The organism is Bradyrhizobium sp. STM 3843, from assembly GCF_000239815.1.
Taxonomy (GTDB): Bacteria; Pseudomonadota; Alphaproteobacteria; order Rhizobiales; family Xanthobacteraceae; genus Bradyrhizobium.
The window spans coordinates 35,789-81,652 of the sequence record NZ_CAFK01000009.1; the positions used below are offsets into that span (position 1 = coordinate 35,789).

General features: G+C 63.3%; 35 protein-coding genes (1 of these 35 running past the window's edge). 18 read left to right on the forward strand and 17 right to left on the reverse strand.

Translation table 11 applies throughout. The features are described 5' to 3' along the window. The 5 genes from BRAS3843_RS41215 to BRAS3843_RS39265 form a co-directional block, all read left to right on the forward strand. Window positions 1–438, forward strand: the 3' portion of a protein-coding gene (locus tag BRAS3843_RS41215; RefSeq protein ID WP_277996470.1) for a BA14K family protein. The gene continues 99 nt to the left of window position 1, outside the view; 438 of the gene's 537 nt are visible here — the last part of the coding sequence; its start codon lies beyond the left edge, outside the window; it ends in the stop codon at window positions 436–438. Between the two features lie 427 nt (window positions 439–865). Beyond that, window positions 866–3,145 carry a CHASE3 domain-containing protein gene (locus BRAS3843_RS01410; protein WP_008966891.1) on the forward strand — a complete coding sequence of 760 codons (2,280 nt, stop codon included), beginning with the start codon at window positions 866–868 and terminating at the stop codon, window positions 3,143–3,145. Between the two features lie 609 nt (window positions 3,146–3,754). Continuing rightward, window positions 3,755–7,405, forward strand: a complete 3,651-nt coding sequence (locus tag BRAS3843_RS01415; protein ID WP_008966893.1) for a vitamin B12-dependent ribonucleotide reductase — start codon at window positions 3,755–3,757, stop codon at window positions 7,403–7,405. A 22-nt stretch (window positions 7,406–7,427) separates the two neighbouring features. Continuing rightward, window positions 7,428–8,120, forward strand: coding sequence for an ImmA/IrrE family metallo-endopeptidase (locus BRAS3843_RS01420; RefSeq protein ID WP_008966894.1), 693 nt, complete (start codon window positions 7,428–7,430; stop codon window positions 8,118–8,120). Between the two features lie 175 nt (window positions 8,121–8,295). Next, window positions 8,296–9,990 carry an AIPR family protein gene (locus tag BRAS3843_RS39265; protein WP_175361062.1) on the forward strand — a complete coding sequence of 565 codons (1,695 nt, stop codon included), beginning with the start codon at window positions 8,296–8,298 and terminating at the stop codon, window positions 9,988–9,990. Window positions 9,991–10,289: 299 nt separating this feature from the next. Here the strand turns inward: BRAS3843_RS39265 and BRAS3843_RS42465 are convergent, their stop codons facing one another. Then, window positions 10,290–10,793 carry a GFA family protein gene (locus BRAS3843_RS42465; RefSeq protein ID WP_201768835.1) on the reverse strand — a complete coding sequence of 168 codons (504 nt, stop codon included), beginning with the start codon at window positions 10,791–10,793 and terminating at the stop codon, window positions 10,290–10,292. A 1,036-nt stretch (window positions 10,794–11,829) separates the two neighbouring features. Between BRAS3843_RS42465 and BRAS3843_RS41220 the strand changes: the two genes are divergently transcribed. Then, the gene (locus tag BRAS3843_RS41220; protein ID WP_008966899.1) at window positions 11,830–12,159 is read left to right on the forward strand and encodes a hypothetical protein; all 330 of its coding nucleotides are present in this window, start codon (window positions 11,830–11,832) and stop codon (window positions 12,157–12,159) included. A 169-nt stretch (window positions 12,160–12,328) separates the two neighbouring features. Then, window positions 12,329–13,696, forward strand: coding sequence for a S41 family peptidase (locus BRAS3843_RS01430; RefSeq protein ID WP_008966900.1), 1,368 nt, complete (start codon window positions 12,329–12,331; stop codon window positions 13,694–13,696). A gap of 707 nt (window positions 13,697–14,403) precedes the next feature. Here the strand turns inward: BRAS3843_RS01430 and BRAS3843_RS01435 are convergent. The 3 genes from BRAS3843_RS01435 to BRAS3843_RS01445 form a co-directional block, all read right to left on the reverse strand. Further along, window positions 14,404–15,306, reverse strand: coding sequence for a GNAT family N-acetyltransferase (locus BRAS3843_RS01435; protein ID WP_008966901.1), 903 nt, complete (start codon window positions 15,304–15,306; stop codon window positions 14,404–14,406). A 148-nt stretch (window positions 15,307–15,454) separates the two neighbouring features. Beyond that, complete coding sequence (locus tag BRAS3843_RS01440) at window positions 15,455–16,729, reverse strand: FAD-binding oxidoreductase (RefSeq protein WP_008966902.1); 1,275 nt, start codon at window positions 16,727–16,729, stop codon at window positions 15,455–15,457. 15 nt (window positions 16,730–16,744) lie between these two features. Next, a complete protein-coding gene (locus BRAS3843_RS01445; RefSeq protein WP_008966903.1) occupies window positions 16,745–17,413 on the reverse strand; it encodes a haloacid dehalogenase type II in 669 nt (222 codons plus the stop codon). A gap of 194 nt (window positions 17,414–17,607) precedes the next feature. On the opposite strand from BRAS3843_RS01445, the gene BRAS3843_RS01450 reads away from it, so the two are divergent. The 7 genes from BRAS3843_RS01450 to BRAS3843_RS01480 all read left to right on the forward strand — a co-directional run bounded on the left by BRAS3843_RS01450 (window position 17,608) and on the right by BRAS3843_RS01480 (window position 26,025). Further along, window positions 17,608–18,447, forward strand: a complete 840-nt coding sequence (locus tag BRAS3843_RS01450; protein ID WP_008966904.1) for a GNAT family N-acetyltransferase — start codon at window positions 17,608–17,610, stop codon at window positions 18,445–18,447. 13 nt (window positions 18,448–18,460) lie between these two features. Then, entirely contained in the window at window positions 18,461–19,849 is a 1,389-nt protein-coding gene (locus BRAS3843_RS01455; RefSeq protein ID WP_008966905.1) for an aspartate aminotransferase family protein, read from the forward strand. 285 nt (window positions 19,850–20,134) lie between these two features. Then, window positions 20,135–20,830, forward strand: coding sequence for an HAD-IA family hydrolase (locus BRAS3843_RS01460; RefSeq protein ID WP_035980529.1), 696 nt, complete (start codon window positions 20,135–20,137; stop codon window positions 20,828–20,830). Between the two features lie 52 nt (window positions 20,831–20,882). Continuing rightward, the gene (locus BRAS3843_RS01465) at window positions 20,883–22,490 is read left to right on the forward strand and encodes an ABC transporter substrate-binding protein (protein WP_008966907.1); all 1,608 of its coding nucleotides are present in this window, start codon (window positions 20,883–20,885) and stop codon (window positions 22,488–22,490) included. An 87-nt stretch (window positions 22,491–22,577) separates the two neighbouring features. Then, window positions 22,578–23,525: an ABC transporter permease gene (locus BRAS3843_RS01470; protein ID WP_008966908.1), complete on the forward strand. Its 948-nt coding sequence runs from the start codon at window positions 22,578–22,580 to the stop codon at window positions 23,523–23,525. After that, window positions 23,525–24,379 carry an ABC transporter permease gene (locus tag BRAS3843_RS01475; protein WP_008966909.1) on the forward strand — a complete coding sequence of 285 codons (855 nt, stop codon included), beginning with the start codon at window positions 23,525–23,527 and terminating at the stop codon, window positions 24,377–24,379. Before BRAS3843_RS01470 ends, BRAS3843_RS01475 begins: the two co-directional genes overlap by 1 nt. Further along, complete coding sequence (locus BRAS3843_RS01480) at window positions 24,376–26,025, forward strand: ABC transporter ATP-binding protein (protein WP_008966910.1); 1,650 nt, start codon at window positions 24,376–24,378, stop codon at window positions 26,023–26,025. Before BRAS3843_RS01475 ends, BRAS3843_RS01480 begins: the two co-directional genes overlap by 4 nt. A 41-nt stretch (window positions 26,026–26,066) precedes the next feature. On the opposite strand, the gene BRAS3843_RS01485 is transcribed toward BRAS3843_RS01480, so the two are convergent. Beyond that, the gene (locus BRAS3843_RS01485) at window positions 26,067–26,543 is read right to left on the reverse strand and encodes an Lrp/AsnC family transcriptional regulator (RefSeq protein WP_008966911.1); all 477 of its coding nucleotides are present in this window, start codon (window positions 26,541–26,543) and stop codon (window positions 26,067–26,069) included. Between the two features lie 321 nt (window positions 26,544–26,864). On the opposite strand from BRAS3843_RS01485, the gene BRAS3843_RS01490 reads away from it, so the two are divergent. Then, a complete protein-coding gene (locus tag BRAS3843_RS01490; protein WP_008966912.1) occupies window positions 26,865–28,190 on the forward strand; it encodes an FAD-binding oxidoreductase in 1,326 nt (441 codons plus the stop codon). Here the strand turns inward: BRAS3843_RS01490 and tcuB are convergent, their stop codons facing one another. From tcuB to BRAS3843_RS01550, 12 genes are read right to left on the reverse strand one after another with little or no spacing between them, the layout of a single operon-like run. Beyond that, window positions 28,191–29,393 carry a tricarballylate utilization 4Fe-4S protein TcuB gene (gene tcuB, locus BRAS3843_RS01495; RefSeq protein WP_008966913.1) on the reverse strand — a complete coding sequence of 401 codons (1,203 nt, stop codon included), beginning with the start codon at window positions 29,391–29,393 and terminating at the stop codon, window positions 28,191–28,193. It lies immediately after the preceding gene. Then, window positions 29,377–30,816, reverse strand: coding sequence for an FAD-dependent tricarballylate dehydrogenase TcuA (tcuA, locus tag BRAS3843_RS01500; protein WP_008966914.1), 1,440 nt, complete (start codon window positions 30,814–30,816; stop codon window positions 29,377–29,379). The genes tcuB and tcuA overlap by 17 nt, the downstream gene beginning before the upstream one ends. Further along, a complete protein-coding gene (locus BRAS3843_RS01505; RefSeq protein WP_008966915.1) occupies window positions 30,816–32,540 on the reverse strand; it encodes an FAD-dependent oxidoreductase in 1,725 nt (574 codons plus the stop codon). Before BRAS3843_RS01505 ends, tcuA begins: the two co-directional genes overlap by 1 nt. After that, complete coding sequence (locus BRAS3843_RS01510; RefSeq protein WP_008966916.1) at window positions 32,537–33,247, reverse strand: SDR family oxidoreductase; 711 nt, start codon at window positions 33,245–33,247, stop codon at window positions 32,537–32,539. Before BRAS3843_RS01510 ends, BRAS3843_RS01505 begins: the two co-directional genes overlap by 4 nt. Window positions 33,248–33,306: 59 nt before the next feature. Next, window positions 33,307–34,278 carry an NAD(P)-dependent oxidoreductase gene (locus BRAS3843_RS01515; RefSeq protein ID WP_008966917.1) on the reverse strand — a complete coding sequence of 324 codons (972 nt, stop codon included), beginning with the start codon at window positions 34,276–34,278 and terminating at the stop codon, window positions 33,307–33,309. A gap of 11 nt (window positions 34,279–34,289) precedes the next feature. Beyond that, on the reverse strand, window positions 34,290–34,712 hold the full coding sequence (locus tag BRAS3843_RS01520; protein WP_008966918.1) for a cupin domain-containing protein: 423 nt from the start codon (window positions 34,710–34,712) through the stop codon (window positions 34,290–34,292). 10 nt (window positions 34,713–34,722) lie between these two features. Then, entirely contained in the window at window positions 34,723–35,634 is a 912-nt protein-coding gene (locus BRAS3843_RS01525) for an NAD-dependent epimerase/dehydratase family protein (protein ID WP_008966919.1), read from the reverse strand. After that, window positions 35,631–38,204, reverse strand: a complete 2,574-nt coding sequence (locus tag BRAS3843_RS01530; RefSeq protein WP_008966920.1) for a branched-chain amino acid ABC transporter ATP-binding protein/permease — start codon at window positions 38,202–38,204, stop codon at window positions 35,631–35,633. Before BRAS3843_RS01530 ends, BRAS3843_RS01525 begins: the two co-directional genes overlap by 4 nt. Next, complete coding sequence (locus tag BRAS3843_RS01535; RefSeq protein ID WP_008966921.1) at window positions 38,201–39,070, reverse strand: branched-chain amino acid ABC transporter permease; 870 nt, start codon at window positions 39,068–39,070, stop codon at window positions 38,201–38,203. The genes BRAS3843_RS01530 and BRAS3843_RS01535 overlap by 4 nt, the downstream gene beginning before the upstream one ends. Before the next feature lie 51 nt (window positions 39,071–39,121). After that, window positions 39,122–40,363 (reverse strand): ABC transporter substrate-binding protein, encoded by a 1,242-nt coding sequence (locus BRAS3843_RS01540; RefSeq protein ID WP_244425091.1) that lies wholly within the window; start codon window positions 40,361–40,363, stop codon window positions 39,122–39,124. 42 nt (window positions 40,364–40,405) lie between these two features. After that, complete coding sequence (locus tag BRAS3843_RS01545; protein WP_008966923.1) at window positions 40,406–42,196, reverse strand: thiamine pyrophosphate-binding protein; 1,791 nt, start codon at window positions 42,194–42,196, stop codon at window positions 40,406–40,408. A 35-nt stretch (window positions 42,197–42,231) separates the two neighbouring features. After that, complete coding sequence (locus BRAS3843_RS01550) at window positions 42,232–43,686, reverse strand: aldehyde dehydrogenase family protein (protein ID WP_008966924.1); 1,455 nt, start codon at window positions 43,684–43,686, stop codon at window positions 42,232–42,234. Window positions 43,687–43,831: 145 nt separating this feature from the next. Between BRAS3843_RS01550 and BRAS3843_RS01555 the strand changes: the two genes are divergently transcribed. The 3 genes from BRAS3843_RS01555 to BRAS3843_RS01565 all read left to right on the forward strand — a co-directional run bounded on the left by BRAS3843_RS01555 (window position 43,832) and on the right by BRAS3843_RS01565 (window position 45,799). Then, entirely contained in the window at window positions 43,832–44,803 is a 972-nt protein-coding gene (locus tag BRAS3843_RS01555; protein ID WP_035980536.1) for a LysR substrate-binding domain-containing protein, read from the forward strand. Between the two features lie 187 nt (window positions 44,804–44,990). Continuing rightward, window positions 44,991–45,206, forward strand: a complete 216-nt coding sequence (locus BRAS3843_RS01560; protein WP_008966926.1) for a DUF2945 domain-containing protein — start codon at window positions 44,991–44,993, stop codon at window positions 45,204–45,206. A gap of 17 nt (window positions 45,207–45,223) precedes the next feature. Continuing rightward, window positions 45,224–45,799, forward strand: coding sequence for a DUF488 domain-containing protein (locus BRAS3843_RS01565; RefSeq protein ID WP_008966927.1), 576 nt, complete (start codon window positions 45,224–45,226; stop codon window positions 45,797–45,799). Window positions 45,800–45,864: the final 65 nt, after the last annotated feature.

Sequence of the window (45,864 nt, forward strand, 5' to 3'; positions counted from 1 at the left end):
GGGGNNGGNNGCTTCGGCGGTCGCGGCGCGATGGCTGCGGCCCCAAGCGTCGCGGCGAGCCCAGGAACCCGAGTCGCAACTGGCCCGGGCGTGGCAACCGGTGGCTTTAGCGGCGGCGGCTGGCGCGGCGGTAACGGCGGCTGGCACGGCGGCGGCGGTGGTTGGCATGGCGGCGGCTGGCATCACCGTGGCGGCTTCTGGCCGGGTGTCGCTGTAGGCGCCGCGCTCGGCTCCTACGCCTATTATGGCGGTCCGGACTATTATTATGATGATTACAGCCCGGACTACTACACCGATTATTCCTACTACGATGACAGTGCCCCGGTCGCAGTCGCAGCCGGCGGCGACGCAAGCTATTGCGCGCAGCGCTACCGCTCCTACGACCCTGCGTCGGGCACCTATCTCGGCTATGACGGTCTGCGACATCCCTGCCCGTAGGCTGCAGGCGACGACCCCAGGCATGACGACGAAGGCGGCGCATCCCAGCGCCGCCTTTTTGTTTTGTGTCGAAGTTTTGTGCCGAATATTTTTTGCATCTGCTCTGTCATATGCCCGGCGCTGTGCAGAGCTGCAGCGCATTCCGTCCTATACGCTTCGCCACTGCGTCATTGTCCTCGGCAAACGTGATTCGGGATCCGCCGCCGCATTCGATCGGGTGAAGAGTTGCGGGCCGCGGTTCTGAGCGAGACCGTCGAGTGCCATCGCTCGGACGAGCCGCGCAGCATTGCGACCCCGATGCTTCGCCCCTTGCGACGCAAGCCGTCTCGGCAGATCATCTCCCTATGGACATCGTCTCTGGATGCGCGGCGGAACCAGTGCGGCAACCGTCCGTGGCCTTGCTATCGAGAAGAACTGAGCAGAGTCGATGATCTCACAGCGATTGGCAGTTGCACTTGGTCTGGGAATGCTGCTGGCGATCGGAGCCGTATCAACGGCTCTCGACGTCAAGTCGCGCCACGATACGGACCGGGTCAATCATACGCTGAAGGTGCTGCAGCAGGCCTCCGAATTGCGGCTGCTGCTCCGCGAGGCTGAGTCGGCTGCGCGCGGATTCGTGCTGACCGATTCCGCGACCTTGCGCGCCGAATTCGACCAGGCCGGCGCAAAAATCCCGTCCGCCCTCGCCGAGCTGATGCAGGGGGTCGGTGACAATCCCGAGCAGTGGGCGCTGCTCAAGACCACCGAGCCGCTGATCAAGCGCCGGCTCGAGATCGCCGCCGAGGCGATGGCCCTCCACACCGCGGGCGACACAGAGGGGATGATGGATTTCACCAAGCGCGCCGAAGCGCGCGCAATGATGGCGAGGGTCTCGGAGCATATCGATCGTTTCACCGCCGAGGAACGGCGCCTGCTGACACTGCGCTCGGCAACGTCACGCAGGACCGGATCGCTGCTGCTGGGGATCGATCTTGCCGGCGTCGCCTTCGTGCTGGTCGTTGCCGGCTTTCTGCTGCGGCGCGGCTATATTGCTGACCGTACCTTGCGGGCGTCGCTCACGCGCTCCGAAGCCGAGGCCAGCTCTCTGACCGAAAAAACCCAGAGGCAGCACGCCGACCTCGTCGCGGCGCATGAGAAGCTGCAGCATTCGGCGGAAGTGCTCGCGAACACGTTCAATACGATGGCCGAGGGCGTGCTGGTCATCGACGCCTCGGACAACGCGATATTCTCCAATCCGGCAGTGGAACGCCTGCTCGGCTATCGCGAGGGCAAGAGCCTCAACGAGGTGCGAAGCCGGATCAGAGTGTTCGAAAGCGACGGCGTCACCCCGGTTCCGGATGCGGCGTTGCCGACGCCGCGCGCGTTGCGCGGGGAGTCCTTCGATCGCACCGAAGTCGTGGTTCATCGCCTCGACAGCGATGACGTAGTGCGGCTGATGATCAGCGGCCGTCCGTTGCGCAACGCCGAAGGCCAGATCACGGGCGCGGCGATGGTCTATCATGACATCACGGCCGTCCACGAAACCGAGCGGCTGTTGCATCAGGCGCAGAAGCTGGATGCGATCGGCAAGCTGACCGGCGGCGTCGCGCATGACTTCAACAACATGCTGACCATCATCACCGGCACAATCGAGTCCCTGATCGAGGACACCAAGGATCGCCCGGCCGCGGCGGCAACGGCCACGCTGATCAGCGAGGCGGCGGACCGCTGCACGGAACTGGTCCGGCACCTGCTCGCCTTCGCGCGCAAGCAGCCGCTGCATCCGCGCGACAGCGACGTCAACAGCACCGTGCTCGACATCGCCAAGCTGTTGCGCCCGACGCTGGGCGAGCAGATCGAGATCAACTCGATCCTCGAGGAGGACGAGCCGCTGGCCCATATCGATTCGGCGCAGCTGGCCAATTCGCTGGTGAATCTCGCGATCAACGCCCGCGACGCCATGCCCGATGGCGGCAAGCTCCTGCTGGAGACGCAAAGGGTCGTGCTCGACGAGGCCTATGCGGCGGCCAATGTCGGCGTCGCGCCCGGCCCCTACATCATGGTCGCGGTCAGCGATACCGGAACCGGCATGTCGGCGGAGGTGCGCGACCGCGCCTTCGAGCCGTTCTTCACGACCAAGGAAGCCGGCAAGGGCTCTGGCCTGGGCTTGAGCATGGTCTACGGCTTCGTCAAGCAATCCGGCGGCCACATCAAGATCTACAGCGAGGAAGGCCGCGGCACCACGATCCGGATGTATCTGCCGCCCGCCAAAGGCGGTGCGGAAATCAAGGAGACGCTCGAAGCGCCCATCCCCGGCGGCAGCGAGACCATTCTCGTCGTCGAGGACGACCGCCTGGTGCAGGATTTCGTGGTCACGCAGTTGAAGATGCTGGGCTACAAGACGCTCACGGCCTCGACCGGCGCCGAGGCGCTGGCGCAGGTCGATGACGGCGCGCGATTCGATCTTCTGTTCACCGACGTGATCATGCCGGGCGGCATCAACGGCAAGGAGCTCGCCGAGGAGATCAGCCGGCGCCGGCCGAAGATCAAGGTGCTCTACACCTCCGGCTATACCGACAATGCCATGGTGGAGCATGGCCGGCTCGATCAGGGCGCCCTGCTGCTGACCAAGCCCTACCGCAGGTCGGATCTGGCGCAGATGGTGCGGTTGGCGCTGCAGGGCGCCGAGCATGAGACCGCCGAATCGTCGCCATCGGCCCTCGCCTGAGCCCCTGGAAGCCCCGCCTCCGTAACCGCCGGTGAGTCCCGCCGATGCAAGGGCAAAAACCGTAGTCGGACGGAGGCGAATGGCTGCCCTGTGAACAGCGGGGCGAACGGCTGTGGACGACGCGCCCAACAAATTTTTCGGGTTTGGAATCCGCTCGGACTCACCGATACTTAAGCCCTTCACGAGGCCGGGATCGGCCCTGGTTATCCCGCACTTTCCCCCATATTTAGTGTTTGATTCAGGAACTCGCACTAGTTCTTGACGGGCGCGACAGAGTCATCCTAGCTTCCACCCCGTCGGCGCGAGTTCTGTTTCGGGTCCCGCTGGCACCTCCCGATGGGTTCCGAAATGACCACTCCGCCGGCCTCATGGCCTCGGGTGAAGGGCGTGTCTGCCCCGCTTTTGGGATGATCTGGAACGCGCTGATTGAGGGGCTGCCGATAAGGCCCAGGGGACAGTTGGGCGTTGAAAGAGAGACGGACCGGACCACCGGTTCTCACGGTTGCGTTTCGTTGTCCGCCCGTCAGGCGGGCAGCGGCGCGGCGAATGAAAATGACCCGGGTCTGCGCCAACGCAAAGCAGCCCGGAAACTTGATTGGGGCACGACCGATGCGGATTGAACGGCGTCATACCACCGAAGGACAGTCACCCTATGCCGGGCTCGAATTCCGGCTGACCACCTCGGAGATCAAAAACCCTGACGGCTCGGTCGTGTTCCGGCTCGAGAACGTCGAGGTGCCGGAGTTCTGGTCGCAGGTCGCCTCCGACGTGCTGGCCCAGAAATACTTCCGCAAGGCCGGCGTGGCCGCGCGCCTGAAGAAGGTCGAGGAAGAGAGCGTGCCGTCCTGGCTGTGGCGCTCGGTGCCCGACACCGAGGCGCTGGCTGCGCTGCCCGAGGGCGAGCGCTATGGCAGCGAGCGGTCGGCCAAGCAGGTGTTCGACCGCCTCGCCGGCTGCTGGACCTATTGGGGCTGGAAGGGCGGCTATTTCACCACTGAAGAGGATGCGCAGGCGTTCTATGACGAGCTGCGCGTCATGCTGGCCAAGCAGATGGTGGCGCCGAACTCGCCGCAATGGTTCAACACCGGCCTGCACTGGGCCTATGGCATCGATGGCCCCGGCCAGGGCCACTATTACGTCGACTACAAGACCGGCAAGCTGACGAAATCCAAATCGTCCTACGAGCATCCGCAGCCGCATGCCTGCTTCATCCAGGGCGTCGAGGACGACCTCGTCAACGAGGGCGGCATCATGGACCTCTGGGTGCGCGAGGCGCGCCTGTTCAAATACGGCTCCGGCACCGGCTCCAACTTCTCCAGCCTGCGCGGCGAAGGCGAAAAGCTCTCCGGCGGCGGCCGTTCGTCCGGCCTGATGAGCTTCCTCAAGATCGGCGACCGCGCCGCCGGCGCGATCAAGTCGGGCGGCACCACCCGCCGCGCCGCCAAGATGGTCGTGGTCGACGCCGACCATCCGGACATCGAGGCCTATATCGACTGGAAGGTGAAGGAGGAGCAGAAGGTCGCGGCCCTCGTCACGGGGTCCAAGATCAACCAGAAGCACCTGAAGGCGGTGCTGAAGGCCTGCGTCAATTGCGAGGGCTCGGGCGACGACTGCTTCGATCCCGAGAAGAACCCGGCGCTGCGCCGCGAGATCAAGCTCGCCCGCCGCGCGCTGGTGCCCGACAACTTCATCAAGCGGGTGATCCAGTTCGCCAAGCAAGGCTACAAGGACATCGACTTCCCGGTCTACGACACCGACTGGGATTCGGAGGCGTATCTCACCGTCTCCGGCCAGAACTCCAACAACTCGGTGTCGCTGAAGGACGATTTCCTGCGCGCGGTCGAGACCGACGGCGACTGGAATCTGGTGGGCCGCACCACCAAGAAGATCACCAAGACCCTCAAGGCCCGCGACCTCTGGGAGAAGATCGGCTACGCCGCCTGGGCCTCGGCCGATCCGGGCCTGCACTTCAACACCACGATGAACGACTGGCACACCTGCAAGGCGTCCGGCGACATCCGCGCCTCCAATCCGTGCTCGGAATACATGTTCCTGGACGACACGGCGTGCAACCTGGCCTCGGCCAACCTGCTCACCTTCTACAACACCACGACGAAGCATTTCGACGTCGGTGCTTACGAGCATCTCTGCCGGCTCTGGACCTTGGTGCTCGAGATCTCCGTGCTGATGGCGCAGTTCCCGTCGAAGGCGATCGCGGAGCTCTCTTACGAATTCCGCACGCTCGGCCTCGGCTACGCCAATATCGGCGGCCTGCTGATGACCATGGGTCTTCCCTACGACTCCAAGGAAGGCCGCGCGCTGTGCGGCGCGCTGTCGGCGATCATGACCGGCATCGCCTACAAGACCTCGGCGGAGATGGCGGGCGAGCTCGGCACCTTCCCCGGCTACAAGAAGAACACCGCGCACATGCTGCGGGTGATCCGCAACCATCGCCGTGCCGCGCACGGCCAGGCCACCGGCTATGAGGCGCTCTCGGTCACCCCGGTGCCGCTCGATCACGCCTCCTGCCCGCAGGCTTCCATCATCACCCACGCCACCAAGGCCTGGGACGATGCGCTGGAGCTCGGCGAGAACAACGGCTTCCGCAATGCGCAGGTCACCGTGGTGGCGCCGACCGGCACCATCGGCCTGGTGATGGACTGCGACACCACCGGCATCGAGCCTGATTTCGCGCTGGTGAAGTTCAAGAAGCTGGCCGGCGGCGGCTACTTCAAGATCATCAACCGCGCGGTCCCCGAGGCGCTGCGCGCGCTCGGCTATCGCGAGAGCGATATCGCCGAGATCGAGGCCTATGCGGTCGGTCACGGCTCGCTGTCGAATGCGCCGGGCATCAACGCCTCCACCTTGAAGGCCAAGGGCTTCACCGACGAGGCGATCGCGAAGGTCGAGAAGGCGCTGCCGACCGCCTTCGACATCAAGTTCGTCTTCAACAAGTGGACGCTGGGCGAGGACTTCATCCGCGACCAGCTCGGCGTCGGCGCCGAGGCGCTGGCTACGCCGAACTTCGACCTGCTCTCGGCGATCGGCTTCACCAAGCGCGAGATCGAGGCGGCCAACGTCCACATCTGCGGCGCGATGACGGTGGAAGGCGCGCCGCACCTGAAGGCCGAACACTACGCGGTGTTCGATTGCGCCAATCCCTGCGGCAAGATCGGCAAGCGTTATCTCTCGGTCGAGAGCCACATCCGCATGATGGCGGCGGCCCAGCCGTTCATCTCGGGGGCGATCTCCAAGACCATCAACATGCCGAACGACGCCACGGTCGAAGACTGCAAGTCGGCCTATCTGCTGTCCTGGAAACTGGCGCTGAAGGCCAACGCGCTCTATCGCGACGGCTCGAAACTGTCGCAGCCGCTGAACTCGCAGCTCATCAGCGATGATGAGGACGAGGACGATGCGGTCGAGGCGCTCTACGAGAAGCCGATGGCCGCGCGTGCGGCGCAGATCTCCGAGCGCGTGGTCGAGAAGCTGGTCGAGCGTATCGTGGTGATGCGCGAGCGCGAGAAGATGCCGGATCGCCGCAAGGGCTACACCCAGAAGGCGGTGGTCGGCGGCCACAAGGTCTATCTCCGCACCGGCGAATATGATGACGGCCGGCTCGGCGAGATCTTCCTGGATATGCACAAGGAGGGCGCGGCGCTGCGCTCCTTCATCAACAACTTCGCGATCGCCGTCTCGCTCGGCCTGCAATACGGCGTGCCGCTGGAGGAATATGTCGACGCCTTCACCTTCACCCGCTTCGAGCCATCAGGCCCCGTGCAGGGCAACGACTCCATCAAATACGCGACCTCGATCCTGGACTATGTGTTCCGCGAGCTCGCGGTGAGCTATCTCTCCCGCTTCGACCTCGCCCATGTCGACCCTTCCGAGAGCAATTTCGATGCACTTGGCAAAGGAGTGGACGAGGGAAAATCGCCGGAAGAGCTAGGGGGGCATAACGCCGTTCGACTTGTATCTAAGGGATTAACGCGATCTCGGACTGATCGATTGGCAGTTGTTGCCCGGGCGGCCCAACCAGCCCCAGCTACAAATACCATGGTCGTCGAATCGACTGAACCAGACGTAGATGCAGTGAGAATGAACTATTCAAAGCTCGATTCGAAGATATCAGCTCGGGCCGAAGCCAAGGCGAAAGGTTATGTGGGAGAAAGCTGCACGGAATGCGGCAACTTCACCTTGGTAAGGAACGGCACATGTCTCAAGTGCGACACATGCGGTAGCACCACTGGCTGTTCCTGATGGGCAACTAGATAGATAATAGATGTCCTTGGTCGACTACAAGGTACCGTTCCGGAGCGAGGCTTTCATCGCGGAGATCGCGATGAAATGTTGGCGCATCGGAACGGTACCGGGCTCCAAGCAGGTCGACTTAAAAGTTATACTCACGGAGTTGGAAGCTCACGGGGTTGAGAGCATTGCGCACATTCACGGCATGCGACGCAAGGGCCGGTTGAAAATCGAAATCATAGACGATTGTGCCGACCCCTCGCCGGCCTGCGTGGACTTTCGCCCGACTTTGAAACTCCGCGTCCAACAAGCCACGTGGCAACGATTTCAGCTCGGCCATTCGGAGGAACGAGTTATCATTGCGCACGAAATCGGGCACATCTTGCTGCACAGTGATCAAGCAAAGCGCTTTTCCAGGGATCCGACTGTCCAAATACAGTTCGCTGAGAACGAAGATTCGGCAGAGGGTCAAGCCAACCTATTCGCTGATCACCTGCTGATACCGACACATATCGCAACGCAACTTAACGATGTGGACCGATTGGCGTTCATCTGCAACGTACCCGAGGACTTTGCACGTGATCGTCTGACTGGAGGCGGCCACGACAAGTACCAGTACGCCTGGTCAAGCTACGCGACCGGCGCACCGTGCGCCAACTGCGGTGATTTCTCAGTAATCGGCCCATTTGGGCGACGTAGATGCACCTCCTGCGGCGGCTGTGGATAACCGATAAATCTTCAGAGTTGTTGCTCGTTAGCATCTATACCGGTATCCATAACGATTCGCTTCGTGAGTAGAAATGCAATGAATTCGGAATTCTCAACGGCGGGACAACAACGATCGAACTCACAACTCCGATTGTTGGATGCGTTCACAAACACGACTTGCTGGAAACAAGCACATGTCCATCCGTCAAGTTTCTTTTCCCAAAAACGGGCCAACCCTCCTAGACTGGTCTCTCATTGAGAAGGGCATCACGACCAGGAGCGATTTCTCTCGAAGCAGAGAGCACGCCTTCCACTGCTATTTACTTGAAAATGTCTTCAACATCCTGCCAGACGCAGCTGACGATTACATAATCGATGGCGGCCGCGATCGGGGCGTCGACTTCATCATTATTGACCACGAAGCCCGTTCGATCGATATTGCATCGACCAAAGTCGTAGCCACTTATAAAAAATCTCAAAATAACTTTCCTGGCGCAACGATTGATAAGATCATTTCATTCGTGGATGATCTATTGCACCGTCGAGACGGACTTCTCGCGGACAGCAACCCACTCCTCAGATTAAAAGTGGAAGAGATATGGGATGCCCTTGAGCATGACACGTATCAGATACGTGTACATTTGTTCTCGAATCAGAAGCCATTAGCATCGGCCGAACGTCAACGACTCGAAGCACATCTCGCGCGCAACGACATCAGTCTGTTCGAAAGCCATTTATACGAACTGTCGCATGGAGTGGTACGAGCTTCAAAACCTAGATTCTCCAAAACCATCAGGGCCACCGCAGACAACAGCTTTGAGTATCGCGAGCCCAGCGCACGTGCGGTAATTGCACGACTGACTTTATCGGAACTGTACGACTTCCTGAACGTACCTGCCAACAATGAGTTTGATAACCGCTTAGTCACCCAGAATGTACGCTATTACTTGGGCAGTCGAGCCCCTGTTAACAGAGAGATACGAGACACTCTGGTCTCCGGTAGAGCCGGGGAGTTTTCGCTACTGAATAATGGGATGACGATCGTTTGCGACCAGATGATAATGGTTCCGGGAGGATGCTTTCCGATCAAGCTTGTGAACCCGCAGATTGTAAATGGCGGCCAGACCGCTGTTGTTATTCATACGGTCGGCCGGTCACCTCCTGCGCACTTTTCCGAAGGTTCGATAAACGTAAAGGTTATCGAGACTTCGGATAGAGAGTTGATCGAAAGAATCGCGGTTGGTAGTAACACGCAGAACCGTATTTTTGGACGAGATTTGCGTGCCAACGATGATATTCAGCTACGGATCGCATCGTCGTTAAGCGCTTATGGGTACTTTTATCGGAGAAAGCGAGGCGAACAACCGCCCCAGAACAGCATGCGTATCATCGACGCCATTCGGGCTGGCCAACTGATCTTATCTTACGCGAATGGGGAACCCACTAGAGCGAAGACAGATACCAACGAGATTTTTGGTGAGCTTTACGAAACGATTTTCAATCCCAACAAGGTGACCGCGGAGCTCATACGAGCGGCGTATGTCTGCTTTGAACGAATCCAGGATGAGAAAAGGATAGCTCTCGCATATCAACGTCAAATTACCAGACGTTCGTTTGAGGAAGCCTGGATCATCGAAGGCGCATTTCATGTTCTGTTCATTGTCGGCGAACTCGTTCGTCGTAAGGGACTGGACTTAGCAGATGCGCAGGTTGCGCTGAACGAGATCGATCAAGCCTTCGAGATTGTGGCTCAGCTCGTGCAGCTGCATCCGAAGACTTCGTCCTACCGACTCTTTCGTCTTTCTTCCTCGAAGGAACATCTTTTGAATCTCATGCCGACGCTTCATGGACGACCGAGCGCGCCTCGGCAGATGTCTCTTCCACTTTGATGTTTGCGAGATCGCGCCGGCAGAAAGTGTAGCAAAGGCGGATTAGCGGAGCGCAATCCGCCAACTTCGCTATGCCGCTATGCGCGGTGCGTTACGCTTTGCTAACGCGCCCTACCACTGATCACGAAGGGAGCCGGTGGGGCAAATGGGCGATGTCGCGGCTGTGGTCGGCTAGCAGCCAAACGCCGTCCGTTCTCGCCGGGCTCGGCGAAGCATCTACACTTCTCGTCTGCCTGTCGGACCTCGCTGCTCTTCTCCCGAGGTGATCTACCCGTGAAGCGAAGACACGCGTTAGGTTTCTACTCGGGCTGTTCCCAAAAATGGTCAGTCGCCAGCGGAGAGACCCATCCGTGTTTGAACTGCTCCCATACCGAAATCATGGGCGGAGGAAGCTGCGGGTCGGCGAAGGCGCCTGCGGCAATAACAACCCAGCCTGGCCTCAGGTCTGGAATTTCCCAATGAACGGTTGAGCCGCATTGCGGGCAAAAATGAAAAATGACGCGCCCTCCGCGATCGGAGATGCGAGAAAAACGATGCGACTCTCCGTGGATCTTTACCTGCTCTGGTAACCAGAATGTGTTCATCCCAAACGCTGATCCCGTCCGGCGCTGGCATTGTTGGCAGGAACAGGCCGCGACAAATATGGGCTCGTCCGTTGCTTCCGCTCGCAACGCCCCGCAGCAGCAGTGCGCTCGCCTCAGGCGGACAGGGGCTGTGACCGTCTGCCCCGTCAAGCCGCTGGAACCATAGGCCAGTCTCGTGCGGGAAGGTGTCGTCTCATCTGTCATCGGCTCGTTCTCCATAAAGGTCTCCGTTCTCTATGGTGTCGGCCGGATATTGCGCGCGCATTTCATCCCACTCTGGCGCGGCTACCACTGAAACATATCATCCAATCAAGTAAAGGAGGGGCTTGAGCGGCAAGCGCGGGGTGGATTAGCGTCAGCGTAATCCGCCAACTTCGCTGTGCCGCTATGTGCGGCGCGTTACGCTTCGCTAACGCGCCCTACTCGCTCCATCAATGTCCGGTCACATGGAGCATGGAGGGCCGGAAGCGTTTTCCGCCCTCACTGCTACGGGTGAAGGCGGAAGCGACACGCATCAAGACATGTCTTAGACGCATTTTTCTTTCGAGGGCGATGGCTTGCGCGTCCGCTCAACCCACCGTACGCGCCCGCCTATCCGACGAAGTCTGCCCAGCACCAGCCGCGGTATGGACCGAGATGGTAGTTGACCGGACACCCGCCATATGGGCCGGGCCGGACCCGTCGTATCCAGCACGCTTGGCCGGCACGGCCGAGCGAGTAGCCCGGCGGACATCCGCCGAACGGGCCCGCCGGGACCGAGAGCGGATAAGCCTCCGCGTAAGTGGCACAGCCGAAAAAGGTGAAAGCGAGCGCCGTCGCGCCGAAGAGAGCAGAACCAACACGGCCTATTTTCATGGGATCCTCGATGGGATTGATGAACGAGCCTAGCCTCTATTGAGAACGAGCCTCTGCTATGAAGCGGTTTGCCCACCACCATGGACGTGGTGCTTCAACCCGCTTGCTATCGGTATCCACCTAAGGCTGAACAAGCGCTGAACGGTATCGCTTTGTCAGGGACGATCTGCGCCGTGTTCATTCATCTTCCTCCACCGTTGTCAGCTTGTAGTTAAGGTGGATGTATTAACTCAGTGGGAAGCGGAAATGCGAAAGCTGCGGCGCCGCGATACTGAGCAAGTAGGATGGGTTGAGCCGAAGGCGAAACCCATCACCCTGCTCCGACAGATAGCAGTGATGGGTTTCGCTAACGCTCAACCCATCCTACACTGCTGCCGAAAGGCATAGTCGGACGACGTGCATGAATTCGGACCATTGGACCAAAGGCTACACGCAAATCGAACTTGATGACGCCCAGGCGAAGTTCGGTTTGGTCTTCCCGCCTGATCTCGTTGCACTGTTGAGAGATCGCCGGCCGGTTCGCGGCCATGATTGGAGTGATCCGACCAAGTCGAGTGCATTGATGAGCGAACTGCGTAGCCCGGATAAGCGAAGCGACATCCGGGGGTCTCCTGCGTTTGTCCCGGATCTCGCTTTCACTCATCCGGGCTACTGGCGGCCGCTGACTGCCCTGTCGTTCTCGAACCCGAGGGCATTATCGCCAGGTCGATCGCAGATGAGCAAAGCGTAATTTGCCGACCACTCGGCAGGGGCGCTATGGCGTCCCAAGCGGACCATCTTTTGACCGGCCGCTAACGCAATTTTGCGCCGCCGGCCGGCTTTTCCGGCTGAAACAAAGTTCCCGCTCGCCCGTTCCTGAAGGGCGAGGTGTGCGTCAACCGTGAGGACACAATACGGTCATGATCAAATCCCGATTGCTGATCGCCGGTTTCATTGCGGGCGCAAGCGCGATCGCCGTTCCCCTGGTCGCTGCGGTTGCCGTTCAGGAGTCCGGCCTCACCGGGCAGGATTTCGCGGTGCTCGCCGGCGTGATCCAGCTCGTCCGCAACGATTACGTCCATCCGGTCGGCTCCGACGAACTGGTCAAGGACGCGCTCAAGGGGATGCTCAATCGCCTCGATCCGCACTCCGATTACATGGACGAACAGGAATTCAAGGACTCCCAGGCCGATACCGCCGGGAAATTCGGCGGGCTTGGCATGCAGATTTCCGAGCAGGATGGCGTGCCCAAGATCATCGCGCCGATCGATGGCACCCCGGCCGCGCGCGCGAAGCTCGAGCCGGGCGATCTGATCGTGACGATCGACCACACCAGCACGCTGGGGGTCAGCCTGCAGAAGGTGGTCGACCAGTTGCGTGGCGATCCCGGCTCGAACGTGACGATCACCATCCTGCGCGGCAAGCAGGACCCGTTCGATGTCACGCTGACCCGGGAAATCATCAAGGTCGCGTCGGTCAAACCGGAGCTCAAACCCGACGGCATCGGCTATATCAGGATCACCCAGTTCGGCGGCGATACGTCCGACAGCTTCAAGAAGGCGATCACGGACTTCAAGCAAAAAGCAAACGGCGGCGTGAAGGGCCTCGTGATCGACCTGCGCGACGACCCGGGCGGGCTGTTGACCGCAGCCGTCGATGTTGCCGGCGATCTGCTCGACGGCGGATCGGTGGTCAGCATCCATGGCCGCCATGCGGACGACCAGCGCAGCTTCGATGCGCCCACACATGGCGACATGTTGCCCGGCGTCCCCGTCGTGGTGCTGATCAATGGCGCCTCCGCCTCGGCCTCGGAGATCGTCGCCGGCGCTCTGCAGGATCGGCACCGCGCCACCATCATGGGCACGCAAAGTTTTGGCAAAGGCTCGGTGCAGACCATCGTGCCCGTGAAAGGACACGGCGCGGTGCGGCTGACGACCGCGCTCTACTACACGCCCTCGGGCCGCTCCATTCAGGATGAGGGCATCGCGCCTGATGTGGTCGTCGAAGCGCCGAAGGATCAGCAGATCAGCGGCGGTCCGCTGCTGCGCGAAGCCGCGCTGCAAGGCGCCTTCAAGAATCCCGGACCGCTCAAGCAGGCCCCTGGCGCAGGCGCGACGCAGGCCGCAGCGTCGCAAGTCAAATCCACCACGTCGGCGCCGATCAAGGCGGACCTCATCGGCAAGCCCGACGACGCCCAGCTGAAGGCAGCACTGACCTATCTGGATGCGCATGCAGGCGGGAAGCAGGGATCGACCGGCCAGCAAGAGGCCAATCCCGGACCCAAGTGATTGTCGCGGCTGCTGTCAACGCGGGTGCGTAGTGCGTAGGATGGGTAGAGCGCAGCGAAACCCATCACCGCTCTTCTTTTAGAGCAATCACGATGGGTTTCGCTCACGCTCAACCCATCCTACATTTACGGCCCGACTGATTTGCGCCTGATGTCCAGCCCTCCGGGCGAAAATATTTCTCTTTCGTTTTTTCAGAAATCATGGTCTTATCCTCGCCGTCCTGCCTCGCTCAAGAGGGACGTATCGCGGTCGTCACGAACGTGGAGTGCGGGATGCGGTGGGCGTGTCGGGTCGCAGCGTGATCTTTTTTGCGCGGACGAACGACCTGATACGCACGGCGAAATCGTGTGGTCCTGGCATCCCGGTGCTGATGCCCGCGCAACGCGTCAGCGTTGTCGCGACGCGACGAGGCTTCGCCTCGAGCGGATACGGGGGCAAGAAAGCCGGTCCCCGAGGAGAGCACGTATAAGCCGTAAAGCCATCCGCGCAGGGAATGCCGGGTTGATCCGGCGGCACCTGTGGTGACTGCCGCCTGCTTTTCTTGCTGCAGGCGGGCCATGGGTGAGGCCATCACCCGGCATTCCCTGCCCCCTCTCCTATCAAGAGGGTCTTGTTCTCAGTAGACCTCGGGCCGTTCCGGCCGCGAGAACGCGACGCCGTGACATCACCTCGGCGCCGCACATTTGCTTGTTGCGATCCCGGGCTCGTCAGCCGAGCGCGTGACTTGCGAGCGCGTAGGTCACGGGCTGACCACTGCTGCGGCTTCCGGGATCGGCGGACTGTCGGCCCAGCGACATCGTCAGGACGGTATCAAAAACGCGTAGGCCGGACTGCGACAGGAAGGTGCCGAACTGCCCCTCTCTCAGTTGCGTATCCAGTCTCAAGAACCGTCCCTCACGGTCCGAGACGTGCGGGGCCACCACCGCGATCGCATCCTCATCGCACGATGCCGCCACCGGTCCGACGACATGGCCCCGGCCAAAGCGGCGGCAGAGCGCGAACGCATTCAGTCGGCCGCCGCGGAACAGGCCGAAGCCGACCGACTCCTGAACAAGCGCATCGAGCAGTACCCGACGCGGCACGCCAAACGCCTGCGCGTCCAGTGCAACGATCGCGGCAAGGTCCGCCTGCTCGAGACGGCGCAATTCGGCACCCGGCGGCACGACATGAGTCTGCCGCGGCACGCGCGCTTCGCCCTGGCACTGGAACACCGTCCTCTCAGGGCGGAAATCGAGCGACAGATAGAGCCGCCGCGCAGCACGCGTCGCATTCAGACGAAGCTCGCGTCCCTGCTGCTGCTCCAGGACACGTCGCATCAGCAGTTCGCCGGCGCCGAGCGACTGAAGACGAGGCGACGTGATGACCATGCCGATGGTGGCAAAGCCCGATCCATGTGGAAACCACATCGCCGATCCCAGCACGCGCCCGATCTCGTCCGACGCGGCGATGCCGTGTCCGACATTGCGCAGCAACTGCCAGTCCTCGGCGCGGTGCGGCCAGCCGACGCCGATCGAGAGCGCGTGCAGCTGGTCGAGGTCGACCGCGCCGATATCGGACAGGCGCACCGCGAAGGCATCGATCGCAAGTGAGCTGGAAACGGAGCTGTCCATGCCGTCCTCTTCGAACACATCAGGCGCGAGCAGACCGCGACACTCCAACTCTGCTCATCCTGATCATCCTGAGTGGTCGCGAAGACTATCCGAATATGAAGACGTTTCATATCGGTGGGCCGACACCGACCCTCGGCCCCGATCGCTGTCATTGAATACGATCGAGCGCCTTGTAATACAGCCCCACGAACGGCAGAAACCACGGCTTGCCGAAATGGCCGGGCACGGCGGGCCACTCCACGCCCTTCATCGGATTCCGGTCCGCGCGGCCGAGCATCGCGTCCGCCATGATCATCCCGAGATGGGTGGAGAGCTGCGCGCCGTGGCCGGAATAGCCCATGGCGTACCACAGGCCATCCTGGTAGCCGGCGCGCGGATAACGGTCCCTGGTGATGTCGACCAGCCCGCCCCAGCAATAGTCGATCTCGACACCGGACAGCTGCGGGAAGATGCTCGCAAGACTGTCCATCAGGATGGCGCCGCTCTTGGCATCCGAGCGCTGGTCGGAGGTGGCGGAAAAGCGCGCCCGGCCGCCGAAGATCAGCCGGTTGTCCGGCGCGAGCCGGAAGTAGTTGCCGACATTCATCGAGGTCACGCAGGTTCGGTTGCCCGGCATGACCGAAGCGGCCTCGGCCGCGGTGAGCGGCCGCGTGGCGATGATGAAGCTGCCGACCGCCATGATGCGCCGGCGGAAGTAGCTGAAATTGGCCGTCGTATAGGCCCCCGTCGCGAGCAGCACCTGCTCCGCGGTCACGGTCCCGCGCGCGGTCGTCAGGCGGTGGCGCTTGCCCTCGCGCGCCGCGTCCGTGACGGCGGCGTTCTCATGGATGACGGCGCCGCGGCGCTTTGCGGCTTGCGCCAATCCGACCGCATAGCGGCCCATATGCATCATGGCGCTCTTCTTCGAGAGCATCGCGCCGAAGAACCGCGCGCCGATCTCGGACGTCAGATCGCTCGCCGTGAGCAGCGCCGTCTCCGGATCCACCTCGCTGTGGACCGCCTCGAAATTCCTGGTGATGCTGTCGAAATGCTTCGGCTTGGAAGCGAGTTTCAGCTTGCCGGCGCGTCGGAAGTTGCAGTCGATCCCCTCCTCCGCGACCAATGCCTCCAGCGTGTCGATGGAGTCATCGAGCGCGCGGTAGAGCGCGATGGCGCGCTCCTTGCCGAGCTCCGCCTTGGCTGCGAGATAGCTATGGGCAAGCCCGTTGTTGAGGTGTCCGCCGTTGCGGCCCGAGGCGCCGCCGCCGACCCGGCCCGCCTCCAGCACGACGACGCTGGCGCCGGCCTTGGCCAGTTGGCGCGCCGCGGCAAGCCCGGTGAAGCCGCCGCCGATGATCGCGACATCATAATGCCCCTCGACCCGACCATCGACGCCGCCGGAAAAGGTCGGAGCCGTGTCGTGCCAATAAGACACATACTTCATCGCCGGCGTCCTTCGTCAGAGTCCGAACACGCCGGGCAGCGCGGAGATATTCTCGATCTCCACATAGCCGTAATAGGGATTGGCCGGTTCGTGACGGCGATTGACCCAGACCTTGTTCCTGATGCCGAGGTCGTGCGCGGTCATGAGATCGTAGCGAAAGGACGACGAACAGTGCGTCACGTCCTCCGGTCCGCAACCGAGCATGTCGAACATGAATTCGAAGGCCTTCATCCGCGGCTTATAGGCGTTCGCCTGCTGCGCCGTATAGACGCCGTGGAAGGGCGCGCCGAGCTTGGCGACGTTCGAGCCGATCTGCGCGTTCATCGCATTGGACAGGATGACGAGCGGAATCTCCTTTGCGACCTTGGCGAGGCCAGCCGGTACGTCCGGATGAGGCCCCCAGGTCGGCACGTGCGCATACACCGCCTCTCCGTGCTCGGGCTTGAAGGCGACGTGATTCTTCTTGCAGGTGCGCTCGAGCGCATTCGCGATGACGTCGGCGTAGGGCTTCCAGTCGCCGAGGATTTCATCGAGCCGATAGGCGGCGAAGTCCCTGATGAAATCCACCATGGCCGCCTCCTCCAGAACAGCGCCGTAGAGGTCGCGCGCGGCCTCCGCCATCTGGAAATTGGTCAGCGTTCCGTAGCAATCGAACGTCACGTATTTGGGACGGAAAGAGCTCATCATCCTCATCCAGGCAACGGGAATGGCTGTCTCGAGCCGCCGGCAATCTTAGGCCGGTGGATCGGCATAAGATGCTGCTTTGTCCGACGCTGCGGCGGAAGATGTCGTCCGCAGGCCGCGCTTCAGGAGATCTGGCAGATCTGAACGCCTAAGACTTGGGGCGCGTCTCGCGCAGAGGAAGGAAGCGCCTCACTATGACAGCGAAAGCGATCGAGCTTGTCGCCTTCGGTCCGGAGCACCTTAAGGGAGCACTCGCTCTCTCGCAGCAGGCCGGATGGCCGCATCGGATCGAAGACTGGCAGACGGCGCTTGCGCTGAGCACGGGATTTGCTGCCGTCTCACGCCCGGGAAACGACGTCATCGGCACCGTGCTGCTGACGTCGTATCGGGACGATGCTGCGAGCATCAGCATGGTCCTGGTGGCCAAGGCCATGCGTGGGCGCGGGCTGGGACGCAAGCTGATGGAGGCTGCGCTCGCGCTCGCCGGCAATCGTCCGCTGCGGCTCGTCGCCACCGATGACGGCCTGCCGCTTTATCAGAAGCTGAATTTCGAAAGGACCGGCGTGATCGCGCAGCATCAGGGCATCGCACGATCCAGTCCCCTGCCAGCGGCCATACGCCCGATCATGCCCGCCGAGATCCCGACTGCCATCGAGCTCGACCGCGTGGCGTTTGGTGCGGACCGGGCAGATCTCATCTCCCATCTCGCCAAGATCGGCAGCTTCGCCGTGCTCGATCGGGCCGGGGCGCCCGCGGGCTTTGCCGTGCTGCGTCCATTCGGGCGGGGCGAAGTCATCGGTCCCGTCGTGACCAAGGACGTCGGCGATGCCAAGGCCCTGATCGCTCATGTCCTCGCGTCCTGCGCCGGCAGGTTCGTGAGGATCGACACGGACATCACGACCGGGCTCGGACCATGGCTGATCGACCAGGGGCTGGATCATGTCGGTGGCGGTGTCGCCATGCGCCGGCCCGTCGTCGCCCGGTCTGCTGCTCCCTTCACCACCTTCGCGCTCGCCAACCAGGCTCTCGGATAGACAAGAGAAAGTCATGCTAAGCAACTCGCTCATCGAACTCGATCGCGCTCATTTGATTCATCCGGTGGCCTCCTACCATGGCCACGAGGCGTCCGGCGTGCGGGTTCTGACCTCGGCCAAGGGTGCGACGGTCACAGATGCCACCGGCCATCAACTCGTAGACGGCTTTGCCGGCCTGTGGTGTGTCAACGCCGGCTACGGGCAGGACAGCATCGTCGCGGCAGCAACCCGGCAGATGCGCGAACTGCCTTATGCGACCGGCTATTTCAGCCTGGGCTCGGAGCCCGCGATCCGGCTGGCCGCAGCGTTGGCGGACCGCGCGCCCGGCGACCTCAACCACGTGTACTTCACCCTCGGCGGCTCGGATGCAGTCGACAGCACGGTCCGCTTCATCCGCTACTACTGGCACGCGCTGGACAAGCCGGAGCGCGATCAGTTCATTTCGCTGCAAAGCGGCTATCACGGCTCCTCGACCGTGGGTGCGGGACTCACCGCCTTGCCCGCGTTCCATGCCGGTTTCGGCGTGCCGTTCACCTGGCAGCACACGATCCCGTCCCACTATGTCTATCGCAATCCCGCCGGGCCTGACGATCGCGCCATCATCGCGGCCTCGATTGCGGCGCTTGAGGCCAAGATCGCTGAGATCGGCGGCCCCGAGCGCTGTGCGGCCTTCTATGCCGAGCCCATCCAAGGCTCGGGCGGCGTCCTGGTGCCGCCGACGGGTTGGATGAAAGCCATCCGCGACTTCTGCAAGGCGCGCGGCATCCTCTTTGTCGCCGATGAGGTGATCACCGGGTTCGGCCGCACCGGGCCGCTCTTTGCGTGCACCGAGGAGGACATCGTTCCGGACTTCATGACCGTCGCCAAGGGACTGACTTCGGGCTACGTTCCCATGGGCGCGGTGTTGATGTCAGACCATGTCTACAACACCATCGCCGACGGCGCGGGCGCATCTGCGGTCGGCCACGGCTATACCTATTCGGCGCATCCGGTCAGTGCCGCCGTGGGGCTCGAGGTCTTGCGCCTCTATGAGAACGGGCTCCTGGAGAACGGCGTGAAAGCGGGCGCCCGGCTGATGGCCGGGCTTAGGTCCCTGAAGGACCATCCGCTCGTTGGCGACGTTCGCGGACGGGGCATGCTGGCTGCGCTGGAGCTGGTCGTGGACAAGGAGCGGAAAACGCCCCTGCCCGCAGCCGCCGACCCCTCCCGACGCATCTTCGACCGCGCCTGGTCGAACGGTCTCGTCGTCCGTGCCTTCCCGACCGGCGTGCTGGGCTATGCGCCGCCACTGTGCTGCACCGACGCCGACATCGACGCGATCCTGGACCGGACGCGAGAGACGCTCGATCAAACCCTGGCCGACCCGGACGTGCGCGAGGCGATGCGCTCACGCGCCACATGATCCCCACCGGGGCAGAGAATCGAAATGTTGCGGAGCCAGCCAAATTTGCAATTTTGTGCCGTAGGGCCGGTGCATTTCAGGGACTTCGCTCAAGACCAACTCGCGACACTCCCCGTGAGAAGAACGTCGCAAGCCGCGCAAAAAGGCCGTTTTCAAGACAAGAGCCGGAGCGCGCGCACCTGGACCGACATGTCGATCCGGCAGAATCTTCTGCCGAGCTAACGGCCGCCTCAAACTGGGCACGAGGGTAAAGCGTTGGACACTGGTCTTGGCAGATTCAAATATATGACGTTCGACGTCGTCGGCACGCTGATCGACTTCGAAAGCGGCATCAAAGGATGCCTTTCCGAGATCGCGACCGAAGCAGGAACGGCTATCGACGGCGAGCAGGCGTTGGCGCTTTACCGCGCCGCGCGTTATGACGAGGCTACGGATCTCTTCCCCGATGATCTCGTGAGGGTCTACGGGGTCATCGCGCCGAAACTTGGCCTGCCCCAGGACCGGCATCTGGCCGAGCGCTTTCGAGATTCGGCCAGGACCTGGAAAGCCTTTCCCGATAGCGGCGCGGCACTCGCTCAGCTTGCGAGACGGTACAAACTGATCGCCATGACGAATGCCCGCCGCTGGGCGCTCGACCATTTCGAGAAAGAGCTGGGCGCGCCCTTCTATGCGACGTTCACGCCGGACGAGACCGGCACGGAGAAGCCGGATCCGGCCTTTTTCGAAGCCGTGTTCGCTTATGTTGCCGTTGATGGGGGCAGTAAGGCCCAGATCCTGCATGTGGCGCAGAGCCAGTATCACGACATCGGTATCTCCCGGAAACTCGGGCTGACCAACTGCTGGATCGAGCGCCGCCATGGGCAGAAGGGCTATGGCGGAACGATCGAGCCAGCCGAGTTCACCAAGCCGGACTACCATTTCATCTCGCTGGCGGACCTGGCCGATGCCGTGGAAGCGGAGGCAAATTCGGCGATGCCATGACGGGCTGACGACACCGGCCGAAGCGTCATCGGTGCAACAAGAGGGGAAGGACATGAGCGACACGATCACGCATTGGTCCCGTTCCGACGACGCGATGCTGGAGACCGCCATCCGAAGTGGAGCTTCCCGCCGTGATCTCTTGAAGCTGATGGTCGCCAATGGCGTCGCGCTCGCGGCCGCAGGCACCGTTCTCGGCCGCGCCTCACGCGCCGCAGCCGCAACGCCGGTCAAGGGCGGTGCACTCAAGGCGGCCGGCTGGTCCTCCTCGACGGCCGATACCCTCGACCCGGCCAAGGCGTCGTTCTCCACCGACTATGTGCGCTGCTGCTCCTTCTACAACCGGCTGACCTTCCTCGATCAGTCGGGCGTTCCCCAGATGGAGCTTGCGGACGCGATTGAGTCGAAGGATGCCCAGACCTGGACGGTGAAACTGAAGAAAGGCATCACCTTTCATAGCGGCAAGGAGCTGACGGCCGATGACGTCATCTTCTCGCTGAAACGCCACCTCGATCCCGCGACGGGATCGAAGGTCGCGAAGATCGCGGCGCAGATGGCAAGCTTCAAGGCCGTCGACAAGACCACGGTCGAGATCACGCTGGCGAGCCCTAACGCCGATCTGCCGACGATCCTGTCCATGCATCATTTCACGATCGTCGCCGATGGCACCACCGACTTCTCTCTGGGCAACGGCACCGGCGCGTTCAAGCGCGAGCTGTTCGAACCGGGCGTACGTTCGATCGGCGTCCGTAATCCCAATTATTTCAAGAACGGCCCGTATCTGGACTCGATCGAGTTCTTCGCCATCCCTGACGAGAATGCCCGCGTCAATGCCCTGCTGTCCGGCGACATTCAGCTGGCCGCCGCGATCAACCCGCGTTCGTTGCGGCTGTTCGACGGCAAGGACGGCTTCGTGCTCTCGAAGACAACCTCGGGCACCTACACGGACCTGAACATCCGCCTGGACATGGCGCCCGGTAATAGCCGGGATTTTGTCGACGGCATGAAGCACCTGATCAACCGGGAGCAGATCATCAAGTCGGCGATCCGTGGCCTCGGCGTGATCGGCAATGATCAGCCGGTACCGCCGACCCAATTCTTCCACAATGCCGCTCTCAAGCCGAAGCCGTTTGATCCTGACAAGGCCAAGTTCCATTTCCAGAAGGCCGGCGTGTATGGACAAACCATTCCGGTGGTCGCATCCGAGGCTGTCAGCTCCTCGATCGACATGGCCTTGCTCGTCCAGGCGACCGCTGCGGAGATCGGCATGAAACTCGACGTGCAGCGTGTGCCCTCCGACGGCTATTGGAGCAACTATTGGCTGAAATCTCCGGTGCATTTCGGCAATATCAACGCACGCCCCACGGCCGATATCCTGTTCTCGCTGCTCTATGCTTCCGATGCCGCGTGGAACGAAAGCCGCTACAAGTCGGAAAAGTTCGACTCGATGCTGATCGAGGCCCGCAGCTCGCTCGATCAGGCCAAGCGCCGCGAGATCTACAATGACATGCAGGTCATGGTCGCCGAGCAGGCCGGCACGATCATCCCGGCCTACCTCTCGAATGTGGATGCCACGACTGCCAAGCTGCAGGGATTGGAGCCAAATCCGCTCGGCGGCATGATGGGTTATGCGTTCGCCGAATATGTGTGGCTGACGGCCTGAGACGGCCGGTCGCCGAACGTTCGGGCCGGACGCTGTCTGGCGCGTGCGATCCAAGATGATGACGGGATCTCGAATCGGGGCACGAATGTGAGAACACGGATCCCATCACTCGTCGTGAGCCGCCTGCTCATCGCGGTGGTCACGCTTGTGATCGTGTCATTCGCCGTCTTCTTTGCGACCGCTCTTCTGCCCGGCGACACCGCGACAATCCTTCTCGGGCAATCCGCGACTCCGGAAGCCGTCGCGGGCTTGCGCAACGCGATGCACCTCAATGATCCGGCCTATGTCCGCTTCCTCAGATGGATCGCCGGCCTGATGCAGGGTGATTTCGGCACTTCCTATGCCAACAACAGGCCGGTCGCCAGCCTGATCGGCGGACGTTTCATCAACACGATGAAGCTGGCCGGATTGACGGCAGCGGTTTCTGTTCCATTTGCACTTTCACTCGGCATCACCGCCGCGATATGGCGCGGCACGCCTTACGATCGGATCGTTACAGTCGCCACCATCGGCATCATCTCGGTCCCGGAGTTCATGATCGCGACCTCGGCGGTGCTGCTGTTCGCGGTTTACCTGAGATGGCTGCCGGCCCTTTCCTTCACCAGCGAGATCAGATCGTTCCACGACGCGCTACGCGCTTACGCGATGCCCGTCGTGACGCTCACTTTCGTTGTCTCCGCCCAGATGATCCGCATGAGCCGTGCGGCTGTCGTGGAGACGCTCAATACGCCCTACCTGGAAATGGCGCTCCTGAAAGGGGCGTCACGACCGCGGCTGGTGCTGAGGCACGCATTGCCCAACGCGCTCGGTCCGATCGCGAACGCAGTTGCGCTCTCACTGTCCTATCTGCTCGGCGGCGTGATCATCGTGGAGACGATTTTCAACTATCCCGGCATCGCAAAGCTGATGGTGGATGCCGTGTCCACCCGCGATCTTCCGCTGATCCAGACCTGCGCGATGATCTTCTGCCTCGGTTATCTTCTGCTCACCACGATGGCCGACATCGTTGCCATCCTTTCCAATCCGAGGCTTTGATGACGGACGTTTCGGCTCCCTCCCCCAGTGGACGATCCGCCTATCGGATCAATCTGGTCGGCCTGGTCGGCCTCATGGTCGTTCTCTTCTGGGGCGTGGTTGCGGCTCTCGCGCCCCACCTGATTCCGCATTCGGTCGGCGAGATCGTCGACACCGATTATTTCGGACCCATGAGTCGAGAACTGTGGTTCGGCTCCGACTATCTAGGCCGGGACATGTTCTCCCGCATCATGGTGGGTGCGCGCTACACGGTCGGCATCTCCGTGGTCGCCCTCACGCTGGCCGGCTTCACCGGAATAGTTCTCGGCATGATCGCGGCGGTCAGCGGCGGCTGGCTGGATATGATCCTCAGCCGTCTCCTCGATGCCTTGAACTCGATCCCGAGCAAGCTGTTCGGCCTTGTCGTGGTCGCCGCCGTCGGCTCGTCCATCCCCGTGCTGATCGTAACGCTGTCGGTCATATATACGCCAGGCGCCTACCGGTTCGCCCGCGCACTCGCGGTCAACGTCAATACGATGGATTTCATGGTCGTCGCCCGGATCCGCGGCGAAAGCATCTTCTATCTGATCGGCGCCGAAATCCTGCCCAACATTCTCGGTCCTGTACTCGCCGACCTCGGCCTGCGCTTCGTCTTCATCGTTCTGCTGCTGTCCGGCCTCTCCTTTCTCGGACTAGGTGTGCAGCCTCCCTATGCCGATTGGGGCGCGCTGGTGCGCGAGAATATCGGCGGCGTGCCCTATGGCGCGCCGGCGGTGATCTTTCCTTCGCTCGCGATCGCAAGTCTCACGATCAGCGTCAATCTCCTGATCGACAACCTGCCGAGCAAGATCCGTGACCGGGGCGCCGAAGCATGACAAGTCTCGTCCAGATCCGCGATCTGAAGGTCGAGGCCACCACTGATGCGGGCCGACGCGTGGAGGTCATCAAGGGTGTCAGTCTCGACATCGCTGAGGGCGAGGTCCTGGCGTTGATTGGCGAAAGCGGCTCCGGCAAGACCACAATCGCGATGACCATCATCGGCTATGCCAGGCCGGGCCTGAGGATCTCAGGCGGCGAAGTTCGGATCGACGGCACCGATATGGTCACCCTGCCGGAAAACAAACGCGCCGCCCTTCGCGGTGCCAAGGTCGCCTACGTGCCCCAGAGTGCCGCCGCCGCCTTCAATCCGGCCATCACCATCATGGACCAGGTGATCGAGGTAACGCGCATCCACAAATTGATGTCGCCTGCATCTGCGCGAGCCAAGGCCATCGGCCTGTTCAAGGCCCTATCGCTGCCGCAGCCGGACAGCATCGGCGACCGCTATCCTCATGAGGTCTCCGGCGGCCAGCTCCAGCGCCTTGCGGCCGCCATGGCCCTGATCGGCGACCCGAAGGTCGTGATCTTCGACGAACCGACGACCGCGCTTGACGTGACGACCCAAGTGGAGGTCTTGCGCGCCTTCAAGGCCGTCACGGCCGAGAGGTGCGTCGCTTGCGTCTATGTTTCCCATGATCTCGCCGTCGTCGCCCAGATCGCCGATCGGATTGTCGTGTTGAAAGGCGGTGAGATCCAAGAGAGCGGCACGACCAGGGAGATTCTGGAGCGGCCGCAGCATCCATATACACGGGAATTGCTGGCAGCTTTCGAGCCGAAAACCCACGCGCGCGCGCCCGACGGCGATGACGTCGGCAGGCATCCGCTGCTTCTGGTTGAACAGCTGACCGCCGGATACGGCCCAAAGCAAAGCGGACGGCCACTGGTCAAGGCCATCGAGGCGATCAATCTCAGTGTGAAAAGTGGTCGCAACCTCGGCATCATCGGCGAGTCCGGCTGCGGCAAGTCGACGCTTGCGCGTGCCATCGCCGGTATCCTCCCGGGCTATGACGGCAACATCACCTTCAATGGCCGCGAACTAGGCAGGAATGTCCGCGACCGCACGCGCGATCAACTGCGTCAAATTCAGATCGTGTTCCAGCATGCTGACACCGCCCTGAACCCGGCGAAATCCATCGAGGACATTTTGGGCCGCCCCTTGACCTTCTATCACGACATGAAGGGCAAGGCGCGCGATGCGCGCATCGACCAGCTTCTCGACCTGGTCCACCTCCCGAAGGCTGTGCGCCGGCGCCTGCCGGGCGAATTGTCGGGCGGCCAAAAGCAGCGCGTGAACTTCGCGCGTGCGCTGGCCGCCGAGCCCATGCTGATCCTGTGCGACGAGATCACCTCGGCGCTCGATGCGGTCGTTGCCGCGGCTGTCATCGATCTGCTGAAGGAGTTGCAGCGCGAGCTCGGACTGTCCTACCTCTTCATCAGCCACGACCTTTCCGTCGTCGAGGCGATCTGCGATGAAATCATCGTCATGTATCGCGGTCAGAAGGTGGAGGAGCTCACGCCGGCCAGCGTGAATGCCCCGCAACACCCCTACACCCAACTGCTGTTCTCCTCGGTCCCTAAGCTCGACCCGACCTGGCTCGACACCTTGCGGCAAGGCGCCGAACAGGTGCGCACATATTGCTAACTCTCAGCGGCCCATCAGGTCAGCTCATGGAAGCCAGCCGCTCACAACGGGAACAAGCTGGTGAGCGGCATATGCGAGCGGACGATCGGCGATTTCAGCACGACGTAGCTGAAATACTTGTCGATCCCGATGTCCATGTCGGTCAGCCGCTCCATGATCGCCTGGTACTCGGCGATTCCAGCAGTCACGAATTTCATCATGTAGTCATAGCCGCCCGAGACCAGATGGCATTCGATCAGTTGCTCGATCTTGTCTACCGCGGTCAGAAATCGCGCAAAATCGATCTGCCGGTGGTTCTTCAGCGTCACCTCGGTAAACACCGTCAGCGTCTGGCCAAGCTTGGTCATGTTGATCTGGGCCGAGTAGCCGTCGATATAGCCCTCCGCCTGCAGCTTTTTCACCCGGATGAGACAGGGGCTCGGCGACAGGCTGACGAGCTCGGCGAGCTCGACATTGGTGATGCGACCGTTCTTCTGCAGTTCGTGGAGGATCTTGATGTCGATCCGATCCAGCTTCATGGCCGATGTCCTTCGCCGGGTGATGGGCTTTGCGCGCTGACAGCATAATATTTGGCAATGTTCGTGCCAAAACCGTATTTTCTTGCCTCCCGCCGAGCCGTTCCGGTCATCGCCGCCGATGATTATCTAGGCAAAACAACGTTTCGCAGCCTTCCTTTGATACGGCATAAAATGCTGGGCAATCGCCAAATCCGATGCCCGCGTCCCGGCCGGCAGGCTAGGGTGCAGGACCAGTGCCGATTTTTCCAAGTCCGTGCAGCAGCGCGGCACCGTCGCTTCGCGGGCCGCGGAAAGCGGGCACTTGCCTTGCCGAGAGACACGATGCCTGCGCCCCTCCGCCACGTCGAGACTTCGCCACGTCTTCCCGCATCGGCCGATGCAGTCGTCATCGGCGGCGGCATCGTTGGGGTCTTCGCGGCCTATTATCTCGCCGGACGCGGCCTGACCGTCGCGCTGGTCGAGAAGGGGCGGATCGGCGCCGAACAATCCAGTCGAAACTGGGGGTGGTGCCGCCAGCAGAATCGCGATGCACGCGAATTGCCGATGGCGACCAGGAGCCTCGACTTGTGGGAGGCGTTCGGCGCGGAAAGTGGCGAGGATACCGGTTTCTCCCGTTGTGGCCTGCTCTATTTGAGCAATGACGATGCCGAGCTCAGTCGCTGGGCGCGCTGGCGCGATTTTGCAGGAACGGCCGACGTCGTTACCCACATGCTCGACAGCGGCGAAGCCACGCGACGCGGTGCGGCCACGCAACGCGCCTGGAAGGGCGGCGTGTTCTCGCCGACCGACGGCATCGCCGATCCGGCGAACGCAGCACCGGCGGTGGCCCGCGCCATCCTCAAGCGGGGCAGCACCGTGCATCAAATGTGCGCAGCGCGCGGTCTGGAGACAAAAGCCGGACGGGTCAGCGCGGTCGTGACCGAGCACGGCGTGATCCGCACCCGCGTCGCCATCCTGGCGGCTGGTGCCTGGGCTTCGTCCTTCTGCCAGCAGCTCGACATCCGCTTTCCGCAAGCCTCGATCCGCGCGTCGATCCTGTCGGTATCTGCGAGAGCCCGAGGCCTGCCGGATGCGCTTCACACCGCAGCGGTTTCGGTGACGCGCCGCGGTGATGGGGGCTACACGCTCGCCATCAGTGGCCGGGGCCGCATCGATCCGACGCTCCAGCAGCTGCGGTTCGCGCCGCAATTCGCGCCGATGTTTCTGCGCCGCTGGCGCAGTCTGTTGCCGGGCGGCCTCGAAGGACTTCGGGCGGGACATGAGACGCTCGGTCGATGGCGGCTGGATCGGCCGACGCCGATGGAGCGCGTGCGCATCCTGGATCCGGCGCCCGACCGCAATACGCTTCGACTGACCCATCAGCGCGCCATTGATCTCCTACCGGAGCTGAACAACACGACGGTGAGCGCGAGCTGGGCCGGCTATATCGATTCGACGCCCGACGGCGTTCCTGCCATCGGTGCGACGTCGGCGTTGCCAGGCTTGATTCTCGCCGCCGGCTTCAGCGGGCATGGTTTCGGCATTGGCCCCGGCGCCGGGCACCTGATCGCCGACCTTGTCGCTGGATCAACTCCGATCGTTGATCCCAAGCCATTTGAACCCGATCGCTTCCTTGGCTTCAGGGTCGGCAAGGTCGCGGATTTCTAGCTAGTCGCTGCCGACGGCAATCCTGTTCGGCAGCCGCTTCTCGAGCGCGTATTTGAACAGAGCAGCCGTGCGGAACACGGCGTGGGCAAACTTGCCGTACGGCAAGGTCAGGAACAGCGCCATCACGGTGCCCAGATGGACCGCGAGCCACAGCGCCATGAATCGGGTGTCGCGGAGCGCCAGCAGCGCGAGACCGGTGAGACTGACCACGAACAGCAGCGCGATGAAGCCGCGATCCATCGGACGCTGCGCGGCGTCGCCCCGCTCAGCACCGCGGTGCAAATTGAGCCAGAGCAGGCCCGCGGGGCCGATCAAGAGGCCGACACCGCCCACCGTGCCGAGCATGACCGGAAGGCTGAACCACGGATACGGCGCCTCATAAGCCAAGAGATAATGGTAGAGAGTCGCAACGCTGGTGGCGGCGAAGCAAAGCAGGAAGCCGTACATCGTGAGCTGGTGAAACCAGCGCCGCGACTGCGTGAAGCGATCGTCATCCTCGTTGCAGCCCTCGCCATGACCACCACCGAGATAGCGCAGCCTGGCGATATCAGTGACCGCTTCCACGGCGGCCGGACCGCGCGCCTTGGCCAATTCGGTTGCGCCCGGCGGAGCCGCGTCACGCGCCGGCGAGATATCGCGCCAGAACCTAACGACGCCAACTACAAAGGCTGCAACGGCGAACACGAACACCGCGCCGAACATGACGACCAGCAGATTATGCGGGAAGATCGCGTAGAAATTCCCGGCGAGCGGCTTGTCGGTCAGCCCGCCCGCCATGGCAGCCGCGAGCGCGAGAAACAGCGCAAGACCGCCGGCCAGCGCCAGCGCAATCGTCAAGCCTTGGCGCTCATAGAGCCGCCCGAAGGTGGAAGGCCACGCATAGTGCTGATAGGTCCGCCCTCGCACCTTCGCCATCGCCTGGGGCACGTTCACGGCGAATTCGTGCGGCGGCGCATATTGGCAGGCGTAGAGGCAGGCCCCGCAATTGTGACAGAGGTTGGCGAGATAATGCGTGTCGGCGGCCGTGAACTCGAGCCGGCGCGTCATCGCCGGAAACACCGCGCAGAAACCTTCGCAGTAACGACAGGCGTTGCAGATCTGCATGACCCGCGCGATCTCCTGCTCGTCCTTGCCGAGCAGCGACGTCAGGTCGGGCGTCGTGGTGCAGGCCGCGGCCTCGACGGTCTCAGTGAGCGGCGGCATAGGCCAGCTCCTCCTTGAACTCAGGATGGTGGAAGCCGGCGCTCGCAGCGGCATTGACGCCCGCGATGCGACCAAAGGCAGTGCCGATGCTCATGCCGACACCGGCCGTATACCCCTTCCCCAGCACGTTGCCGGCCATCATCTCGCCGGCGGCGAACAGGTTGGCGCTCGGCACACCGGCGAAGCGCACCGCGGCGCTCTCGTCGGTCTTCATTCCGAGATAGGTAAAGGTGATGCCGGGCTTCAGCGGATACGCGAAGAACGGCGGCGCATCGATCGGCTGCGCCCAATGGGTCTTCGGTGGCGTGAGCCCCTCTGTGCGGCAATTATCGAGCACGGTATGATCAAATGTGCCGGGACGGCAGGCCGCGTTGTAGGCATTCAGGGTTGCGGTGAAGGTCGCGATATCGAGACCGATCTTTTGTGCGAGCTCCTCCAAACTTTCAGCGCGCGTGCCCGGAAACACCGGCGGCATGAAGCGGCCGACTGCCTTGCGATCGATGATCGACCACGCGGTCTGCCCCGGCTGTTGCGCCACCAGGCGTCCCCAGATCGCGTAGCGCTTAGGCCAGAAATCCTCGCCCTCGTCGTAGAAGCGCTGAGCCTCCCGGTTCACCACGACCCCAAGCGAGACGCAATCGATCCGGGTGCAGATGCCGCCATCATAGAGCGGAGCGCGGGCGTCGATCGCAACGCAATGGGCCTGCGTCGGATCGCCGATCGCGTCAGCGCCGGCATCGAGCATGAATTTCAACAGCACGCCCTGATTGAAGCGCGTGCCGCGGATCAGGAAGTTCTCGGCCGGCCATTCGCCGCGCTCGTTGCGGCCCCAGGCCTCGCGCTGCCATTCGAGATTGGATTCGAAGCCACCGCAGGCGAGCACGCAAGCCTTGGCGGCGATGCGCTCGCCGCGCTCGGTGACTGCGGCGACGAAGCGTCCGTCCTTCAGCTCAAGGCTCTGCACCGGGGTATCGTAACGAACCGCGACGCCGAGTTCATCTGCGCTGCGGTAGTAGGCGTTGACCAGCGCCTTACCACCACCCATGAAGAAGGCGTTGGTGCGTGCCACATGCAGCGCGCCGGAGAGCGGCGGCTGGAAGTGCACGCCGTGGCGGCGCATCCAGGGCCGGCAGCGCGAAGAGTGGCGGATCACAAGCCGCGCCAGCCGCTCATCGGTCAGTCCGCCGGTGACCTTGAGCAGGTCCTGCCAATATTCTTCTTCCGGATAGGCATCGACCAGCACGTCCTGCGGGGCATCGTGCATGCAGCGGAGGTTGCGCACATGCATCGAATTGCCGCCGCGCCAGCTGTGCGGCGCGGATTCCAACAGCAGCACGGTGGCCCCGGCCTCGCGCGCCATCAGCGCCGCGCAGAGCGCCGCATTGCCGCCGCCGATGACGAGGACGTCAGGCTCTGCTGCCATCAGATGTTTGCTCCTGCAACCGTTCGTCCGGCCAGCCAGCCGAAGGTGAGCGCCGGCCCCAAGGTAATCCCGGGCCCCGGATACGCTCCTTCCATGATCGACGCCATATCGTTGCCGCAGGCAAACAGGCCCGGGATCGGCGATCCGTCCTCCGCCAGCACCCGCGCGCGCTCGTCGGTGACGATGCCTGCGGACATGCCGAGATCGGCCGGATAGACCGCGACCGCATAGAACGGAGCGTCGACGATCGGCGCGACGCAAGGGTTAGGCGTTTGATCGGCATCACCCAGCGAACGCTGATAGATGTTGCCGCCACGCCCAAAGGCAGGGTCGTCGCCGCGCATGGCGTGGCGGTTGAACTCGGACACAGTCTCGACAAAGGCAGTTTCGGGAACGCCGACCGTGCGGGCCAGACCGGCAACGCCATCGGCGCGCTTGAGATAGCCGGATGCGACATCCTGCTCAACCGAGCGCGTGAACGGTTTAACCTTGCCCAATCCGTATTTCCACAAAAAGCGGTGATCGCAGATCAGCCAAGCGGGAATCGCAACGTCCCCATGGCCAAGCTGCGCGCGTACGAATTCATGATAGGACACGGCTTCGTTGACGAAGCGCCGTCCAGTCGCGTCGACCGCGATGAGTCCGGGCTTGGCGCGATCGGTGACGGTGTGCGGAAAGATGCCGCGCGTTCCATCGCGCCGGGTGAAGGTCGATGCCGGCACCCAGAAGGCGCCTTGTTCCGTCGGTGGCGACAGCCGCGCCCCCAGCACAGCCGCAAGGCGCGCGCCGCGCGGTGCGACGCCCGGATCGACGGTCGCGGAGAGCGTCCCCGCCGCGCGTGGTACATAGTGGCCGCGCAGCTCGGCATCATAAGACAGGCCTCCTGTGGCCAGGATCACGCCGCGGCGCGCCGTGATCCTGCGGTGGCGGCCGGAATGCTCCGCGACATCGAGGACCGCGACCCGGCCATTGGCATCCTTCTCGAGCCGTTCGACGGATGCACCGGTGCGGACGATGACGCCGCCGTCCAGCGCCGAGCGCAACAGCCGGGCGACAAGCGCGTTGCCGAGATAGAGCGTCGTGCCACGCCGTGCCTGCAGGCGCTGCCAGCCGTAACGCGCGAGCAGTCCGGCGACGTGCAGGGTCGAACGCAGCGACCGGCCGGCACGGCGCAAATGCGGGATGTCCTGCCGGCTGATCATCATGCCGCCGAACAGCACGAATTCAGGCAATGGATCGCGCAGCAGCGCAAAGGCTTTGCCCAGCGCCCGCGCATCGAACGGCACAGGCTCCAGCACCCGGCCGCCCGCGGTGGCGCCCGGCAGATCGGGATAGTAATCCGGATAGGTCGGCACCGGCTTGAGCCGCAGCGACGTTCGCGCCTCGAGATCACGCAACGCCTCGTCGCCGAACTTCAGAAATGTCTCCAACCTGACGCGATCGGCGCCGGGCACCGTCTCGCCGAGATAAGTCCGCGCCGCCTCAAGGGTATCGGCGCGGCCTTCAGCAGCGGCCTTGTGATTGCCCGGGATCCAGACCATGCCGCCGGAGATTGCCGTGGTGCCGCCGACAACATCAGCCTGTTCCAGGAGCAGCACAGACAGACCATCGGCGGCCGCAATCGTCGCCGCAGTCAGACCGCCCGCCCCTGCCCCGACCACGACGACGTCATAGGTTTCGACGTCATCGATTTGGCGGGCGCTTGGCGGCTCCTGCCGGCTCATACCATGCCGCCGTTGGGCTGCACGATCTGGCCGTGGACCCACGACGCCTGCTCGGAGGCGAGGAAGCGCACGACCTCGGCCACCTCGTTCGGCCGGCCGATGCGGTTGAACGGGCTGAACGCCGCCATGCGCTGCTTGGCCTCTTCGGTCTTGCCGGCATTGAACAGGTCGGTATCGACCGGACCTGGCGCAACTGCGTTGACACGAACGCCGCGCGGCGCAAGCTCCTTGGCCATGGAGCGGACCAGGCTCTCGACCGCGGCCTTGCTCGCCGCATATGGCCCGGTACCGGGCACGGCGTGGCGCACCAGCGAGGTGGTGATGGCGACGATGGCGCCGCCGTCGCGAACGCGACGGGCGGCCTCGGCGAGCACGTTGAAGGCGCCGACCACGTTCACTTCCATCAACAGGCGGAAATCATCCGGCTTGAAGCTTGCGACCGGCCCTGCCGGAACATTGATGCCGGCATTGGCGATCACCGCCTGCGGCGCGCCACCAAGATCTGCTGCGACCTGCTCGAACACGCGCGCCACCGAGGCCGCGTCGCGGATATCAACCTGATACTGCCGTCCGGGCGCGTCGTCGGACGACTTGGTCGCGTAGGTCGAGGCCACCTGCCAGCCGGTGGCGGCGAAGGCCTGCACGCAAGCCGCGCCGATGCCGCGCGAGCCGCCGAAGACGAGGACGATCGGAGAAGAGCTGGTCATGGGTGATCCCTTGCAAATGCGTGTTCGATGAATCTGGTGATGTCGATGCCGCGGCGCGGCTAGGATGATGGCTTCGACATCGCCTTGCGTGTTTCGGCGATGGTGGCCTCGATCCCTGCCTGAATGTCAAAGCGCGGCTGGTAGCCGAGCTCGGCCTTGGCGCGGCCGATGTCGAGCGCGCCCTTGACGGCGCTCAAGACCTTGCCGCCATGACGGTAAGGTCCGCTGTCGCCCACGGTGATCTTGGCGCCGGGGATGGCACGGTTGACTGCCTCGGCCGTGTCGCGCAACGTCGGCGCAACACCGGTTGCGATGTTGTAGGCATCGAACCGGTGCTGCGCTTTGTCGAGCGCGAGCAGAACGCCGGCGGCGGTATCGGCGATATAGACCTGATCGACCGCGAAAGCGCCGCCGTCCTCCTGATGATACGGCTCGCCGCGCAGTGCCGCCTCGACGAAGGTGCGGGGCATGCGCAGGCGCGGCAGATGCGGGCCGTAAACCCAGCATGTGCGCACATTGATGCATTCGAGCCCGTGATCCCGGCTATAGACCCGGCCGTAGTGCTCGGCCGCGAGCTTGGTCAGGCCATAGACGCTGGTCGGCTGCTGCGGATGATCCTCATCGATGACGGGCGCCTGGAAGTCGCCATAGGTCTCTTCCGTGCTGACATGGATCACGCGCTTGAGGCCTGTCATGCGCATCGCTTCGAACAGATTCACCGCGCCCTCGACATTGACGCGCAGCGCCTTGAGCGGAATGTCCGCCGCCTGAATGACGCCGACGATGGCTGCGGCATGAATCACCGCGTCCGGGCGATACGTCTCGAAGGCGCGCAGTACCTGATGCCATTCGCCAAGGTCGACAGCTGCGGTCACGAGCCGCGGCTCGCGCGCGGCCAGCGTTGCCATTGCAGGCGAGACCATAACGTCCAGCGCGATCACGCTGTCGCCGCGATCGAGCAGCGCCTGCACGATGGCGCTGCCGAGCCAACCGCAGGCCCCCGTGACCAGGATCGTCTTGCCGTTTGCCATTGTCTCGGTCCTCAGCGCGGCGCCGGCTCCTCGTCGGTCGGCGGGCTCGTGATGACCAGGAACACCAGCGGATCGGTTCCGGTGCAGTGGAATTCATGCACCACGCCGGGCGGGATGTAGGTGACGTCATTGGCGCGAACGAGCCGGCGCTCGCCGTCGAGGATCAGGATGCCTTCGCCCGACAGCACGTGATAGATCTGCTCCTGCACCTTGTGCGAATGGCTCTCGACATGCGCGCCCGGCTCGTAGGACGAGATGCGGTGATCGAAGAAGCGGCTGCCCGTGGTTTCCGGCGTGACGATCGCCTTCGACAGCGCCTGATTGTAATGGCCGGGATATTGGGTCCAGAACAGCTCGGCGAGGTTGCGCGTCACCGCCTTCTTTTCTTTTTCCGCCTTGGCGAATGCATTCGGCTCGGGAACCACGATCGTCATTGTCTTCTCCTTAAATAGTCGGGCCGGCCAGCAGATGCCGCTGGTCATATTCTGCGGTGAAGCCCAGCCGCTCAGCGGCGTGCGTCAAGTCGTAGAGCGGCGCGAAAGGCTGTTTCGCATAGACGTCCGGCGCGCGGATCTTCACGGCATCTCCATGCAGCCGGCGCAGCCGGTCGAGTGTCGGCTCCGGCGACAACGTAACCTGCGCCGACAGATAGAAACGCTCGAAACCGCCAGCTTCAAGCGGCATCTGCAACGCAAGCCGGAATGCCCGCGCGAGATCGCGCGGATCGATGTGGTGATGCAGCGGTCCGCCGCCGGCAGCCGACGGACCGCCGACCATAGGGCCGCGGTAGTTGGCGGGGTCCTTGGCGCGCGCGACGATCTCACCTTCCATCTCCGGATAGGCGACGAAGACGGTGCGCAAGCTGATCACCGCCATGCCGCGCAACGCGTAGGCATGGGCGAGGTCTTCGCCGAGAATCTTGCTCACCGCATACGGGTCGGTGGCCTGCAACGGATGGTCGAGGTCGACGGGCGCATAGAGCGGGGGCAGCATGCGCCCTTCCCTGACCGTGTAGCCCGCGACGGAGTCGCTCGAGCAGAAGACCGCGCGGCGGACGCCAGCAGCCTCGGCAGCCTCGAACACGGTGTAGGTGCCGAGCACATTGACGCGCATGATGGTCTGGCCGTCGCCCGACCAGATGTTCGGCACGGCTGCGATATGGAGCACGGCGTCGGTCCCGGCGATTGCGCGCGCCACCAGATCGGGCGAGGTGACGTCACCGACATGCCATTCGATGTCGGCCTCGCCGGCGCGCCGGTCGAGGCCGCGCACGCGATAGCCCTGCGCCAGAAGCTCGCGGACCACGAAACGTCCAAGCAGGCCGGCAGCCCCGGTGACGAGGACAAGACCGCTCATGCCCGGCCGACCGCAAGCTGCACGGCGTCCGCAGCATCCGTGATGCCGAGCAGCCGCCCCTGGAGTTCGTGATTGGCCGCGAGTTCGGCTGCGTCGCCCGCATAGGCGACGCGTCCGTTCACCAGCACATAGGCCCGATCGGCCATCGCAAGCACGCTTTCGGCATGGTGCTCGACGATGACCAGGCTCGCGCGCGATCTCAGCTTCGAGACGGCCTCCCTCACCTCCTGCACCACGGCCGGCGCGAGACCTTCGAACGGTTCGTCGAGCAGGATGAGCCGGCTCGGCACCATCAAGGCACGCGCGATCGCCACCATCTGCCGTTCGCCGCCGGAGAGGTTCTCGGCGCGGGCACGCAGCAGCACGCGCAGCTTCGGAAACAGGTCGAACACATCATCCCGCGACGCGCCGCCGGAGCGCGCCGCCAGCTTCAGGTTCTCCTGCACCGTCAGATTCGGAAACAGGCGCCGGCCCTCGGGCACCAGCGAGATGCCCAGCCGATTGATCTCGTCCGGCCGCAGCCGGCCGAGGTCGGTGCCGTCGAAGACAATCCGACCACTGCTCGGCGGCACCGTCCCGGTGATGGCGCGCAGCGCCGTGGTCTTGCCGACTCCGTTGCGGCCGAGCAGCGCGACAACTTCGCCGGGCCGCACCACGAGATCCAGCCCGTCAAGCACAGTGCCGCCACCATAGCCGGCGCGTACGGCCTCCACCCGGAGCAGCGGCTCCGGCGCAGGAGCGTTCGGAAGCAGCGTGATGGTCGCGCCGCGCGCCGGCACGGACGGAGCTTGGCCATGCGCAGTGCCGAGATAGGCCGTAACCACTTCGGGGTTTTTTGCCACTTCCGCAGGCTTGCCGTCGGCGATCAGCCGTCCCTGATGCAGCACCGTGATCCGGTCAGACATCGCAAGTACGCGATCGATATCGTGCTCGATCAGCAGCACGGCATGAGATTTCGAAAGCCGCTGGATCAATTCACCCACGATCTTGCGATCCGACTCGGCTAGCCCAGCCAAGGGCTCGTCGAGCAGCAGGAGCTTGGCATCGATCGCGAGCGACACCGCGATCTCGAGCAGCCGCTTTTCGCCATGGGCGAGCGACGAGCAGAGTTCGGCGGCGCGATCGGCCAGGCCTACGGCATCGAGCAGCGACCACACCCGCGCATTGGCGGCCTCATCGTTGTAGGCGTCGCGCCAGAAGCCCGACCATTGGCGGTTTGCGGCCTGCACGGCAATCCGCACATTCTCGAAGGCGGTGAGGTTCGGGAACACGCTCAGGATCTGGAACGAGCGCGCAATACCGAGCCGCGCACGACGGTGTGGCGGCAGCTGATTGATCGGCTGGCCCTCGAACAGGATGCTGCCGCCGTCCGGCTTGAGCACGCCGGTCAGGAGGTTGAACAGCGTGGTCTTGCCGGCACCATTGGGGCCGATCAGGCTGTGCAGACCGGTCCGGCTCATCTCGAAGGAAATGTCCTTCTGCGTAACGATCGAGCCAAAATGCTTCGACAGGTTACGGACGGCGAGAATTGGCGCATCTGGGGCGGCGGCCTGGGCCGCGTGCCCCGGTGCGTACGGCGTGATGCTTTGCGGCCGTGCCGAAATGGCGTCGCGGGTCAAGGTCCAGCGATTGCGGCCGATGATGCGCTGGAAGATACCGTGGATGCCTTCATGCGACAGCAGGGCGAAGGCGATGATGATGGGTGCAAAGATCAGCCACCAGTTCTCGGTGACGGCGCTGAGCCGGTCCTCCAGCACGATGAAGACCGCGGCTCCCCACAAGGGCCCAAGGAAGTGGTGGACGCCACCGAGCGCCGCCATCAGCACGGGATCGCCGGCATGCTCCCAATTCAGATTGTTGGCGTAGACCCCCTGCAGCAGCAACGCCATCAACCCGCCTGCGACGCCGATGCCGCCGCCGGCGATGATGACGGCGACCAGCTTGGTCCGGTAGGTGTCGAATCCGAGGCTTGCCACGCGCTGCTCATTGTCGCGCAGCGCCTGCATCAGCCGGCCGAACGGGGCGTGTGCCAGCCGCCAGAGCACCCAGAGCGAGCAGATGACGACAGCCAGCGTGAAGACATGAAAGCCGATCGCGGAGGGAAACAGCGGACGGGCGACGTTCTGCAGGCCGTTCTCGCCGCCGGTGACCGAGGTCCATTTGAAGGCGATCTCGAACGCGATCTGCGAACACGCCAATGTCAGCAGCGAGAAATATAGTCCGCGCCGCCGCAGGATGACTGCGCCCACGACGAGCGCCAGCAGCAGCGAGAAGATCGCGGCGATCGCGATGCCCGTGAATTCATTGCCGCCCGCCATCCATCCCGAGCCGATCGCGAGCGCATAGCTGGCGCAGCCGAAGAAGAAGGATGCGCCGAACGGCACCAGCCCGAGGTAGCCGATCAGGAAATTCACCTCGGCACCGTAAAGCGCGTAGATCGCGATCTGGGTGACGCGATGAATCGGCATACCCACGGCAAGCGCGAGCCCGGAGGCCAGGAGCAGCATCGCCGCGGCGACGATGATGGGATGGCTGCAAAGCCGTCGCCAGAGTGATTTGTTGCTGGTCATTCGAAACGCTCCCAGCGCTCGCCGAACAGCCCGCGCGGCCGCAGCAGCATGATTGCGAACATCAGCGCGTACATCGAGCCCGCGGCCGCCTCGGGCCAGAATTGAATTGTCAGCGAGGTGACGACGCCAACCGCAAGCCCTGCGACGACGGCGCCCCGGAACGAGCCTAGTCCCCCGATCGCCACGATGACGAAAGCTGGCATCACCGCGTTGGCGGCCATCGACGGCGAGACCGTCCATAAGGGGGCCGCGAGCACGCCCGCAATCGCAGCAAGCATGCAGCCGAGGCCGAACACCGCCGTCAGCACCCGCGGCAGGTTGATCCCGAGCAGTTCGACCATTTCCGGATCGCGGCTGCCCGCACGCAGGATCCGCCCGTAGGGCGTAAAGGCAAGGAACGCCCATAGCCCGAGCAGGGTCGCCGTGGTCGCGCCGAGCACGGCGACCCGGTATTTGGTGATCAGGAGCGGGCCGAGCTCGATGATGCCGGAAAACAGCGGCGGCGGATTGAACGGTTTGCCGTCGGCGCCCCAGATGTAACGGATCACGGCTTCGATCAGCAGCGCCAGCGCGAAGGTCACGATCAGGCTGAGCAGCGGCTCCTTGCCGTAGAGACGGCGGATGATCACCACCTCCACCGCCATGCCAACAAGCCCGACCAGAGGCGGCGCGATGATCACCGCACCCCAGCCGAATAGTTGGAACAGCTGCCACGCCACATAGGCGCCCAGCGCGAAGAAGGCGCCGTGGGCAAAATTGATCACGCCGAGCAGGCCGAAGGTGATCGACAGCCCCACGGCAATCAGCACGTAGATGAAGCCGAGCACGAGCCCATTGGCCGCCTGTGAAACAAGTGTATCGAGCATCGTTCAAGCCTCTCGGTCGCGGGCGCTGCGACAGCAGCGACCACCGTCGCTCTAAAGCGACGGCAAGCTGCAGCCGATCTCCTCTTTCGCGCCGAAGGCCTTCTCAGTCTCTTCCGCGCTCGCCGACGTATTCTTCAGCACGTCGAAATAGTCCCACTTGTCGGTGATCTGCTTCTTGATCTGTACGATGACGGCAGGACGCACCAGCTGATGATCCCAGTCACGGAAGAAGAAGGGGAATTCGCCCTCCGTATTCTTCCACTGCTCGAGATGGGTGACGATGTCCTTGGCGTCGGTCGACTTCGCCGCCTCGATCGACTCCAGAAGCGCCCGCATGCCGATCCAGCCCGACCACGTCTTGTCGGATGGCGGCTGGTTGTACTTCTTCCTGAAGTCCTCGATCATCTTGCGTTCGGCCGCTGTATTCTTCGGGTTGTTGTAGTACCAGGGCTTGATGTAGATGCCGGTCGAGGCCTGCGGGCCGACATCCCAGAAATCCGTGTCCGTCACGGCAATGGCCGCATAGGGAATGCGGTCCTTCATCCCCATCTCGTTCCACTGCTTGAGGAAGTTGGAGAAGTCGCCGCCGACGAGCCCGCCGACGATGACGTCGGGCTTGGCCTGGCGGATCTTGAGGATGTAGGAGCTGTAATCGGCGGTATTGATCGGCACTTCGTCGACGCCGACCTCGGTGGCGCCGACCTGCTTGAGCAGCGCCCGCGAGGCGCGCAGGATGTCCTGGCCGAAGGCGTAGGAGGCCGTGATGAAATAGACTTTCTTGCCGATGCTGGACACATACGGCATCAGGCCCTGCATCTGCACCGGAACGGTGGCCTGGGTCCGAAACGTATATTTGCTGCAGTTCTTGCCGGTGATCTCGCTCGCCGCAGCGCCGGTCAGGATCAGCGGCACCTTCTCGCGGTTGGCGACGCTCATCATCGCGAGCGCCGACGACGAGTAGTTGCCGCCGACCACCGCGACCACTTTGCTCTCATCGACGAGCCGCTGCATGTTCTGCTGCGACACCTGCGGATTGGGCTCGTCGAGCCAGACGAGCTCGATCGGGCGACCCAGCACCTTGTTGCCGGCCTGCTCGGCCGCGAGCGCGCTGCCGCGCTGCAGATATTCGCCGATCGAGGCGCCCGGCCCCTGCTTGGAATAGATCATGCCGATCCGCACCGGCCCTTCGGACTGCGCCCTGGCCGGTCCGCCCCAGCCCAGCGCGGACGTGGCGGCCGCGCCTGCAGACGCGGCCATGAACGACCGGCGATTCAGATCACCCTTCAACATCATGCTCCTCCCTCGTCCTTTCCTGGACTTTGTTGTCGTTGTTGATCAGTCGCGCCTGTACGGCTTGCCGAACGCCGGCTCCTTGAATGGAATGGGCGGCAGCTCCCAGGTCCCGGTGGACGGCGGACGCACTTCGGCGTCGACATGCACGTCGATCACGCAAGGGCGCCGGTTCTTGACCGCGGTCTCGACCGCGCCGCGCAGATCGGCGCTGCGGGTCACCGTGACGCCGTCGGCGCCGCAGGCCCGCGCCCAGGCCGCGAAGTCAGGGTTGTAACGATCGCCCCCCGGCCCCTGATTGCCTTTGTAGAAAGCCGTGCCGAGCTCACGGCCTTCGAACAGTCCGTATTGCAGGTCGCGGATGGCGCTCCAGGCAAAGTTGTTCCAGACCACCCAGACGCAGGGCAGATCGTATTCGACTGCGGTGGCGACGACGTAGGGCGCCATCATGAAGCCGCCGTCGCCGACGACCGCCACGCAGGGCCGATCGGGGGCGGCAAGCTGCGCGCCGAGCACGCCGCACACGCCAAAGCCCATCGATGAGTAGCCCCAGCTGTTCATCATGCTCTGCGCGCGCTTGGGCTGCCAGAACTGCATGAACCAGTTGTGGTGCACACCGGAATCCAGCGACAGGATGACGTCGTCCGGCAACACGTCCTGCAACGCGCCCACCACATATTCGGGGCGGATCGGCGTCGTCACCGCGCTGAAATTCGGCCGGACGAAGGCCTCCCACTCGGCCTTCCACTTGCCGATCTCGTCGCGCCATGCGGCAAAATTCTCAGAGCTGATCTCGGAACGGCCCGGCAGCGCCGCGAGCAGCTGGGCGGCAAAGGTCTTGGCATCGGCGATGATGCCGAGCGTCGGCGGATAGTTGCGGCCGAGCTCGGCGGGATCGATATCGACCTGCAGCAGCTTCGTGGTCGGGAAATTCCAGGAATAGCCCTGATGCCAGCTCGACGACGAACGGTCGTCGAAGCGGGTGCCGATGCAAAGCACGAGATCGGCATGGCGCCCGGCCTGGTTGGCCGGATAGGCGCCGTTGCGGCCGATGAAGCCGAGGGTCAGCGGATCGTCGGCGGGCACGCAGCCCATGCCATTCGGCGAGGTGATGACCGGAATGCCGTAGCGGTTCTGCAGCACGCTGATCTCAGGACCGGCTTCCGACAGCGTCGTGCCCTGCCCGATGAACAACACCGGCCGTTTCGCGGCCGCCAGCAGATCCAGCGCCTGGGCAACATCGGCTTCGCTCGCGCTCGGCCGATGCGCGCCGTGGGCATGCGACAGCGGCGGCAGCTCGACATCGGCCTCCTCCTGGAAGACGTTATAGGGAATGTCGAGATTGACCGGCCCCGGGCGGCCAGTGACCATGGTGTCGAACGCCTGGCGAAGCGCCAGCGGCAGCATGTCGACGCGGCTCGGCTGGAACGAACGTTTCACCACCGGCCGCAAGACCTGGGCGAAGTCAGCCTGGTTATGAGCATACAGTTCCTGAAACGGCGCGCGATTGGCTTGCGACGTCGGCACGTTGGCGGTGATCGCGAGAAAGGTCGAGGAGTCCGACAATGCGGTCGCCAGCGACATCACCATGTTGGCGGAGCCGGGTCCGGTCGACGTCAGCGTCGCGACCGGACTGTGCTTCACCCGGAAATAGGCGTCAGCCATATGGCCGGCGCACTGTTCATGGCGCGGCGACACCAGCTTGACGCGATCGCGCACCTGATACAGCGCATCGAGGATGCCGACATTGCCATGTCCGCAGATGCCGATCACGAAGGGCACTTTCTGCTTGACGAGATATTCGGCGATGACTTCGCCGCCCTTCATCTTGGTCATCGTATTGTCCTTGTCAGGTTGCGGCCCGCGCTGCTTCAGGCGAGGATCGTGATGATGCGCTCCTCGCTCATTTCGCGGATCGCGTAATGCGGTCCCTCACGACCGAAACCGCTGTCCTTGGATCCACCGTAAGGCATCAGGTCCACGCGCGAGCTCGGGGTCTCGTTAATGTGGACCCCGCCGACCTGCAACTGCCGCGCGGCCTGTAGCGCCTTGTCCAAGCGTTTTGTGAAGATGCCAGTGGCAAGCCCGTAAGGGGTGTCGTTGACCCGGGCGACCGCCTCCTCGAACGTGTCAAAGGGAGCGATACACATCACCGGTCCGAACACCTCCTGACAGCCGAGCGGCGTCGCCCTGTCGACGTCGGCGAGCAGTGTCGGTGGAACCACCGCATCGCGCCGCTCGCCGCCGACCAGGCGTCGCGCGCCCTTCTGCTCGGCCTGCGCAATCCAGGATTCGATGCGGCGCGCCGCCGCTTCGCTGACCACGGGCCCGACGACAGTGCGATCATCAGCGGGATCGCCATAGGGCAGTTCGGCAACGAGCTTGGTCAAGCGCCGCTCGACTTCGTCGATCAGCGCACGCTGCACCAGGAGCACCTGAATCGAGGTGCAGACCTGCCCCGCCTTGCGGAAGCCGGCATTGACGACTTTCGGCAGCGCGGCGTCGAGATCAGCATCATCGCAGATCACGCAATGCGCGATCGAGCCGAGCTCCATCTGCGTCCGCCGCAGACCGGCCTTGCTTTGGATGATGCGCCCGACCTCGGTACTGCCGGTGAACGCATAGAACTGCACCGCGGGCTCGCTGAGCAGCCAGTCGGCGACCTCGGCGTCGCCGTGCAGTACCGACATCAGCCCGGGCGGTACGCCGGCGGCGACCAGGCACTCGGCCATGATGCACGACGTCATCGGCGTGTGCAGCGAGGGCTTGAGCACCACGGCATTGCCGGCCGCGAGTGCCGGCGCGACCTTATGCGCGACCGTATTCAGCGGCGCATTGAAGGGCGTGATCGCGGCAACCACACCGAGCGGCACCCGGATGGTGAAACCGATGCGGCCCTTCTGGCCGGCCGCTCCCTCCATCGGCACCACTTCGCCGGCGAGCCGCCGCGCCTCCTCGGCCGACAGACGGAATGTCGCTGCGCAGCGCTGGATCTCGCCCATCGCGTCGCGCCGCGGGAAGCCCGCCTCCTGGCGGAGAACCTCGACGAGGTCGGCCGCGCGCTTTTCAAGCTCGACCGCTGCGCGGTCGAGGATCACGCCGCGGTCATATGGGCTGAGTGTGTTGGCCTGGAACGCCCGTTCCGCGGCCGTGACGCAGGCCCGAACCTGGTCCCGTCCCGGCAGATGCGCGTGCATGGCGGGCGCGAGCCGATATTTGTCCAGCACGGCGACCGTGCGCTCGCCATCCGACCATTCCCCCGCGATCAGCAGGCGGCAGGACGGCAGCTTGGCCGATGTCTGTCGATGGGCCGCGGCATCTGCCATTTTCGCAAGTCCTCCCTGAGACTTCTGGGGTTCTTGTCCTTCCCTCTAGAGTGAATTTGACATTAGCAAAAATACTGTTTTGGATTGGTCGCTATAAGCCTGACATATGGCCGTTCTGACACTCATCTTCGCCCCGGTGCGCCCCATGGACCTGCGTCAATTGCGCTATTTCGCCCAGATCGTCGAAAGCGGCAGCCTGTCGAAGGCCTCGCGCTGCCTTTTCGTGGCACAACCGGCCTTGAGTCAGCAGATCGCGAAATTGGAGGAGGAAGTCGGCAAACCGCTGCTGCAGCGCTCATCGCGCGGGGTCATCCCCACGGAGAACGGCCTTGCGCTCTATCATCACGCGCGCTTCATGCTGCGGCAGCTCGAGCATGCGCTCTCGATCGCCCGCCAGGATTCCGCCGAGGTCAGCGGCATGGTGTCGGTCGGACTGCCGGCGACGACGGTGCTCGCGATCGGACTGCCGCTCACGAAGTGCATCCGCGCCAAATATCCCGGCATCCTGCTCAATGTCGTTGAGGGCATGAGCGGACACATCGCCCATATGATGCGGCTTGGTCAACTCGACCTGGCGATCCTGTTCAACAACGACGTCTCGTCCAAGCTCGATGCGACGCCCCTGCTCGACGAAGAGCTGTTCGTGCTGCTGCGCGCCGACAGCCCGCTCGTCTCCCGCTCCCGCCGCAGCATCAGTGTCGCGGAGGTGGCCAAGCTGCCATTGATCCTTCCGACCGGAACGCATGGCCTGCGACGACGCGTTGCGGCGGAATTCGAGCGGCGCAATCTGACGCCGAATGTGGTTGCCGAAATCGATTCGCTCTCGCTGGTGATGAGCTGCGTCAGCGAGGGCATTGGCGTGACCATCAAGCCGATGTCGGCCCTGCACGTTGGCGGCAAGGAACACCATGAATGGCGGGCGTTGTCGATCTCGGACGCGCGCATCACCCGGCGCAACTACATCTACTCGATCAAGCCGGACCTGTTGGCGCCGGCCGCATCTGCGGTGGCGAAGGAGCTGTACGACACAGCGCGGACCCTGGTGATCTCAGGGCAATGGCGCGGGGTCACTCTGATCGATGAGCCCGTCGCCGTTGCTGAGCATTCGGTTGCGTGAGGCCATTCAAACCGACCAATTGCCGTCGGATCAGCCGAGCCGATCCGTAGTTCGACGGCGCAGCCCCGCCATGGCGGGTTGCGCGCGCCAGCCTGGGGGGCGGGACCTGGAACGATGCTGTCGCCTCGTTCGTTTTAGACCCTAGGCGTCATGCCGATAACCGCCGCGGCTGTTACGGAGGCGAGCGATGACCAAGTTTGCAAAGGGCGACCACGTCTCCTGGAACTCGGAAGCGGGCCACGTGACCGGGCGCATCATCGCGGTTCATATGCGCGACTTCGACTACAAGGGGCACCGCCGGCACGCCACGAAAGACTCCCCGCAATACGAGATCAAGAGCGACAAGAGCGACCACATCGCGGCGCATAAGGAGAGCGCGTTGACGAAGGTGGGCGGCAAATGACGTAGCGGTTCGGATCGATGATCCAGCGCTCGCCGTCCGAAAAGGCGATTGCCACCGCGTTCGACGCCTGTCCTGTCTTTACCATCGGCCATTCCAGGCGCACGATTGCAGAGTTCGTCACCTTGCTACGGGCCGGCCAGGTTCAGCTCGTGGTCGATATCCGACGCTTCCCGCGCTCCCGAACCAACCCGCAATACAATGCGGACGTGCTGCCGGAGGAGCTTGCGGGCTACCAGATCGACTACATGCGGATTGCCGAGCTCGGGGGCCTGCGCAAGAGCAGCGACGTTGGGCCGGAGACGAACGGCTTCTGGACCAACCAGAGCTTCCATCATTATGCAGACTACGCCCTTGCGGACGACTTCCAACGCGGCCTGGCTTGCCTTCTAAACCTGTCGGCCGCGCAGCGCACGGCGATCATGTGTGCGGAAGCCGTCTGGTGGCGGTGTCATCGCCGCATCGTAGCCGATTATCTGATCAATGCCGGCCGGACCGTGTATCATCTGATGGACACGAACGAAGTTCACGTGGCGACACTGACGGAGGGAGCCGTGCGAGCCGGAGACAGACTGATTTATCCTGCTTCGGGCTGATTAGGCTGCGCGAACGCACCATCGCATCAATTGTCCGACAGAATGGAGTGAAGCGAACCCAGCTC

What these genes read in the sequence shown, in the direction of transcription:
- BRAS3843_RS01480 (WP_008966910.1), top strand. Translation starts at nt 24,376, where the DNA reads ATGACAAGTCTCGTCCAGATCCGCGATCTGAAGGTCGAGGCCACCACT.
- tcuB (WP_008966913.1), bottom strand. Translation starts at nt 29,393, where the DNA reads ATGCCGCCGCTCACTGAGACCGTCGAGGCCGCGGCCTGCACCACGACG.
- BRAS3843_RS01455 (WP_008966905.1), top strand. Translation starts at nt 18,461, where the DNA reads ATGCTAAGCAACTCGCTCATCGAACTCGATCGCGCTCATTTGATTCAT.
- BRAS3843_RS39265 (WP_175361062.1), top strand. Translation starts at nt 8,296, where the DNA reads ATGTCCATCCGTCAAGTTTCTTTTCCCAAAAACGGGCCAACCCTCCTA.
- BRAS3843_RS01430 (WP_008966900.1), top strand. Translation starts at nt 12,329, where the DNA reads ATGATCAAATCCCGATTGCTGATCGCCGGTTTCATTGCGGGCGCAAGC.
- BRAS3843_RS01465 (WP_008966907.1), top strand. Translation starts at nt 20,883, where the DNA reads ATGAGCGACACGATCACGCATTGGTCCCGTTCCGACGACGCGATGCTG.
- BRAS3843_RS01490 (WP_008966912.1), top strand. Translation starts at nt 26,865, where the DNA reads ATGCCTGCGCCCCTCCGCCACGTCGAGACTTCGCCACGTCTTCCCGCA.
- BRAS3843_RS01435 (WP_008966901.1), bottom strand. Translation starts at nt 15,306, where the DNA reads ATGGACAGCTCCGTTTCCAGCTCACTTGCGATCGATGCCTTCGCGGTG.
- BRAS3843_RS01440 (WP_008966902.1), bottom strand. Translation starts at nt 16,729, where the DNA reads ATGAAGTATGTGTCTTATTGGCACGACACGGCTCCGACCTTTTCCGGC.
- BRAS3843_RS01560 (WP_008966926.1), top strand. Translation starts at nt 44,991, where the DNA reads ATGACCAAGTTTGCAAAGGGCGACCACGTCTCCTGGAACTCGGAAGCG.
- BRAS3843_RS01450 (WP_008966904.1), top strand. Translation starts at nt 17,608, where the DNA reads ATGACAGCGAAAGCGATCGAGCTTGTCGCCTTCGGTCCGGAGCACCTT.
- BRAS3843_RS01530 (WP_008966920.1), bottom strand. Translation starts at nt 38,204, where the DNA reads ATGACCAGCAACAAATCACTCTGGCGACGGCTTTGCAGCCATCCCATC.
- BRAS3843_RS01475 (WP_008966909.1), top strand. Translation starts at nt 23,525, where the DNA reads ATGACGGACGTTTCGGCTCCCTCCCCCAGTGGACGATCCGCCTATCGG.
- BRAS3843_RS01550 (WP_008966924.1), bottom strand. Translation starts at nt 43,686, where the DNA reads ATGGCAGATGCCGCGGCCCATCGACAGACATCGGCCAAGCTGCCGTCC.
- BRAS3843_RS01410 (WP_008966891.1), top strand. Translation starts at nt 866, where the DNA reads ATGATCTCACAGCGATTGGCAGTTGCACTTGGTCTGGGAATGCTGCTG.
- BRAS3843_RS01445 (WP_008966903.1), bottom strand. Translation starts at nt 17,413, where the DNA reads ATGAGCTCTTTCCGTCCCAAATACGTGACGTTCGATTGCTACGGAACG.
- BRAS3843_RS01420 (WP_008966894.1), top strand. Translation starts at nt 7,428, where the DNA reads ATGTCCTTGGTCGACTACAAGGTACCGTTCCGGAGCGAGGCTTTCATC.
- BRAS3843_RS01535 (WP_008966921.1), bottom strand. Translation starts at nt 39,070, where the DNA reads ATGCTCGATACACTTGTTTCACAGGCGGCCAATGGGCTCGTGCTCGGC.
- BRAS3843_RS42465 (WP_201768835.1), bottom strand. Translation starts at nt 10,793, where the DNA reads ATGGAGAACGAGCCGATGACAGATGAGACGACACCTTCCCGCACGAGA.
- BRAS3843_RS01510 (WP_008966916.1), bottom strand. Translation starts at nt 33,247, where the DNA reads ATGACCAGCTCTTCTCCGATCGTCCTCGTCTTCGGCGGCTCGCGCGGC.
- BRAS3843_RS01565 (WP_008966927.1), top strand. Translation starts at nt 45,224, where the DNA reads ATGATCCAGCGCTCGCCGTCCGAAAAGGCGATTGCCACCGCGTTCGAC.
- BRAS3843_RS41220 (WP_008966899.1), top strand. Translation starts at nt 11,830, where the DNA reads ATGAATTCGGACCATTGGACCAAAGGCTACACGCAAATCGAACTTGAT.
- BRAS3843_RS01540 (WP_244425091.1), bottom strand. Translation starts at nt 40,363, where the DNA reads ATGATGTTGAAGGGTGATCTGAATCGCCGGTCGTTCATGGCCGCGTCT.
- BRAS3843_RS01415 (WP_008966893.1), top strand. Translation starts at nt 3,755, where the DNA reads ATGCGGATTGAACGGCGTCATACCACCGAAGGACAGTCACCCTATGCC.
- BRAS3843_RS01545 (WP_008966923.1), bottom strand. Translation starts at nt 42,196, where the DNA reads ATGACCAAGATGAAGGGCGGCGAAGTCATCGCCGAATATCTCGTCAAG.
- BRAS3843_RS01505 (WP_008966915.1), bottom strand. Translation starts at nt 32,540, where the DNA reads ATGAGCCGGCAGGAGCCGCCAAGCGCCCGCCAAATCGATGACGTCGAA.
- BRAS3843_RS01525 (WP_008966919.1), bottom strand. Translation starts at nt 35,634, where the DNA reads ATGAGCGGTCTTGTCCTCGTCACCGGGGCTGCCGGCCTGCTTGGACGT.
- tcuA (WP_008966914.1), bottom strand. Translation starts at nt 30,816, where the DNA reads ATGGCAGCAGAGCCTGACGTCCTCGTCATCGGCGGCGGCAATGCGGCG.
- BRAS3843_RS01460 (WP_035980529.1), top strand. Translation starts at nt 20,135, where the DNA reads ATGACGTTCGACGTCGTCGGCACGCTGATCGACTTCGAAAGCGGCATC.
- BRAS3843_RS01520 (WP_008966918.1), bottom strand. Translation starts at nt 34,712, where the DNA reads ATGACGATCGTGGTTCCCGAGCCGAATGCATTCGCCAAGGCGGAAAAA.
- BRAS3843_RS01515 (WP_008966917.1), bottom strand. Translation starts at nt 34,278, where the DNA reads ATGGCAAACGGCAAGACGATCCTGGTCACGGGGGCCTGCGGTTGGCTC.
- BRAS3843_RS01485 (WP_008966911.1), bottom strand. Translation starts at nt 26,543, where the DNA reads ATGAAGCTGGATCGGATCGACATCAAGATCCTCCACGAACTGCAGAAG.
- BRAS3843_RS01555 (WP_035980536.1), top strand. Translation starts at nt 43,832, where the DNA reads ATGGACCTGCGTCAATTGCGCTATTTCGCCCAGATCGTCGAAAGCGGC.